Annotated in this window: 36 protein-coding genes and 1 tRNA gene; 17 read left to right on the top strand and 20 right to left on the bottom strand. The window is 38.9% G+C overall.

What is annotated here, in order from left to right; all coding sequences use genetic code 11:
* Positions 1-987: 987 nt before the first annotated feature.
* The 8 genes from AOB46_RS07580 to aceB all read right to left on the bottom strand — a co-directional run bounded on the left by AOB46_RS07580 (position 988) and on the right by aceB (position 9,649).
* On the bottom strand, positions 988-1,722 hold the full coding sequence (locus AOB46_RS07580; RefSeq protein ID WP_062697894.1) for a DUF6882 domain-containing protein: 735 nt from the start codon (positions 1,720-1,722) through the stop codon (positions 988-990).
* Between the two features lie 58 nt (positions 1,723-1,780).
* Complete coding sequence (locus tag AOB46_RS07575) at positions 1,781-2,953, bottom strand: hypothetical protein (protein ID WP_062697892.1); 1,173 nt, start codon at positions 2,951-2,953, stop codon at positions 1,781-1,783.
* Between the two features lie 151 nt (positions 2,954-3,104).
* Positions 3,105-3,659 carry a hypothetical protein gene (locus tag AOB46_RS07570; RefSeq protein ID WP_062697890.1) on the bottom strand — a complete coding sequence of 185 codons (555 nt, stop codon included), beginning with the start codon at positions 3,657-3,659 and terminating at the stop codon, positions 3,105-3,107.
* A 222-nt stretch (positions 3,660-3,881) separates the two neighbouring features.
* Positions 3,882-5,144 (bottom strand): erythromycin esterase family protein, encoded by a 1,263-nt coding sequence (locus AOB46_RS07560; protein ID WP_062697887.1) that lies wholly within the window; start codon positions 5,142-5,144, stop codon positions 3,882-3,884.
* 308 nt (positions 5,145-5,452) lie between these two features.
* On the bottom strand, positions 5,453-5,842 hold the full coding sequence (locus AOB46_RS07555) for an acyl-CoA thioesterase (protein WP_062697936.1): 390 nt from the start codon (positions 5,840-5,842) through the stop codon (positions 5,453-5,455).
* A 119-nt stretch (positions 5,843-5,961) separates the two neighbouring features.
* Positions 5,962-6,531, bottom strand: coding sequence for an OmpH family outer membrane protein (locus AOB46_RS07550; RefSeq protein ID WP_062697934.1), 570 nt, complete (start codon positions 6,529-6,531; stop codon positions 5,962-5,964).
* A 191-nt stretch (positions 6,532-6,722) separates the two neighbouring features.
* Complete coding sequence (gene aceA, locus AOB46_RS07545; RefSeq protein ID WP_062697885.1) at positions 6,723-8,003, bottom strand: isocitrate lyase; 1,281 nt, start codon at positions 8,001-8,003, stop codon at positions 6,723-6,725.
* Between the two features lie 68 nt (positions 8,004-8,071).
* Positions 8,072-9,649, bottom strand: coding sequence for a malate synthase A (gene aceB, locus AOB46_RS07540; RefSeq protein WP_062697883.1), 1,578 nt, complete (start codon positions 9,647-9,649; stop codon positions 8,072-8,074).
* Positions 9,650-9,773: 124 nt separating this feature from the next.
* Here aceB and AOB46_RS07535 point away from each other — a divergent pair, with 124 nt between their 5' ends.
* The 3 genes from AOB46_RS07535 to AOB46_RS07525 all read left to right on the top strand — a co-directional run bounded on the left by AOB46_RS07535 (position 9,774) and on the right by AOB46_RS07525 (position 12,768).
* Entirely contained in the window at positions 9,774-11,252 is a 1,479-nt protein-coding gene (locus AOB46_RS07535; protein ID WP_062697881.1) for a helix-turn-helix domain-containing protein, read from the top strand.
* Between the two features lie 91 nt (positions 11,253-11,343).
* Positions 11,344-11,997, top strand: a complete 654-nt coding sequence (locus tag AOB46_RS07530) for a ComF family protein (protein ID WP_062697879.1) — start codon at positions 11,344-11,346, stop codon at positions 11,995-11,997.
* Positions 11,998-12,078: 81 nt separating this feature from the next.
* The gene (locus tag AOB46_RS07525; protein WP_062697932.1) at positions 12,079-12,768 is read left to right on the top strand and encodes an alpha/beta fold hydrolase; all 690 of its coding nucleotides are present in this window, start codon (positions 12,079-12,081) and stop codon (positions 12,766-12,768) included.
* 3 nt (positions 12,769-12,771) lie between these two features.
* On the opposite strand, the gene upp is transcribed toward AOB46_RS07525, so the two are convergent.
* Positions 12,772-13,422: a uracil phosphoribosyltransferase gene (gene upp, locus AOB46_RS07520; protein WP_062697878.1), complete on the bottom strand. Its 651-nt coding sequence runs from the start codon at positions 13,420-13,422 to the stop codon at positions 12,772-12,774.
* 82 nt (positions 13,423-13,504) lie between these two features.
* Positions 13,505-14,815 (bottom strand): ribosome biogenesis GTPase Der, encoded by a 1,311-nt coding sequence (gene der / locus AOB46_RS07515; protein WP_062697876.1) that lies wholly within the window; start codon positions 14,813-14,815, stop codon positions 13,505-13,507.
* A 256-nt stretch (positions 14,816-15,071) separates the two neighbouring features.
* Between der and AOB46_RS07510 the strand changes: the two genes are divergently transcribed.
* A tRNA-Gln gene (locus AOB46_RS07510) sits at positions 15,072-15,142 on the top strand.
* Between the two features lie 160 nt (positions 15,143-15,302).
* Here the strand turns inward: AOB46_RS07510 and AOB46_RS07505 are convergent.
* Together AOB46_RS07505 and katG are read right to left on the bottom strand one after the other, a co-directional pair.
* Positions 15,303-16,850 carry a T9SS type A sorting domain-containing protein gene (locus AOB46_RS07505; RefSeq protein WP_062697874.1) on the bottom strand — a complete coding sequence of 516 codons (1,548 nt, stop codon included), beginning with the start codon at positions 16,848-16,850 and terminating at the stop codon, positions 15,303-15,305.
* Between the two features lie 415 nt (positions 16,851-17,265).
* Positions 17,266-19,542 carry a catalase/peroxidase HPI gene (katG, locus tag AOB46_RS07500; protein WP_062697871.1) on the bottom strand — a complete coding sequence of 759 codons (2,277 nt, stop codon included), beginning with the start codon at positions 19,540-19,542 and terminating at the stop codon, positions 17,266-17,268.
* A gap of 340 nt (positions 19,543-19,882) precedes the next feature.
* Here katG and AOB46_RS07495 point away from each other — a divergent pair, with 340 nt between their 5' ends.
* Both AOB46_RS07495 and AOB46_RS07490 read left to right on the top strand, forming a co-directional pair.
* Complete coding sequence (locus tag AOB46_RS07495) at positions 19,883-20,344, top strand: heme-binding domain-containing protein (protein ID WP_062697930.1); 462 nt, start codon at positions 19,883-19,885, stop codon at positions 20,342-20,344.
* A gap of 11 nt (positions 20,345-20,355) precedes the next feature.
* A complete protein-coding gene (locus AOB46_RS07490; protein ID WP_062697869.1) occupies positions 20,356-20,769 on the top strand; it encodes a thiol-disulfide oxidoreductase DCC family protein in 414 nt (137 codons plus the stop codon).
* 56 nt (positions 20,770-20,825) lie between these two features.
* Here AOB46_RS07490 and AOB46_RS07485 read toward each other — a convergent pair whose 3' ends face one another.
* Positions 20,826-22,259: an alpha-amylase gene (locus tag AOB46_RS07485; RefSeq protein WP_062697867.1), complete on the bottom strand. Its 1,434-nt coding sequence runs from the start codon at positions 22,257-22,259 to the stop codon at positions 20,826-20,828.
* A gap of 177 nt (positions 22,260-22,436) precedes the next feature.
* Here AOB46_RS07485 and AOB46_RS07480 point away from each other — a divergent pair, with 177 nt between their 5' ends.
* A complete protein-coding gene (locus AOB46_RS07480) occupies positions 22,437-23,096 on the top strand; it encodes a DUF4290 domain-containing protein (protein WP_062697865.1) in 660 nt (219 codons plus the stop codon).
* Positions 23,096-24,403 carry a UDP-N-acetylglucosamine 1-carboxyvinyltransferase gene (gene murA / locus AOB46_RS07475; protein WP_062697863.1) on the top strand — a complete coding sequence of 436 codons (1,308 nt, stop codon included), beginning with the start codon at positions 23,096-23,098 and terminating at the stop codon, positions 24,401-24,403. Before AOB46_RS07480 ends, murA begins: the two co-directional genes overlap by 1 nt.
* 63 nt (positions 24,404-24,466) lie before the next feature.
* Here the strand turns inward: murA and AOB46_RS07470 are convergent, their stop codons facing one another.
* The 6 genes from AOB46_RS07470 to AOB46_RS07445 form a co-directional block, all read right to left on the bottom strand.
* A complete protein-coding gene (locus AOB46_RS07470) occupies positions 24,467-26,383 on the bottom strand; it encodes a DUF2207 domain-containing protein (RefSeq protein WP_062697862.1) in 1,917 nt (638 codons plus the stop codon).
* 3 nt (positions 26,384-26,386) lie between these two features.
* Positions 26,387-26,941 carry a LemA family protein gene (locus AOB46_RS07465; RefSeq protein WP_082377039.1) on the bottom strand — a complete coding sequence of 185 codons (555 nt, stop codon included), beginning with the start codon at positions 26,939-26,941 and terminating at the stop codon, positions 26,387-26,389.
* Positions 26,942-27,081: 140 nt separating this feature from the next.
* A complete protein-coding gene (locus AOB46_RS07460; RefSeq protein WP_062697860.1) occupies positions 27,082-27,393 on the bottom strand; it encodes an NIL domain-containing protein in 312 nt (103 codons plus the stop codon).
* 378 nt (positions 27,394-27,771) lie between these two features.
* Positions 27,772-28,431 (bottom strand): YiiX/YebB-like N1pC/P60 family cysteine hydrolase, encoded by a 660-nt coding sequence (locus AOB46_RS07455; protein WP_082377038.1) that lies wholly within the window; start codon positions 28,429-28,431, stop codon positions 27,772-27,774.
* A 194-nt stretch (positions 28,432-28,625) separates the two neighbouring features.
* A complete protein-coding gene (locus tag AOB46_RS07450) occupies positions 28,626-29,471 on the bottom strand; it encodes an EamA family transporter (RefSeq protein WP_062697858.1) in 846 nt (281 codons plus the stop codon).
* Positions 29,472-29,810: 339 nt separating this feature from the next.
* Entirely contained in the window at positions 29,811-30,269 is a 459-nt protein-coding gene (locus tag AOB46_RS07445) for a DUF1801 domain-containing protein (RefSeq protein ID WP_062697856.1), read from the bottom strand.
* A 486-nt stretch (positions 30,270-30,755) separates the two neighbouring features.
* Here AOB46_RS07445 and AOB46_RS07440 point away from each other — a divergent pair, with 486 nt between their 5' ends.
* The 8 genes from AOB46_RS07440 to proC all read left to right on the top strand — a co-directional run bounded on the left by AOB46_RS07440 (position 30,756) and on the right by proC (position 41,351).
* Positions 30,756-31,961, top strand: coding sequence for a pyridoxal phosphate-dependent aminotransferase (locus AOB46_RS07440; protein WP_062697854.1), 1,206 nt, complete (start codon positions 30,756-30,758; stop codon positions 31,959-31,961).
* A gap of 27 nt (positions 31,962-31,988) precedes the next feature.
* Entirely contained in the window at positions 31,989-32,465 is a 477-nt protein-coding gene (locus AOB46_RS07435) for a hypothetical protein (RefSeq protein WP_062697852.1), read from the top strand.
* Positions 32,466-32,470: 5 nt separating this feature from the next.
* Positions 32,471-33,484 (top strand): UDP-N-acetylmuramate dehydrogenase, encoded by a 1,014-nt coding sequence (gene murB, locus AOB46_RS07430; RefSeq protein ID WP_062697850.1) that lies wholly within the window; start codon positions 32,471-32,473, stop codon positions 33,482-33,484.
* Positions 33,485-33,621: 137 nt separating this feature from the next.
* Entirely contained in the window at positions 33,622-36,372 is a 2,751-nt protein-coding gene (locus tag AOB46_RS07425; RefSeq protein ID WP_062697848.1) for a TonB-dependent receptor, read from the top strand.
* 17 nt (positions 36,373-36,389) lie between these two features.
* Positions 36,390-37,613, top strand: a complete 1,224-nt coding sequence (locus AOB46_RS07420; RefSeq protein WP_062697846.1) for a DUF4876 domain-containing protein — start codon at positions 36,390-36,392, stop codon at positions 37,611-37,613.
* Positions 37,614-37,641: 28 nt separating this feature from the next.
* Positions 37,642-39,162, top strand: a complete 1,521-nt coding sequence (locus AOB46_RS07415) for a DUF6850 family outer membrane beta-barrel protein (protein ID WP_062697844.1) — start codon at positions 37,642-37,644, stop codon at positions 39,160-39,162.
* An 84-nt stretch (positions 39,163-39,246) separates the two neighbouring features.
* Complete coding sequence (locus tag AOB46_RS07410) at positions 39,247-40,314, top strand: cytochrome-c peroxidase (protein WP_410470266.1); 1,068 nt, start codon at positions 39,247-39,249, stop codon at positions 40,312-40,314.
* A 233-nt stretch (positions 40,315-40,547) separates the two neighbouring features.
* Positions 40,548-41,351 carry a pyrroline-5-carboxylate reductase gene (gene proC / locus AOB46_RS07405; protein ID WP_062697839.1) on the top strand — a complete coding sequence of 268 codons (804 nt, stop codon included), beginning with the start codon at positions 40,548-40,550 and terminating at the stop codon, positions 41,349-41,351.
* Here the strand turns inward: proC and AOB46_RS07400 are convergent.
* Positions 41,332-41,754, bottom strand: a complete 423-nt coding sequence (locus AOB46_RS07400; protein ID WP_062697837.1) for a VanZ family protein — start codon at positions 41,752-41,754, stop codon at positions 41,332-41,334. The two genes, proC and AOB46_RS07400, sit on opposite strands and share 20 nt — an antisense overlap.
* A gap of 55 nt (positions 41,755-41,809) precedes the next feature.
* Here AOB46_RS07400 and lnt point away from each other — a divergent pair, with 55 nt between their 5' ends.
* Positions 41,810-43,444 carry an apolipoprotein N-acyltransferase gene (gene lnt, locus AOB46_RS07395; protein WP_062697835.1) on the top strand — a complete coding sequence of 545 codons (1,635 nt, stop codon included), beginning with the start codon at positions 41,810-41,812 and terminating at the stop codon, positions 43,442-43,444.
* The last annotated feature ends 389 nt before the right edge of the window (positions 43,445-43,833 follow it).

The following is a 43,833-nucleotide window of genomic DNA, read 5'->3' as shown; positions in this document are numbered from 1 at the left end:
TAAGACTTCCTGAGCTGATGCACTCAGGACTGTGCATATCACTAATGCACTCATGTAGAGTTTTCTCATTTGGTTTTTATTTTTTTTATTACATGTTTACAAAATTAACATTTATTAGCATATATTAAGTCACCATTAAAGAGAATTATTATGAATTTTATCACTTCATGGTGTTTTTTATGCAATGATACGTATCTGTTTTGCAAATGTATTTCTATGAAACGACAGAACTTGTCGTATTTTTTTTGAGAAAATTATCTTTTAATTAATGATAAGATATAGATCAGAGAAATAAGTGAAAATTGAAAAATTTTAAATTTTACCGAAGCTTCCGTTCAAAAAAATAAACTGCTTCAGAAATGAAACAGTTTATTTTTCTTTGAAAATTTACAAAGAATAGTATTCAATATCATAAATAATTATGACAATTTAATTTACTTTCTTCCGAGTATATAAATTTGATTTTCAAGCCCATGATTATTCATTCTTATCAAGGGCACATCTAATTTCCAGTCTGGAAGATTATTAAAGAGCTGATCTTGCAATTTTTCAATTCACGGTGTATTTTCATTATTGAATTCATAGGTTTTATGATCCGTTATTATTTCAAGTCCTGTCTGTCTTATCCTATATTCTAAAGGGATGCTAAATGAATTCACTTCTATAATTTCACCCCATTTTATAAAATCTGTAACCTCGTTTTGAATAGCATAAATCCATCTTTATCATACTTAAAATTACCGTCAAAAACCTCCAATTCATTCTTTTCTTTCTCTACTGATTCATAGCTATCATCACTGGGAAAATAAATTTTTGCACCTGCAAAACAGATAGCTGCCAGGCAGGAAAAAATAATCATATATGAAATTCCTTTGTTATCAAAAACCGGATAATTGTACAAAACTAAAATTACAATTAAACAGCTTCCTATAATTATACCTTTTCATGTCCTGAATTTATTACGTTTTGTACGGTCATACTTCAACTTTACCCCTTCAGATTAGTCAGTCTTGATAAATCATCAAACTCACCGGTTACAGAATTTCCGTTTTGGGTTCCTTCTACGGAATTTTCTTTTTCGGTTACCTGATATCCTTTTAAAGCCAGATAGTTTTTAAAAGCATTCTTGTGATTCATGTCAAACTGAGAGATCAGTTGAGGAAAAGCTGTAAAAATCCGAAGATGATCCTTGCTCTGAGCTTTATCTATAATGTCACTTTTCACGGTTACCACCATGGCACCCTGCCCGTAATCTGCAATATAATAACCACTTGTATCAAACATTCCCGATGCAGTCATACCTATGAGATGCAGTTCTTCTGCTGAAAAATCAAAAGTGTCTGTGCTCAGAAGTTTAATACCGTTCTCTTCGCCATATTTTTTAAGCTGAAGGGACTGCCTGATTATATTTTCAGGAAGGTTAGATTGTGTATTGGCCCATGCCCAAAGCCACGTTTGTGATGAATGAGAAAAAGTTCCCAGTATTTCCATCGGAAAAGTGAGATTTTCACCAAAACTGATGATGCCCTGACCGATGTCTACGTTCCAGTTATTATCTCCGATTACTTCACCAAAATCCATCTGTTTATCGAAGGCTATTCCTCCGTAACGTTCAAGAAGTTCCTGCTCTGTTTTGCAGGCGGTTTGTTCTGGTTGTACTCCATGAGAGCCGTCAGAATTTTGTTGGTCCGGATCTCCGAAAATTTTGTTAAATAATCCCATATGATAGTATTTGAATTGGCTGTTTTATTTTTTCAAAAGGTTTTCAATTTTTTGAAAATTATATTGTTTTTTCAAACCTGCTGATTACTTTATATTCCCTGTTCATTATTATAATATCATAACTTCCTTTATCCAGAATTAGAAATCTGCTGTCTTTTGAATTGTTAAGTTCGAGAATATCCGCAGGAATTCCTTTTTCCTCAAATTCCCCTTTTCTGTAGGCTAAAACCAGTACCGGAAATTGTGTGATTTTAGATTTTGGAATTTTATAAAATTTGCGGTTTCCGTCCAGCATCCAGCCAGGTCTTCCTTTTATGTATTTTGTAACCGGATGAATGATTTTAATATCTGTATACAGTTCTTTATCTTCTCCGTTGTAAGGCGTCTGGTTTTCATCTTTCAGAACAACAGGATCTTTTTTATTAACGATTCTGATAAGCGGTTCATTGTATTTCGGATCGCTTTTTTCTGAAAATTGGGTTTGATCAATGGTAAAAGGATTTAAAGAGGTCAAGTCAGAAAGTCTTCCTGCCATCGTTTTTTCCCAGGCTTTATGAACTCCTTCATAAGCATGCTGATAACCGCAATAGATCAGGTATTTCCCGTCTTTATTGTTCTGCATGAAATTGTAAATATTCTCTGCTTCGCCTATCTCCCGTTCTTTGCCATTCTTTCCTGTGGTATCATAAGGAAACAGTTTAAAACCGATCTTCAGAGCCTGATAAATAAAATTTCCGAATTCCGGTTCCTGAGAATACATTCCGCTTTCCTGCGTGGCAAATTTTCCGATATGGAAAGGGCCGTCATTATTCAGAGTTTCAACACCCAAATATCGATATCCTTTATCATATAATCCCTGAAGCAGAGAGGAGACAAAAGTTCTGTGGCTCGCATTATGATGGGCTTCGTTGATGATGATTACTTTTTCATTCGCCGCCCTGTCCAGAATATAGTCTTTCGCATTTACGGGAGTCATTTTTGTGAATTTCAGGCTGTCGGTACTGCTGATTTTTTTAGGTCTTCCAAACATTTTATCCCAATTGACAAGCGCCAATTTATAATTCCCGCTTATAGAATAATAGGTAGCGCCCATCTGGCTTGTCCAGGATTTATCTTTTGTGGAATCCTTCACAATTTTTTTTTCAATATCATCCGAAAACCAGTAGAGATTCTCCTGGCCATGCACTGCAATGTTAAGCAGTAATAAAATTACCGAATAATGAATTTTCATGTCTATAGTTTTTGTAATAGCCTCTATGGCATTCTATAAAGTTTTTCAACTTTATTTTTAGGAGCATCAATATAGCATTTTTAAACGAAAAAAAGACAACAGCAGGGCTTAAGTCTCTAAAACAAATTAGTAACAAAATCCAGACACAGGTTTAGGAATATCTGAACCAGATCGTTTTTGTTCCTTTTGCCCTGGCATAATCCATAAAATTTTTAAAGTTATTTAAATCTGCGTAAAAATTATCCCCCCTGTTATTCTCCTTTTTGAAATAGGCTGAATTGTTCAGCGAATCAAACGAAGCGGGTGCCAATAAACGGTACAGGTCTTCTTTTTCTTTCAGTTTTTCTATGAGCCCGGTTATTTTTGAGGATACCTCATCCAGATTATTTTCAATTTTTCTCCTCTGAATTTCATATTCCGCTTTTTGCTCCTCATAATATTCAGGATCATACTCTAAGATCTCCTGGAATTCATCCGGATCAGGAATCTCGTCTAAATAAATTATTGATGACAGATCAATCCCTGTAATCCGGGAAATCTGATCAAGCTCCGTTTTTTCATTCTCAGAAATAACATTCTTTCTACTCATAAGATTCGCGAAAGTACGGCTCAGCTCATGATGCTTTTTCAGTTCATCGTCGGTAATATATTCAAAGGTGAAAATATCCTCGTCGTTATCTACATTATAGAAAATATCTAATCCCATATATTTATTAATTTTAATTATTTCTGTGTTAAACCCGTTTAATTAAATAATTCAGGGCTTTATTTCCGTTGTGTTTTGATGGATTTACTGTTGAGAACCAAATATACTTATTGTACCCTATCGTATCTCCCATGTTTTTCAAAATTAACTTCAAAAAATATAAAAAAACAACCCGGCTTAAAAAAGCCGGGGCGTCAAGAGATTGATTATAAATGTCTGGCATTAACTGCCGGTTAAGTGTTCTGAGGCATGAGTATTTTTAATAAAGATAAGTCCGTCAAAACATTCGTTCAGTTTTAAGGGTTCTGTAATGGTAAACTTTTCTGTTTCCGGGGTAATTGGGCCATATCCTACAAACCTTGCTTTGAAAGATTTCCCATAAAATCCTGTATTATCTTTTTGAAAATCTGCGAAATAATTTCCGGTATTTTTCTGTACCAGTTTTTCTTCCCAGCTGTTTTCCATTAATTTGGGCAGAGGATAAGAATTATATTGGTTATATTTTACAGCACGGGGGTCTGTAGTTGCGCTGTAAGTTCCGGATGCCGTAAATGTGCCCAGCGCATAATATTTTTTGCCGTATTTCTTTTGTATATATCCACCCATTCCGTCTACCAGGATCGGTTTCAATGCGATATGAGCGTTATGGGCAAAAAGGATCATTTTTTTATTATATGCAGACTGAATTTTACCGATCATATCAGCCATAATCCGGTCCCTGGAAACATCATAATTCTTTTTACCGGCTTCATAAGGAATTTCAAAGCCCAGCTGAAGATTATACAGAGCGAGCTCGGCATCCCTTCCTATTTTACCGCCATAAATACTGTCAATTTTCTTGGCCAGCATATACCCTTCTGTTCCGTTCTTAATCACCGCTTTCATATCCAGTTTGAAAGAGGGATCATTCTGTTTTTCCCACATTTCATCCTGAAATACAGCTTTCTTTTTAAGCTCCTCCGCAATTTCGGAATATTGTTTTTCTTTAACTTCAGATTTTTCGAGCATTCTGGCGCTGTTCTCCAAAGAATTGGTATCGAACCCGGAAATAATGACTTTATCTTTATGGTTTTTGTTATAAACTCTTATCCAGCCCAGTAAATTTTCGATTTCTTTGGTCTGCCAGATGGAGGTTATATAGTTTTTTAATACCTCTTTCAAATCGGTGTCTGAGTTGAGAGCATCATTCAGAAAAGCAGCATCACCATAGGCACTTTCAAAAGCAACGATTTTAAAATCATTTTTTTCAATAAGATTTTTTGAAATTTCACTTCTTATCTCATTAAACTCTTTTGTTCCGTGGGTTCCTTCTCCCAGCCCGACAATGGTATAGTCTTTAAGACTTCCACTGATATTTTTTACTGCTTTACTCAGACTTTTACTGTCTGTTAACTGAGACGGAATCTGTATTTCCGATTTTTTATCCTGTGAAAAACCTAGTGCAGAAACCAGCATCAGGTTAAGTAACAAATATTTTTTTAACATAGCAAATACATCATTTGAAAGTCTTTTTCTTTTGCATATTCTGCGAAGACCTTCTATCAGAGGTAAATTTACATAAATAATTCACAGAATCTCTTTTCTTTGGCTCCGTTAACTTATCATTAACCTAAATATAATCTGAGTTCGGATTCAATTGTTTTCAAATTTTGTTCGTAGTAAAGCTCTATCAGAACAACATACAAATCATTATAATGATCAGGTCGCTCCTACGGAGCTGCCTTAAATCATGTTTTAAATGCTATGAGCAGAGTACTCCTACGGAGCACTTAAAAATGTCTTATTATCCTCAGTTATTGGGAAAGCTGTTCAAGCCAGTTACTTTCCAGTCTTTTGATCTTTTGTGTTTCTTTATCAAATAATACCCACAGTGTATGGGAATCCACTACCAGCTGATCATTGCAGTAAAATTCAACTTTTCTGGGCTGCCGGATCCCTTCCGGATCTTTCGGATATGTTTTTACCGTAATGATATCTCCCAGATAAGCCTGCTTTTTGTATTGTATATGATGGTCAACCAGCATCCAGACATCATTCACGTACTCAGTTTTCTCTTTCAGAAGATTCCAGTGTTCCGCAGCTGCTTCTTCTACCCAATGAACATACTGCACATTGTTGACGTGATTATTCTGATCAATATGTTGCTCCGTTACCTTTATCTGCTTTTCATATACTAATTTCATTTCTAAAAAATTTACCCCAAATGTATAAAACATCCGGATAAATCCGTACCGGCAGGAAGAACAAAAAAACGGAATCAGACATTCATCCGATTCCGTTTTAACTATTTATTTTTAAAATATTATTTTTTTGCAGCCGGTTTAGCAGTCGTTGCTGAAGCTCCCAGTTTAGTTTTCACGATAGACGTGATATCTTCGCTTCCATCTGTATAAATAAGGTTGTTTGCCCCCTGTGCGGCAACATCAAATACATAACTAAGGTTTCTTTCTTTAGCCACTGCAAAGATCGCAGCCTTTACTTTTTGCTGTATCGGATTAACCAGTTCATTTTGTTTAGCAGCTATATCTTTAGCAGCCTGTGCTCTGGTTTCTTCTATCTTTTTACCTAAAGCTTCCAGTTCCGTTTGTGCAGCCATCAGCTCTTTAGTTACTGTTTCTTTATTAGCTTCGCTTAATGTTTTTTCTTTATCCTGTGCTGCTTTCAGTTTTGTCTGATACTGGCTGATTAATTTTTCAATTTCAGCCTGTTTGGTCTTAGACAGAGTTTCAATAGTGGTATTGGCTGCTTTTACATCAGCTAAACTTTCAAACACATCATTAGTGTCTACACTTCCTATTTTCTGTTGAGCATTAGCAGCATTGGCAGTCAGCATTAATCCTGCAGCAATAAAAAATCCTTTAATTAGTTTCATTTTTTTATAGTTTTTCAAAAAAATCCGTTTTTTTTCGCGTTCAAATATAATACATATTTTCAATAGTTATGATCCGGTTTCCATTCTTAATAAAAAAGATACGCAATAAAATGAATATCAATACAATAACGATACAACGTAAAGCCTTCTCAAAAAGAGAAGGCTTACATCAGAAAAATATGGAAAAATGATTAATGAAACTGTGCCGTTTCTGTAGAATCTTTCATCGCTACTGTTGCAGAAGAACCGTTGGTGACTACATTCTGAATTTCGTCAAAATACCCTGTACCTACGAATGACTGGTGTTTTACAGCTCTGAATCCTTTCTGCTGAAGGGCAAATTCCCGTTCCTGAAGCTCTGAATAACCGGCCATTCCCTTTTCTTTATAAGCTAAAGCCAGTTCAAACATAGCTGTGTTCAGGGCATGGAAGCCTGCCAGTGTGATAAACTGGAATTTGTAGCCCATTTTTGCCAGCTCTTCACGGAAATTCCCCATTTCTTCAACACTCAGTTTTGCGGCCCAGTTGAATGAAGGTGAACAATTATATGCCAGCATTTTACCCGGAAACTGTGCATGAATTCCTTCTGCAAATTTTCTGGCCTGTTCCAGATCCGGATTAGAAGTCTCCATCCAGATGAGATCTGCGTAAGGAGCATAGGAAAGGCCGCGGTCTATCCCCTGCTCTACTCCGTTTCTTACAACATAAAAACCTTCAGAGGTTCTTTCTCCTGTTACAAATTTTTTATCTCTGTCATCTATATCTGAAGTGAGAAGATCTGCTGCATCTGCGTCTGTTCTTGCCACAATTACACTTGGTACTCCTAAGACATCCGCTGCAAGACGCGCTGCGATCAGTTTATTAATGGCTTCCTGGGTAGGAACCAGAACTTTTCCGCCCAGATGCCCGCATTTTTTTGCTGAAGAAAGCTGGTCTTCAAAATGTACTCCGGCTGCTCCGGCTTCAATCATCTGCTTCATCAGTTCGAAAGCATTGAGATTTCCCCCGAATCCGGCTTCTGCATCGGCAACAATCGGAACAAGGTATTCTTTATCTCCGTTTCCGCTGACAGACTGGATCTGATCTGCTCTTAATAAGGCGTTATTGATCTTTTTCACTACAGAAGGCACTGAGTTGGCAGGGTACAATGACTGATCCGGGTACATTTCCCCGGAGAGATTGGCATCTGCCGCTACCTGCCATCCGGAAAGATATATAGCCTCAAGACCTGCATCAACTTCCTGAACAGCCTGGTTTCCTGTGAGTGCACCAAGCCCAGCCACATAATCCTGGCTGTTTAATTTATCCCAAAGCTTTACAGACATTTCTGTTGCAATGGTATAATCAATTTTATAAGAACCGCGAAGTTTAAGTACGTCCTCAGCCGTATAGGTTCTTTTTACACCCTTCCAGCGCGGATTGTTCAGCCAATCCTGCTCCAGCGCGTGGATTTGTTCTTGTTTTGTTTTCATAATATTTGGATTTTTCAGATTAGATGGTATGGGTTTAAGCAATTCTTTCAGGCTCTGTTTTTTAACTTTCAGCTGATAAACGGATATGCTTTCAGGGTCAGAAATTCTTCAAATTTTTCAGAGAAAACAAGTTCATTGAAAAGCTCTTTGGCCAGATTGAATTTTCCGGTTTTAAAGCGGTTTTCACCGACATATTTTTCGATATGGTCTATTTCTTCTGATTCCCACTGGAGAATCATTTCGCGGGTAAGTTTTCTGCCATCGCTCAGTTCGGCTTCATTTTTCAGCCATTGCCATAGCTGGGTTCTTGAAATCTCTGCAGTGGCTGCATCTTCCATCAGGTTATAAATTGCAGCAGCTCCTGTTCCCATCAGCCAGCTTTCCAGATAAAGGATTCCTATATTGATGTTTTTCCGGACTCCTTTTTCGGTAATCTCACCCCGGGGAACTTCCAGCAGATCACTTTCTTTGATATGGTATTCAAATTTCTTATCAATCTGATTGGCTTCCGGCATATATTGATCAAATACTTCCATGGCAACCTGTACTAAAGCAGGATGGGCAACCCAGGTTCCGTCATGGCCGTTTTTTACTTCACGTTCCTTGTCACCTCTCACTTTTTCAAAAGCAATTGTATTGGCTTCTTCATCATCCTTTACAGGAATTTGTGCCGCCATACCGCCTACTGCATGAACGTTCCTTTTATGGCAGATTTCAATCACTCTTTTTGAATAAGCGCTCATAAATGGCGATGTCATAGTAACCTGATCCCTGTCAGGCACCATAAATCCCGGCAGGTTTCTGAATTTTTTAATGTAGGAGAAAATATAATCCCACCGCCCACAGTTAAGCCCGGAGCTGTGATCCTTTAATTCGTACAGAATTTCATCGATCTGAAATGAAGCGGTAATGGTTTCTATTAAAACCGTTACTTTAACGGTTCCGTTGGCAATTCCTAAGTAATTCTGGGCAAAAACAAATACATCATTCCACCAGCGTGCTTCCTGATAATGTTCTAATTTCGGCAGGTAAAAGTAAGGTCCGCTTCCGTTACTCAAAAGCTGTTCTGCATTATTGAAAAAGTAAATTCCAAAATCGGTCAGTGAACCTGAAGCTTCTTCTCCATTAATTTCAATATGTTTTTCCGGAAGATGGAGCCCTCTCGGACGTACGAGAAGCACAGCTGTCTTCTCATTAAGTTTATAAGACTTTCCATTTTCAGCGGTGAAATCAATATTCCTTCTTACCGCATCAGCAAGATTCACCTGTCCCTGGATGCAGTTTTCCCAGGTTGGCGAGCTGCTGTCTTCAAAATCAGCCATAAAGGTTCTGGCTCCTGAATTCAGTGCATTGATGATCATCTTCCGGTCCACAGGTCCTGTAATTTCTACCCTTCTGTCCAGCAGATTTTCCGGAAGCGGGGCGCAGGTCCATTTTCCGTTCCGTATGCTTTCGGTTTCAGATAAAAATTCCGGCATTTTCCCGTGATCCAACTCTGACTGTATTTTTTTTCTGTCTTCTAAAAGTTCCAGCCTTCTCTCATTAAAATTCTGATGTAAAGCAATCAGAAAATCGGTCAGATCAGGAGTAAAAACTGCTTCAAACTGCTTCTGAGCCTTTATTTTGAATTGTGTTTTAGTTTCCATACTATGCTGATTTTGTGTTTTAACCTTACAAACATAAATAAAAATTTTCACAAATAGCGAACGTTCGCTAAATATTTTAAAAATTTATTATGCGAATAACCGCAATCATTATTTATATTTGAATATGAATTCAGAAAGTGATTATATCAAAACGGTTTTCGGACTGAAGCTGAAACAGCTGAGACAAAGGAAAAACTGGTCTCTTCAGGATCTTGCTGTAAAAACAGGATTATCTAAATCTTATCTCAATGAGATTGAGAACGGAAAGAAATATCCGAAACATGACAAAATCATCCAGCTTTCCGAGGCTCTGAACTGTACTTTTGATGATCTGGTTTCTACCAAACTGGACAAAAGCCTTGCTCCTTTTAATGAAATTCTCCAGTCTGATTTTTTTAAGGAAGTTCCTTTAGAGCTTTTTGGCATCAATAAAAATAACCTCATCAGCATTATCAGTGATGCACCCAAAAAGGTAACTGCTTTTATTAATGCGCTGATTGAGATCTCACAGAATTATAATTTAGGAAAAGAGCGTTTTTATTTTGCCGTACTCCGGTCTTTCCAGGAGCTGTATGATAATTATTTTCCTGAAATTGAAGAGAAAGCAACAGAGTTTGCCCAGAAAAATGACCTGAACATCAGCAAAGATCTCTGGGATTCTGTTCTGGAGAATATTCTTACTGAAAAATTCAGATACAGCATCCGTTCTGAAGATTTTGAACAATTCGGGACACTGGGCGATCTTCGATCTCTGTTCATTCCTGAAAAAAAGCTGCTTTTGCTCAACCAGAAACTGGAAAGGGACCAAAGAACATTTATTCTGGCTAAAGAGATCGGGTTCAATGTTCTGGAATTGAAAATCCGCCCCAATACTTATTCATGGCTGGATTTTGGAAGCTTTGAGGAAATTCTCAACAATTTTTACGCCTCCTATTTTGCGGGAGCCCTGCTTATTTCCAAAAACAGGGTGACTGAAAAGATTTCCGATTTTTTTCTGCAGCACGAATGGGCATCCGGAAATTTTGAAAAGCTGATCCGGGACTTCACCGATTCTCCGGAGACTTTTTATTACCGGCTTACGAATATCCTTTCTTCCGAACTGGGAATTAAAGACCTGTTTTACCTCTGCCTGGTGAAGAAAAAAAATTCGGATAAGATCCAGATCCTGAAAGAGCTTCATCTGAATCATCAGCAGGCCCCTCATGCGAACGCAACCAATGAGCATTACTGCAGAAGATGGATCGCTGTAAAAAACCTCCATCTTTTAAAGGAAAATGAGACACTTACGGATGCCCAGATTTCCCATTACAAAGATCAGGGAGTAAGTTATCTGGTAATTTCCACTTCACAGAAAAATCCTTTTTCGGATGGCAGCAACCGAAGCTATTGTCTGGGTATTTTACTGAATTCCCAAACGATTAAAAAAATAAGTTTCATAAAGTCTCCATCATTGAAAACCATTAATGTAGGAGTTACCTGTGAATCCTGCAGCATAGCCGACTGCGAGGTAAGACAGGCTCCTCCTGTACGGCTGGAAAAAGAGCATTTTAACCGGAATATGAAGAATGCAATTGAGAGGATCAGGAAAACGGTTGAGGAATAAAACAATTAAGACTTTTAAAGGTTTTGGATTTCAGACAACAGGTTGCGGATGTTACAACTAATTGTTAACTTCCAATACCTAAAAAACACCAATGATATTAGATTTATTTTTCCCGAACCGGTGCATCAGCTGCAACCGGATTATTGCCGGAGATCTTCTGGTATGTGAACTATGTTTTGTCCAGATTCATTTTACTCACTCTGATTACTTCGGAGAAAACAGCATTAAGGAGCAATGCAGGCTTTTATTTCCCGCTGAGAATACGTATGGCCTGATGCAGTTTGAAAAAGAAGGATTAAGCCGGAAGATTATTCATGAGTTAAAATATAAAGGCAGAGAAAACGCCGGAAAGGTGATTGCTTCATGGACTTCTGAGCGTCTGGATTTTAAAGGAGAAAAGCCTGACCTGCTGGTTCCTGTTCCGCTTCACCCCAAAAAGCTCAGGGAAAGAGGTTATAACCAGCTTCATTTATACACCAGAACATTGTCAGATTTTTACAACATTCCGTGTGATCTTGGCCTGGTCAGGAGAAACCATTATTCAAAGGCTCAGGCTTTAAAGGATAAAAAACACAGGCTGGAAACTGAGACTGCTTTTTCTCTCACCAGAAAAATTACGGGAACGCATATCCTTCTGATTGATGATGTTTTCACCACAGGAAATACGGTTTCATCAATAGCCTGGGAGTTTCTGAATGCAGGAGACAATAAGGTGAGCGTTCTGGTTATGGCTGTAGATGTGTAGATCTGTGAACGGGTCAAAATGATTCTTTTTGCTCTTTTGTTCTTTCAATACTTTTTATTAATTTCGGGCAAACTCATGATCATGAAAAATCTGCTGTTACTGCATGGTGCTTTGGGACACACCGACCTTTTCAATCCTTATCTGGAGGAAATGTCAAAACACTTCACCATCCATACTTTTTTATTCTCAGGACACGGTAAAACGCAACTGCCTGAAAACGGCATCACCGTAGAAAAATATACTGAAGAACTGATCAACTATCTGGAACAGAATAATCTGGAAAATGTTGATATTTTAGGACACAGCATGGGCGGTTATGTTGCTCTTTACGGAGCATTGCAGTATCCCGGAAAAATTAATTCTGTAATGACTTTGGGTACTAAATTCAACTGGACAGAGGAACAGGCTTTACGGGAAAGTAAAATGCTTGACCCGGAAGTCATTCTTTCAAAAATCCCGAAGTATGCTGAACAATTAGAAAATCAGCATGGTACCAAATGGAAACAGCTTCTTCCTTCTATTGCCGGTATGATGATTTCTCTTGGAAAAAATCCTCCCCTGAATGAGAAGCGTCTTTCTATGACTGATATTCCGGTACAGATCATGGTGGGAGATCTGGATCAGATGGTAAGCATAGAGGAAAGTATAAATGCTTTCCGTTCTATTCCTAATGCAAAACTGGCCATACTTCCGGACACAAAGCATCCTCTGGAAAGAGTACGGCCAAATTTATTATTAGGTCTGATGAAAGATTTCTGGAACCTTTCTTAAGTTTTACCGCTGAAGTTTTTCGCCGTAGCTTAAATCGCCTGCATCTCCAAGTCCGGGAGTGATATATCCTTTGGAGGTAAGGTTTTCATCAATAGCCCCTACCCATATTTTGGCATCAGGATAAGCTTTTTCAATGGTTTCGACTCCCTGTCTGGAAGCAATTGCAGCTACAATATGCAGCTGTGTAGGCGTTCCGTTGGTCAGAAGATCTTTGATGGCTTCTATAAGAGAGGCTCCTGTAGCCAGCATGGGATCTGCAACGATGAGTGGTCTTCCTTCAATATTCGGACAGGTAAGATAATCCTGCTTAATGGAAAAATAGTCGTTGGCGTCGTGTTTTCTATAGGCAGCTACGAAGCCGCAGTCTGCTCTGTCCAGATAATTTAAAATCCCTTCAAATAAAGGTACTCCTGCTCTCAGAATAGTAGTGATTACGGGCTGAACTGCAATTTCCTGAACTTTTATGGTATCTAAGGGGGTCTGAATTTCCACTTCTTTCTGTTCAAGTTCTTTACTGATCTCGAATGCAGCTATTTCACCGATACGTTCCATATTTCTGCGGAATCTCATCCGGTCATGCTGAATATCAACGTTTCGAAGTTCATTGATCCAGGAGTTCACTAAGGAGAATTGTTTTGAAAGTTCTACTGTCATAACTTTTTAATGAAAAAATTTGAAAACGAAAAATGAGATCATGCTTCTCTGTTGAAAATCATGATCTCATTTTTAAATTAGTTTATTTTTGTCTGAAATATACTTCAATCGGAACTCCGGTAAATCCGAATTCTTTTCTCAGCTGGTTTTCAGTAAATCTCTTATAAGGCTCTTTTACATACTGCGGCAGGTTGCAGAAGAATACAAACTGAGGTGATGGTGTCGGCAGCTGTACGCAGTATTTAATTTTGATGTATTTCCCTTTGTTGGCAGGCGGCGGCGTCTGTTCAAAAATAGGAAGCATTACTTCATTCAGTTTTGAAGTTTTGATCTTTTTCTTACGATCCTCATATACTTCCATAGCCACTTCTACTGCTTTCAGAATTCTTTGTTTCGTTAAAGCTGAAACGAAAAGGATCGGAACATCATTAAACTGTCCTATTTTATCTTTGATCACTTTCTCGAAATCACGCATGGTATTGGTCTGCTTGTCTTCGATTAGGTCCCATTTATTAACAAGGATGACAATTCCTTTTCTGTTTTTCTGCGCCAGTCCGAAGATATTCATATCCTGAGATTCCCATCCCTGGGTGGCATCTACCATGATGATAACCACATCTGAATATTCAATGGATCGGATGGATCTCATTACTGAGTAAAATTCCAGATCCTCATTCACTTTGGACTTTCTTCTCATTCCGGCTGTATCCACCAGTACAAACTCATGCCCGAATTTGTTATACAGGGTCTGAATACTGTCTCTTGTAGTTCCTGCAATATCTGTTACAATATTTCTTTCAACGTCAAGAAGCGCATTCGTTAATGTAGATTTTCCAACATTAGGACGTCCTGCAATAGTGATTTTAGGCAGTCCTTCAAACGGATCTTTGTAATCTGTAGTCGGGAAATCTCTTACAATATCGTCCAGAAGGTCTCCTGTTCCGGAGCCTGTAGCCGAAGAAAGAGTATAGTATTTATCAATTCCCAGCTGATAAAATTCAGTAGCGGGAAGTTCTTCTTTTGCGGAATCCACCTTGTTGATTACAATATAGATAGGCTTGTTTGATCTTCTTAAAAGACGATAGATCTCATGATCTGTATCGGTAAGTCCTTCTTCTACGTTCATCATAAAAATGATGGAAGTAGCTTCGTCTACCGCCAGCTGTACCTGTTTACGGATCTCCTCTTCAAAAATATCATCCGTTCCTACATCGTAACCGCCGGTATCAATAACTGTAAAATCTACTCCGTTCCAATCGGATTTCCCGTAATGACGGTCTCTGGTAACCCCGGCCGTAGAATCTACGATGGCTTCCCTTCTTTCAAGTAAACGGTTAAAAAGCGTGGATTTTCCTACGTTGGGACGCCCAACGATTGCGACAATATTCGACATAAAAATGTTTAATAAATTAAATTATTAATGGGTTTCTCCAACTTTTGGAGCCCAATTTTTTTGCAAAGATAAGGTTTTATTATTTAGCAAGGGGAAAATCCTGTTTCTGTCATTATTTTTCAGCTATTTTTTCCTCAAATTTATTCAATTCATAATCATATCATTACACGGCACTCTCTTATTTTTTGTATTTGAATCTTCAAAAAAGATTTTTTTAATAAAATATTTTTTATAATTTTGCGCCACTAAAAAACAGAGACCCATGGTGTAGCGGTAACACTACTGATTTTGGTTCAGTCATCTGGGGTTCGAATCCCTGTGGGTCTACAGTTTAAGATTAAACAGCTTCCGATACCGGAAGCTGTTTTTTTATTTTAAATACCGCTATGTCTGGCTTTTCAAATAAATTATTTATCATACGCCTATTATCAACTCAAAGTCCCGAGGCTTTTCACAGCGAGGGTGAATATAAGTAGAATTTAAATAATTATTGCTTTTTAATAACTAACTTTTCTGATAAAATAATCTTTCCTTTGTGCCGGGCCTGAATGATATATACCCCATCAATCCAATGAGATATATTAATTTTTCCATCCTTGTATTGGCCTGAGAATACTCTTTTCCCGGAAACATCTGTAATGCTGATGGTTGTTTCTGAAGGAATACCGTTTATATTCACAAAATCTTTTGCAGGATTAGGGTATAAGGAGGGCTTTGAGATCGCCATAGTTTCATCAACCCCTAAAGCCGGACCTAATTTTAATTTTACCACCCAGATATCATACACCCCATTAAACGAGGTTAGATCTCCGTCGCCGGATTGAGTAACTCCTGCCATAATATATCCGTTATCTGATGTCTGCCGGATAGAATATAAGGTGTCTGTATTACTTCCCCCCAACGATTTCTGCCATTGTATATTTCCTGTTGAATCCAACTTTACAATCCAGTAATCAAACAGGCCATGATTGTTGGTAACATCTCCATTGACAGACTGGGATTGCCCACCCACAATATAACCTCCGTCAGAAGTCTGGCTAATGGAATAAGCTTCATCAACATTGGTTCCCCCCAGGGTCTTCTGCCATTGCAGGTTGCCTGACGGATCCAGCTTTACGATCCAGTAATCGCGGGATCCCTGAAAACCAGTAACATCACCGTCAGAAGAAAGAACATTTCCGGCAACAATATAGCCGCCATCCTGAGTTTGCTGAACATCATGAGCCTGATCCACCCCGCTTCCTCCAAGAGATTTTTGCCATTGCATATTTCCTGATGAATCCAGCTTTACGATCCAATAATCACGAAAACCATAGTTTATTGTGACATCACCGTTATTGGAAAGAGTGTATCCTGCTACAATATATCCGTTATCAGAGGTTTGTCTGATCGCATTGGCAAAATCAGAATTAGTTCCCCCCAGAGATTTCTGCCATTGTATATTTCCTGATGAATCCAGCTTTACGATCCAATAATCATAATTTCCATGATTTTCTGTAACATCTCCATTTACAGAACCGGAAATTCCTGCGACAACATATCCTCCATCTGAGGTTTGCTGAACATCATAAGCCTGATCCATCCCGCTTCCTCCTAAAGATTTCTGCCATTGTATATTTCCTGATGAATCCAGTTTGACAATCCAATAATCATCAGCCCCATGATTACCTGTAACATCTCCATCATTAGACCCTGAATATCCTGCAAGAATATACCCTCCGTCTGAGGTTTGCTGAATAGCGTTTGCTACTTCACTGAGATTGCCACCTAAAGATTTTTGCCACTGAATACTTCCTGATGGGCTCATCTTTACAATCCAGTAGTCAAATAAACCATGATTTCCTACAACATCTCCGTTCGTGGATTCTGATGATCCTGCAAGAATATAGCCGCCATCTAAGGTTTGACGAATAGATTTCGTATAATCTCTACCATTGCCCCCCAGAGACTTTTGCCATTGTATGATGGGTACCTGTGCCCAAATGGTAGAATAAATTAAGGATAGAATTAGTAAAAAGTAAAATTTTAATTTCATTTGCAGTTTTTAACAAATATAATGAATTACAATATAAAAAAATAATTACTAAGGTCTACCTTTCTCAAAATCATAGCCTATAAAATCATAAGCAGCCACTTTCAGATGACAGACCATTAATAAATATATTTTTGTTGGAGCAGATATTTTACTTTTTCATCAATTGTAATCTATATAAGTATCTATAATATGATTTATATTAATTTTTTGAGCTGAACAACTACAGGCAAATAGTATAATAAATAATAGTGAAAAAATTTTATTTAAAATTTGTGCTGTTGCCTCCCTTAGATCCATTATTCTCATTTATAAAAACAACTTTTCAAAAGTATGTTTAATTCTCTATTTTAACATAAATACCCCTGACCATTCGGTCAAGGGCATAGTAATAACATCATCTCCGGTAGACAGATCCTTATTTCAGATCAAATCTGTCCAGATTCATTATTTTGGTCCATGCAGCGACGAAATCTTTTACAAATTTTTCCTGAGCATCTGCACTTCCATATACTTCAGCAATAGCTCTCAGTTCAGAATTGGAACCGAAAACCAGATCTGCACGGGTAGCCGTCCATTTCTTTTCACCTGTTGAACGGTCACTTCCTTCATAGAGCTCATTATCTGCGGAAATTGATTTCCATTGTGTTCTCATATCCAAAAGATTCACAAAGAAGTCATTGGTTAGTACACCTGGTCTGCTGGTGAAAATTCCGTGTTTTGATCCGTCAAAATTGGTATCTAAAGCACGCATTCCTCCGATCAGTACGGTAAGTTCCGGAGCAGTAAGCGTCAGAAGCTGCGCTTTGTCTATTAATAAGGCTTCGGTAGATACTGAAAATTTCCTTTTCAGATAGTTACGGAAACCATCAGCGGCAGGTTCCAGGTAGCCCATAGATTCTACATCTGTCTGTTCCTGTGAAGCATCTGTTCTTCCCGGAGCAAACGGGACTTTAACATTATATCCGGCTGCTTTCGCGGCTTTTTCTACAGCTGCACTTCCTGCTAAAACAATAAGATCCGCCATGGAAATCTTTTTACCTCCGCTCTGAACTTCGTTGAATTCTTTCTGAATTTTTTCCAATCCGCTTAAAACATTCTGCAGTCGGGAAGGATTATTGGCTGCCCAATATCGTTGCGGTGCCAGTCTTATTCTTGCCCCGTTGGCTCCCCCACGTTTATCGCTTCCTCTGAAAGTAGAAGCAGACGCCCAGGCTGTGGATACCAGCTCAGAAACATTCAGTCCGGAATTTAAAATCTTTTCTTTCAATATTTCAGCATCTGATTCATTAATCAGTTCATGGTCTGCTTCTGGTAAAGGATCCTGCCAGATAAGGTCTTCAGCAGGTACATCCGGTCCCAGGTATCTTGATTTTGGTCCCATATCTCTATGGGTAAGCTTGAACCAGGCTCTTGCAAAAGCATCTGCAAAAGCATCCGGATTTTCATAAAAATGTCTTGAAATTTTTTCATAAGCAGGATCAAATCTTAATGAAAGATCCGTTGTCAGCATGGTTGGTTTATGTTTTTTAGAGGAATCGAATGCATCAGGAATGATTTCAGATCCGTTTTTGGCTACCCACTGGTGAGCTCCGGCAGGACTTTTAGTAAGTTCCCATTCATTTTCAAACAGGTTTTTAAAGAAATAATTGCTCCATTCTGTAGGAGTTTCGGTCCAGGTAACCTCTAAACCGCTGGAAATAGCATCTCTTCCGCTTCCTGATTTATAAGAACTGCTCCATCCCAATCCCTGAAGCTCAATTCCGGCAGCTTCCGGTTCTTTTCCCACATGATCCGCAGGACCTGCACCGTGTGTTTTTCCAAAGGTATGTCCTCCCGCAATGAGAGCTACGGTTTCTTCATCATTCATCGCCATACGTCCGAAAGTATCACGGATATCTTTAGCAGCGGCAATAGGATCAGGGTTACCGTCCGGGCCTTCAGGATTTACATAAATAAGGCCCATCTGCACAGCGGCCAATGGCTTCTCAAGATTACGGGAATGAATATCACCATCTGCATTGTCGTCCGTAGGGAGAACACCATGATGTTCTGCAACGCCTTCAGACCCGTGAGCATAGCGGAGATCACCTCCAAGCCATGTTTTTTCCGATCCCCAATATACATCAGCATCCGGTTCCCATACATCTTCACGCCCTCCTGCAAATCCGAATGTTTTAAAGCCCATAGATTCCAGAGCCACATTTCCGGTAAGGATCAGAAGATCTGCCCACGAAATATTTTTCCCGTATTTCTGCTTAATCGGCCATAGAAGTCTTCTGGCCTTATCCAGACTCACATTATCGGGCCAGCTGTTTAACGGAGCAAAACGCTGCTGTCCGGCACCTGCCCCGCCTCTTCCGTCTCCTACACGATATGTTCCCGCACTATGCCAGGCCATACGGATGAATAGAGGTCCGTAATGTCCAAAATCTGCCGGCCACCAATCTTGGGAATCCGTCATTAAAGCATGAAGATCTTTCTTTATGGCTTCCAGGTCCAGGTTTTTAAATGCTTCTGCATAATCAAAATCTTCTTCCATAGGGTTAGACAGAGACGAATGCTGGCGCAGAAGATCAACTCTCAACTGGTTGGGCCACCAATCTTTGTTCTGGGTTCCGCCTCCGGCTACACTCTGTTTCATGGTTCCGTTATGGAACGGGCATTTACTGATGTCATTCAAATCTTTTTCCATTGTTGTTTAAATTTTATGTTGATTAATACCGTTTAATTTTCTGTTGTAAGAACATGACAAACTTACAACGCTTATTCAATAAACACAATCTATTAATTTTAATTTAAATGATAGTTAAAAACTATAATAATTTAAGAATTACTGATTTTTCAACAGCGCTTTCTTCAAAAGACATAATCATGCAATTAAGTTAGTTAATTTTTAAAAACAACTGTATAAAAAGCAACAGTGAATTATCATATTTAGAATGATTCAAATGAATTTTTCTTATTCGGATTAAAAATACGGGCTTATTTGAGAAAAATTGATTATTTTTATGGGAAACAAGCATGAAATTGATATGAAAAAAATACTTGTTATCTTACTCGTTGCCTTTATCATGATTCAGTTTTTCCCGATTGATAAGACCAATCCGTCACCTACTCCCGGCATGGATTTTCTGAAGATCAAAAAAACACCGGAAGCCACCGCAAAAATCATCAGGACTTCCTGCTACGACTGCCATTCCAATGAAACAGAGTATCCCTGGTATTCCAGCATTTCGCCGGTCTCATGGTTGGTTAAAAATCATATTAATGAAGGGCGGAAACACCTTAATTTTTCTACCTTTGCAGTATATGAAACCAAGCAGCAGCTTCACAAGCTGGAAGAATGCATAGAAATGGTTGAGAAAAAGGAAATGCCGCTGGAATCTTATTACATTGGTCATCAGAATGCAAAATTAACGGATGAACAGCGCAAACAGCTGGTTGAATATTTCAGAAAAGCCAAAGAAGACACAGAAATTAAAGCTTCATTTTAAAATCAAGCATCATGCGGGAGAACTGGGAAGATAAATATATTGTATTTTTTGACGGAGACTGTGGTGTCTGTAACTTCTGGGTACAATGGATTCTGGAAAGAGACCGGAAAGACCTGTTTATGTTTGCTTCCCTGCAATCTGATTTCGGACAGAAATTCTTATCTGAAAGAGGATTGGAGACTAAAGTCTTCAACACTTTATACCTGTGGAAGCCCGGACAATATTATCTTATCAAATCCCGTGCAGTGCTGAAAATAGCCAATATATTGGGCGGCATTTACAAATTATCTGCAATAGGAAAGATATTGCCTTCCTTCCTGAGCGATAAAGCTTATGATCTTGTTTCCAGAAACAGAATGAAGCTCGCCAACCAGAAGTGTTTTCTTCCGGATGCGCATCAGAAGAAAAAGTTTATTGAGATATAAAAAGGGACAAAGCAAATAACCTTATCCCTTTCTGATTTTATGATGTTCAGCTGGTATTATTGATTCAGTGACCAGATTGAGTAACTGTTCGGAGGGCACTGGATTTTCACCCATTTATCCCCCTGTGTAGTCGGATACCAGCCTGAGTGGCCTGTAAAGTCTTTGATCTGCTGGCTGCTCCAGTTGGTTTCCACCCACCTTTCCTGCCAGCTGGATGATGTGTTGATGTAAACAACCAAGCCCGGATTCCCATTGTAACCGTTTCGTCTTGCAATATATTCATCGTTATCTGTATACAGGATGGATGTGGTTCCGGTTGCTTTATTATTATGGATCCAGATCAGGTTATTAAGCCTTTCTTTATTCAGCCATTCTTCGTAATCCCTGTAAAAAACAGTCGGATAACCTTCATGGGTGAGAATATAAGCATAGGCCAGCATCTTGTTATAAATAATATCTGTATCATGATTGGCAACAAAGGTTACGGCTTTGTACGGATTTCTTTTCCACATCATATCATCGTTGAGTACATTTAGGTTCCCGTTGTCAAACGCTTCATCCATTTTATAATAGGCAGCGAAATCAAATACGGAGCTGTTGGCATTATTTGCCCACCATTCTAAGGTATTAACATTGGAATCCCAAAGCTCACCAACAGAAAATCCGCCTACACTGGCATTCCAGCTATTAACGACCCAGGGTCCGAAACCTTTAACATAATCAAACCTCCAGCCGTCAAATTTCATTATATTTTTATAATATTTCCCTACAGAATCATCTCTTCCCCACAACCAGTCCTGAACATAAGGATTGGCATGGCACAGATCCGGGAATCCTCCGAAGGCTCCTTCATCATTATTTCCATATGAGTTTTTATAAAAATCGTTATAGCTTCTTTTAAATTTTCCGGAAGCAATTCCTGAAAAATCGGTCCAGGTATTGGTTCCTGTAAACGGATTGGCTTCAGACTGCCCGCCACTGTTGTGGTTAATTACGATATCTGCGTATACCTGCATATTCTCAGCATGGGCTTTTGTGATCAGTGCTTCCAACTCCGTTCTTGACCCGAAACGGGTTTCTACACTCCCATTCTGATTAAAATTTCCGAAGTCATAATAATCTGTAGGATCATATCCCATGGAATAGGCTCCGTTCTGAGCTTTGGAAGCCGGGGGAAGCCATACGGCTCCGATACCCGCAGTGGACCAGTCTGTCAGTTTACTTTTAACAGTATCCCACCACGTTCCTCCGGCGGGAACATCCCAATAAAATCCCTGCATCAGGACGCTGCCTCCCGGACCGGCAATAAACTTTCCGGCTGCGGAACTGCTTCCTGTACTGAAAGGTCTACCGTCATGATTCGTTACATTCACTGTTTTATTGTGTACTTCTGCTTTACGCAGGTCTTCACTTACAGGTTCATCAATACTCTGGCAGGAGCTGATCAGTGTCAAAGCCAGCACAGAAAGGAAGAAATGTGTTTTTTTCATACTCATATTTTATTTAGTAATCTGATAACTAAATTACAATTTTATTAAACAAAATCTATAGAATGTGAAATATTTTCAGTTTCATTAAAAAAAGAAGGTCTGCAATTTTCATTAAAAAATCATAAACTTTTCAGATTTTCAAAACAATTTTTCTTTTAATCCATATATTTGCATACTATGGAATACAATACCCAAAAAACCCAGCTTCATATGCCGGAATATGGCAGAATTATACAACAGCTGGTTGAACGCTGCAAAGAGCTCCCTACCAAAGAGGAAAGGAGCGAAATGGCAATGGCCATCATTGATTTTATGGGTCAGAGAAACCCTCAGCTCCGTGACGAAGAAAATTATAAACATAAACTTTGGGATCATCTTTTTATTTTGGCAGAATATGATCTGGATGTAGAATCGCCTTATCCGTTTCCTACCAGGGAACAGCTTGCTGAAAAACCTAAAAAGATGGAATACCCTAAACTTCAGGGAGATTTCAAATTTTATGGAAAAAGTATTCTTCAACTGATTGATAAAGCTATTGAGCTGGAAACCGGTGATGAAAAGGAAGCTCTGATTGAGGTGATTGCCAACAATATGAAGAAGTCCTACAATGTCTACAATAAGGAGCACGTAACGGACGATGTTATTTTCCGCCACCTGAAAGAGCTGTCTGAAAACCGACTGGATCTTACCGGAATAGATTCTCTTGAAAAAAGTAAGATTTATTATACCAATAATAACAGCAGGAATAACAAAAACAGCAATAGCAATAACAACAGTAATAAGAACCAGACCAATAAAAGAAGACACAACAATAATAATCATAAAAACAGAAAGTAATGAGTGGGACATTTCAGATACGAGGAGGAAAAAGACTGCAGGGAGAAATAACTCCACAAGGGGCCAAAAACGAAGCTCTACAGATTTTATGTGCAGTTCTGTTAACTGATGAAGAAGTAAGAATCAAAAATATTCCGGACATTCATGATGTTAACAGACTGATTGAAATTCTGGGAGATTTTGGAGTAAAAGTGACTAAAAATGGCCACGGTGATTATACTTTCAAAGCAGATCAGGTTAATTTTGATTATATTAAATCCAGTGAATTCAAAAAAGACGGAGCCAAATTAAGAGGATCTATCATGCTGATGGGCCCTATGCTTGCCCGCTATGGTGAGGCTTATATGCCAACGCCCGGCGGAGACAAAATCGGAAGAAGAAGACTGGACACCCATTTTCAGGGACTGGTAGAACTTGGTGCTGAATTCAATTATGATGAAGAGGAATATTTCTATTCATTAAAAGCAAAGGAATTAAGAGGAAAGTTTATCCTTCTGGAAGAAGCTTCTGTAACGGGAACCGCCAATATTGTAATGGCTGCAGCCCTTGCCAAGGGAAAAACCAGGATCTATAATGCCGCATGCGAACCTTATCTTCAGCAGTTATGCAAAATGCTGAACAGAATGGGAGCCAATATTTCAGGGATCGGATCCAATCTTCTTACGATTGAAGGAGTGGATTACCTTCGCGGAACAGAACACACGATGCTTCCGGATATGGTGGAGATCGGATCATGGATTGGCCTTGCTGCCATGACCAAATCGGAAATCACCATCAAAAATGTAAACTGGAACCAGCTTGGTGTTATTCCGAACACCTTCAGAAAATTAGGAATTCAGCTTGAACAAAGCAACGACGATATTTATATTCCGGCTCAGGAAAATTATAAAATTCAGAAGTTCATTGACGGATCTATTCTAACCATTTCGGATGCTCCATGGCCAGGGTTTACACCTGACCTGCTATCAATCATTCTTGTAGTGGCTACCCAGGCTAAAGGAAGCCTTCTGGTACATCAGAAAATGTTTGAATCGAGGTTATTCTTTGTAGATAAACTGATTGATATGGGTGCACAGATTATTTTATGTGATCCGCACAGAGCTACGGTTATCGGACTGAACCAGGAAACTCCGTTAAGAGGAACAACCATGGTTTCCCCGGATATCAGAGCAGGGAATGCCCTCCTTATTGCAGCCCTTTCAGCGGAAGGAAAGTCTATCATCCACAATATTGAACAAATCGACAGAGGTTACGAAAATATTGATGGCAGACTGAAAGCCATTGGTGCTGATATCGAAAGAATCTAATTGTCTTTAAACATAAAAAAGCGTTCAAAGTTTAATTTTGAACGCTTTTATTTTATACGAAGGCTACCAGCCACCGCCGCCACCTCCTCCGCCGCCACCGCCGGAGAATCCTCCTCCACCGGAACCGCTTCCTGAGCTGGAAGGCTGGGTAGAGGCAGATTGTATTGATTGTGTAAGGCTGGAGTTCAAAGTGCCGGCAAAAGCATAATGATTCATTGTTCCGCCATAATACCAGTTATTCTGATATTCTGTTGATGTATTTTTTAAAACCTCATCAAATTTTCTGCCCCAGATCTCATCAACGCCTAATACCATCGCGAAAGGAAGCAGCGCTTCAAACACCTGCGGGGTCATCTGAGGGGGATTATGGAATTTCAACTGTTCATTTTCGGCAGCGCCCATATACATTTTAAACCCGTCGATCAGGGATTTTTTTCTCAGTTTTTCTTCTGAAGGCTTTTTGATCAGATGCTGGTAGATCAGTAAGGCGACAAATGTAAGGATCAGGAATAGGTAGCACACATTGAAATTATTGCTTTCTACCGCATCATGCCCCTGATAGATCATGAATAAAGCCCCGAGGAATAAAATAACCGGAACCGGTATCAGAAAGATCCAGTAATAGTTTCTCGCTGCAAAAGCGGCAATGATAAATAAGACTAAAAGTACAACATAGATCACACCTCCAATCAGTAATTTTTCAATTTCAGGGTAGATCATATAGCTTAGGATTAAGCCTATACCATAGACAACAGAACTTATAATCCATGGCAGAATCAATTTTGAGGTATTATTGCCTTCATTCAAAAATCTGTCGTGCTGAAACTTAAGGGTTTCTTTGAAATTACGAACCGCTTTTTCAATTTTAGCGTTGTATTTCCCATCAAATGTTACAGAATCTTTATATTCTGAAAAAAGGCTGTTCATCAGATTGATCTCTTCTTTAGGAAGGTCTTCATCTGCCTGTTTTAATTTTTTTAAGGTAAACTTTTTCGTTTTGAATATTCCCAATATTCCGGAATCCTCACCTTCCACAATTTTAATATATCCTTTTACAGCCAGGCTGACAATGGCAGCTGTAAGGTATTTATTGCTGAAATTTTCTGATCTGATATATCCCAATGTAGCAGGGGACATATTTTCAGGAACGTTGAATTGTGGATAAACCGTAGGCTTTTCAGGATCAATGCCATATTTTTTCCATGTGGTATAATAGTAAAACATCAACCCGATGAATACTATAAATCCTCCTATCAGGATACCGTACACTTCAAGAAAAGAAGGAGGCGGAGGCGGAATCATAACTCCTTTTTTAAATCCTACCGCTACAGTAAGGCCTTCATTGGCTTTCAATCCGGAAGCACTCCATTCTATTGAATTTTCTGACAGCACTTTAGCCGTACAGTTTTGGGAAGTACTACCATAAGCTCCCGTATAACAGGAATTCTGAATAATTCCGGCACCTGCAGGAAGGGTTACTTTTGCAGAGATAGAATCTACATCAAAATCCCAGTAGGTTCCGTTCACATTCCAGTAAAGCTCGTCATAACGGTCAAAAAAACCGATCTGGTTCTTTGCCTTATATTGTATTTCATAGTCATAGGTTCCGGGATCAAGAATAACATCCTTGTTTCCTAAATAGATCTCCAGATAATCATTTGAAATTTTCTCATGATAATGTTCATCTGCTCCGTTCTTTTTAACAGAGATAATGTCATATTTTACTTTATACTTTCTGTTATTCAGATTCCGGGATAAAGGAAGGGAGCGGAATATTCCTCTTTTAATCTTATCTCCCAGGCTATACGCCTTGATATGTTCTGTAACAGTAATTCCAGAATTTTTATCTACCTCAATATCCGAATGGAATGAAACAATTTTTTCCTGTCCGGCAATGGCAATCTGGCCTTCCCTACCCTCATCCTGGGCAAAAGCGATGAAAAAAAAGGAAATAAAAAAAAGCTGCAACAACTTTTTCATTTACTAGAATTTTACGGTTGGAACTTCTCTATCGGCAATATTCTGCAGCTCGAAGAACGGAGACTTCTCAAATTTATACATATTCGCAACCATATTACTTGGAAAAGATTCTACCAGCGTATTATTTTCACGTACCGTTCCGTTATAGTATCTTCTGGATTTTTCTATATCATTTTCAATAGAAGTGAGCTCACTCTGAAGCTGCTGGAAATTGGTATTGGCTTTCAGATCCGGATATTGTTCTGCAACAGCGAAAAGGTTCATCATGGCCTGATTCAGGTTTTTCTCAGCGGCTTCTTTTGCCTGAACAGAATCTGCTCCTACCGCCTGCGTTCTTGCTCTGGTAACACTGTCCAGTGTTTCACGTTCATGGGTGGCATATCCTTTCACAGTTTCTACCAGATTAGGAATAAGGTCGTGACGCTTTTTAAGCATCACATCAATACTGCTCCAGGCTTCCTGAACCAGGTTTCTCAGCTTCACCAGACGGTTATAAATAGAAACACCGTAAAGCAGAAACAATACGAATAATGCGGCAATAACAAAAATTGTGATCATAGATTTCATGTTTATAGAGTTTAAAAATACAGTTTTTTTCGTATCAGTAAGAAAACTTATAAACACTTCTCTACAATGATACAAAAAGCATCCGGAGGAAAACCAACGGATGCTTATGTAATTAAAACTATATGAATCTCCTAAGAATACGTTCTGCAGAGATACTCTACCGTCGTACTCAAAAGTTTATTTTTATTCAGATAAGATTCCAGCAACTGGTAATCCTCTGAATTTACATTAATATACAGCTGCACAGATCCGAAGCTATATCCGTCCACATACTCTACATTGGCAGACAAAACCCTGTGGCATATTCCGAATTGATGGTAGATGGCATTCATTAAATGTTCAAATTTCATTTTCCCATTTAATTCTATTTCCAGGATCAATTCTTTTTTAGGCAGGTTGATTTTATTCTGTAAAACCTGCAGGTTAACATTGGGTAGTCTCATCACTAAAGATTTTTGTGGATTAATATTATCAGATCATAGTGCTCTTTTGCGTTAAATCTGTGACAAAAATATAAAAAAATATTAGTCTACCAAATTAGTAGACTAATATTTTTTGAAAAAGTTTTGAAATTTATTTCGGTACTCGACAAAATCATGGTTTTTATTTATGTATTAGCGGCCAATATTAATGTTTGTCTCCCATACATTAATTTTCCTTGAATTTCATCTGCCGTATAAGTTTTGGCTAAAGCCAATGGATATTTTTATATTTTTCAGGCAGACAATTCTAGATTTTTGAAACTTATGTGAGCTCTTATACTCAAAGTATTTTAAACTTAAAAATAACTCATACGTGGTAAAAATTAAGACCTCCTGTTTTTATAGCTCCCCTATTCTCACCAGCTTTTCAGAAGCGGCCAGCCCGTTTGGATTACAGCCGGGTTCACCTTCCGGAACTTTCAGGTTTTTCTTCTGATAAAAACTTTCCCAGAATTCATTGGTTTTCCCTGTTTTTGGGTCCTTAAATGTCATAGGTTCCAGTTTAAAAATATGGTCTTGTCTAAAAGCCCGTTCAATATAATCCGAACAGTAGTAGGAATTTTCATTCAGAATATAATCGAAATTATAAGGTTTCCCCAACATGGCTTCAGCTTTTTTAAGAGCTGCGGGAATGGTCTTCTGATATTCGGGTTTCAGGCGGTAAATAATGACCTTTTGTCCGTCATCAAACTGATCTTTCAGGAAATATTTCAGTTCCTGCTTCCGGGAACCTCCTTTTGGTGTAGCATGCAGAACATACCAGTGTCCGTTTTCCTTTTCAGCGATTCCGATATGGTCAAAAGAAGCTTCTTTTTGTTTTTGGGTAACATTATTGATAGCTCCCGACAGTCCGGTGTCTTTGGCGGTGACAAAAAGCAAATCTCCGTTTTCAAGCCCTGTCCTTTTATAAGAACTACAGCTGGTAAAAAGGAAAATCAAAAGAAACAGACTTCCTGTAGTTGCAGCTATTTTATTAAAAGATAGTTTTAATTCCGCCATCAGCTTATTATTTCATTGTCAAAATTACAAAATAGAATTTATTACATCTGTCAGTAATATTGTTCTGCTTTTCACACCACCCTGAACATTCCAATAATTCTTATGACAGGCTTTCAATACTGTTTTACAGGAGTGAAACCTCCGGAAAAGAAAAAGTCCACGGAATCATGTAGCCTTGTATCGGGAACGTGGCATCAATGACTGGAAGTCTTACTGAAAATTGTTGTTCCTATACTTGCTGCTATGACACAGGCAATAGAAATCCATTGTAAAAAGGTTAAGTTTTCGCTAAGGAATATAAATCCGGACAGCGCAGCAAATGCGGGCTCTAAGCTCATCAAGATACTGAAAGTCTTTGCCTGAAGATTTTTTAATGCCATAATTTCTAAAGAAAACGGCAATGCACTTGACAGAATAGCCACTCCCAAGCCTTTCATAAAAATTGTTGGTGTAAGATTGAAAACAGCACCATCCCATAAGGTAAAAGGAATAATCAGAAGACTTGCAAATAACATCCCCGTAGTAACCGCATCTTTACCATCCATTATTTTAGCAACTTTTCCGCCCATTACAATGTAAACAGCCCAGAATATTCCTGCCAGAAAAGCCAGTCCTAGCCCTAATAAATCAATATTATTGCTCTTCCAGGGAACAATGAGTAAAATTCCGGCACAGGCCAGCAATGCCCATACCACATCCAGCAGCTTCCGGGACAGGGCAAGAGCAAGAAACAAAGGTCCGGCAAACTCTACAGTCACGGCCAATCCTAGCGGAATCCTCTGTATAGCCATATAAAAAATAAGGTTCATAGCAGCAAGACCGAATCCGTACATAGCACAATACAGCCATTTTTGCCTGTTAAACTCTGAAAATTTCGGACGGTTGATTAATGTGAGCAAAATCGCTGAAAGCACAATTCTTAAGCTAACAGTTCCAATTGCTCCTATCGCAGGAAAAAGTTGTTTTGCAATAGAGGCTCCACCCTGTACACAAATAATAGCCAAAAGAGTAGCAGATATGGCCAGGTTTGTTTTTTTCATTTGTAAAATATATACCTTGATTTCTGAAATGGTTCTCCGGATCCATAGAATATTTACCCTTAAACTCAATAGAAGTCAGGATCTCTTATATTAATTTATGGAAGTTCAAAATTATTGAAATTTTAACTGTAAAGAATATTTTCTATCTGAATTAAAAATAAAAAGCAGCCAGCAATCTGCAGTACCCTGATTAACTCTGTTTCTACAGCTGCTCCCGGAAATTTCAAAATGGTTTGATGAAAGAGTTTTTCGAATAATTTTCAGATGCCATTATAACGGTTTTCTAAAAACACAGCTCAAAAAAAAATTCTGAAGCAATATGTTTCAGAACTTTTTGTTTTATTTTTTCTTCAACCGGTCTTCATAAATACGAATCCAGTCTTCCACTGTCATTTTTTTGCTAACCTCAGCAATCAGTTCAAACGGAATATCATCCATTTTCTTAAAGCGTACACAGGATTTACCCATATCCAGCTTTCTTTTGGAATATTTAGGATATTCGGCAACAAACCAGTCCAGAAGATCAGGTTCGGCATAGATTCCCATATGATAGAAAGCAATAAAATTCTTTTGGGAGGCCAGTCCCATAAAAGGTAAAGGAGCTCCGGGCGTACAGTGGTAGCCTGCGGGATACGTTTCAAGAGGAACATCCCATCCTACCATTCCATAGCTCACACCTTCCTTGAATCCTTCCGGAAGACTGTTACTGATAGTATCGAATAATTTTTTAAAGACTTCCTGTCTTTCCTCAGGAATTTTAGAGATATAGTCTTCTACGGAGTTAGCGGGGATCTGCATATTCAGTTAGTTTTTTAGCTCCTCTAAAATAATAAAAATTATACATGCTGAACTCAAAATGACTCATAAAAAAGCAGCAGTACATCACATACCGCCGCCAGACATTATTTACATTAAAAAAACTTATTTTGTGACTGCTTTTACAGCAGATTGAATCCTGTTCCTGAATCAATGATATTAAAATATAATTCTGAATTCAAGCATCTTTATAGCTGACTATCTCTCCGCTTTTCAAAAAAAATCTCAGAATAATTTGATTTTAACATTTTATATCAGCACTGTAAATTAAGAAAAATTTTGAAACAAAACTAAAATAATTAAAATATAATTATTTATTTCATAACAAAAACTCCGTATTTTCACAAAAAAAGCACAACAAAACTTCTAATAAAGAAGGGAACAATAAAGCGATACAACAGGTCAATGTCTCTTAATTTTATTATTGGGAAATTAAATCCTATTTTTGTCATACAAATTTTTTGAACAATGCCGAATATTTCAAACAGAGCACAGCATATGCCGCCATCGCCGGTAAGAAAACTGGTTCCTTTTGCGCTAAAAGCAAAACAGAAGGGAACTAAAGTCTATCACCTTAATATCGGACAGCCTGATATTGAAACTCCGGAAACAGCTTTAAATGCTTTAAAGAATATTGATCTTAAAGTATTGGAATATGCACTTTCTGAAGGTAATATAGAATACAGAAAAGCCCTTACCGATTATTATCATACTTTAGGTTTTGAGGACCTTACTCCTGATAACTTCATTGTAACCAATGGCGGTTCAGAGGCGCTTAACTTTGCCATTTCTACTTTATGTGATGACGGTGACGAAGTGATTATCCCTGAACCTTATTATGCAAATTATAATGGTTTTACCAGCACCTTCAATGTAAATGTAGTAGCAGTTCCGTCTACTATTGATACAGGCTTTGCCCTTCCCCCGATCGAAGAATTTGAAAAAAAGATCACCGAAAGAACAAGAGCAATTGTGATCTGCAACCCGGGCAACCCTACAGGATACCTGTATACCCGTGAAGAACTTCAGAAACTGGCAGAAATTGCTTTGAAATATGATATCGTAGTCATCTCTGACGAAGTATACAGAGAATATGTTTACGACGGGAAACAGCAGGTCTCGATCCTTGATTTTCCTGAACTGAGCGAAAACTGCATCGTAATCGATTCCGAATCCAAGCGTTATTCCATGTGCGGAGTAAGAATCGGATGCATGGTTACCCGTTCTAAAAAAATTCATAATGCCGCGATGCTTTTTGCACAGGCAAGATTAAGTCCGGTGCTTCTTGGCCAGATTGCAGCAACAGCAGCCCACCAGAACGACGGTGCTTACATCCGTTCCGTAAGAGAAGAATACACCCACAGAAGAAATATCCTGGTAGACCTCCTGAACGCTATTCCCGGAGTAATCTGCCCTAAACCGAGAGGAGCTTTCTACTGTGTTGCCGAGCTTCCGGTAGACGACACTGAGAAGTTTGCGCAATGGCTTCTTGAAAAGTATACCAATAAAGGCGAAACTATTATGGTAGCTCCGGCAGGAGGATTTTACAGTGATCCTGAATTAGGTAAAAAGCAGGTAAGAATCGCTTATGTACTAAAAGAGGAAGATCTGAAGAGAAGCGCAGAAATCCTGAAAGACGCCTTAACCCAATACAGAAAGGAATTCAATCTATAAACCTATTGACAACATACAATACCGGCAATGAAAAATACGAGTCTGAACATCTTCTTCTCATGTCTTTTGTTGCCGGTATTTTTTTCCTGTGATAAGAAGATTCCTGAAAAGAAAACGGAAGCCCGCCGTTCCGACGATATTGTTTTCATCAGTGTATCCCATGTAGGCGGACATCTTGGCAACTATACCATTATAAAAGTGACCAAAGATTCTGTAAAAGCAGAAAAAGGAATGACCGCCAACCAAACCCATAAGGAATGGAGCGCACCTATCCAGGCAGATACCTGGAAAAAACTGACCGCTTCCATTCATGTGAAGGATCTGGATTACATCAAAAGCTCTCCAAGTCAGCAGTCGGTAGACGGTATTGATGAAACCTTTCAGATCCGTACCCCGAAAAAATCCCACATTTACGTTAACTCTTTTGCAGATACTGTGCATTACAGACAGTTTCAGCAGTTGAAAGAACAATTAAATACCATTCTTCCTAAAGAATACCAATAAAAAACATGCAAGAAAATTTTTCCTTAAAGCCTTATAATACCTTTGGCGTTGAAGCCAAAGCTCAATACTTTACAGAAATCAACAGTCTTGAAGAACTGAAAGAAGCAATCATCTTTTCAAAAAAACACAGTCTGAAAGTTTTATTTTTGGGAGGAGGAAGCAATATTCTGCTGACCAAAGACTTTGAAGGTCTTGCTGTAAAAATTAATTTAAAAGGAATTTCAGAAGAGGTCGTGAATGAAAACGAAGTTCTGATAACGGCCAAAGCCGGAGAAAACTGGCATGAATTTGTGATGTTCTGTCTGAAAAAAAATTACGGAGGACTGGAAAACCTTTCCCTGATCCCGGGAAATGTAGGAACTTCCCCAATGCAGAATATCGGAGCCTATGGTACGGAAATAAAAGATGTATTTGTAAGCTGTAAAGTTCTGGATCTTGACCAGCTGGACGTAAAAACTTTTGATCTTCAGGATTGCAGATTCGGATACAGGGATTCTGTCTTCAAGCAGGAAGGTAAGGGAAAGTATGTTATTCTGGAGGTTACTTTTAAGTTAACTACCCACAAACATCATCTTAAAACAGAGTATGGAGCTATCCAGTCTGAACTGGAGCGCGAAGGGATAGAAAACCCTACTATTCAGGATATATCCAGAGCTGTAATCCACATCAGACAAAGCAAGCTTCCTGATCCGAAAGAAATAGGCAATGCCGGAAGCTTCTTCAAGAATCCTACAATTCCAAGTACACAGTTTGAAGAGCTGAAGCAGAAATTCGAAAACATTCAGGGATACCCAAACGGTGATGGAGTAAAAGTGCCTGCCGGATGGCTGATTGAGCAATGCGGATGGAAAGGAAAACAGATCGGCAATGCAGCATCCCACAAGCTTCAGTCTCTGGTGATTATCAATGCTACAGGAAATGCTTCCGGAAAAGAAATTTTTGATTTTTCCGGAGAGATCATCCTTTCCGTGAAAGAAAAATTTGGTATAGAACTGGAACGTGAGGTGAATATTATATAACACTAACCGGATATTATATAAAATTTTACGGTCTGTATTTCTGATTTTTGTCAATTATTTTAATTTATTCTAAATAAAATTTTTTCACGTCGGTATATTTTATACTTTTGCGCTCTGCTTATTTAGAATAAATAAAAATGGGGAAATTTTTACCTTTTGCTTTCTTTTTCATGCTAAGCACTCCGCTTATCTACGCCCAAAGTGAAAAACAGCAACTGACCATTACCGTTTTCAATGAAAATAATAAGGAGCTCAATGGAGCCTCTGTTACAGTAGATGGGATTTCTGCCACTACAGACAAAAACGGAACGGCTTCTGTTTCGGTTTCAGGGGGTAAGCATCATATCAGGATCATTCATTCCGATTATCAGGAAAAGGAAATTAGCATTTCTGCTATCTCAGGACAGCATATCACGGTAAAGCTTTTACCAGTTAACAAACTGGAAGAAGTAGTGGTATTTTCCAAGGAAGGAAAAGGCCTCACCACAAAATCCATTATCAGCAGACAGGCAATGGAACACCTTCAGCCATCCAGTTTCAGTGACCTGATGGAGCTTCTTCCAGGAGGGCTGGCCAAAACACCTTCCCTTAATGGTAACAACAGGGCAACACTCCGCGAAAACACAGGCGGTTACTCCGGAAGCGAATATAAAACCTCATCTTTAGGTGTTCAGTTTATGATTGATGACAACATCATCAATTCCAATGCAGATATGCAGGTTTCTGTGGATACCCAGCAGTTCGGCAAAGCCGGGGAATATCGTGAAACGGCGTATTCAGGGGTAGATATGAGAACCATTTCCACCAATGACATTGAAAAAGTAGAGGTTATCCGGGGGATCCCTTCAGCATCTTACGGTGATCTCACTTCGGGACTGATCAAGATCGAGCGTAAGGTAGGACACTCTCCCCTTCAGGCCAGATTTAAAGCAGACGGATTCAGTAAACAATATTATGTAGGAAAAGGATTCAGGATCACGGATAAATGGCAATTAAGCGCCAGTGCGGATTTCCTGGATTCCAAATCTGATCCTACAGATGATTTTGAGAATTATCAGCGTATCACGGCTTCCATCCGCTCCAGGAAAACATCTACTCTTTGGGCAAGACCTCTGGAATGGAGATCCAATATTGATTTTTCCTCTAATGTTGACCATAAAAAATATGATCCTGATAACGGGTATCCTTCAACAGATAAATTTGAATCTAATAATCAGAAGATCAGTCTTACCAATAATTTCATCTATCAGCTGGATAAAAATGCTTTCTTCAATAAATTAACTCTGAACACGGCAATCCGTCAGGGATTTGAAAAGATAGAACAGAGAAAGCTGGTACAGCTTTCCGGTCCGAGATCATTCTCATTAGCCACAGAACAGGGAGAAAACGTGGGATATTTTCCTGATTTACGCTATGTAACTGAATTTTCCACAGAAGGGAAACCGTTGGACATTACAACTTTTTTTCAGGCAAACGGTACTAAGAAAACTGCGGGAATCATCCATCAGTACGAAGCCGGACTTGACTGGAGATATTCAAAAAACAACGGAAAAGGACTTGTTTATGATATGAAAACACCCCCGTCTGCCAGTTCAGGAATAGAAAGACCGAGACCTTATAATGACATTCCGGCTTCCAGCCTGCTGTCTGCTTTTGTCGGAGATCAGATGAGCTATTCCTTAGACCGCCATAAATTCACTTTATATGCGGGGTTAAGATTTTCAAAAAGTATGGGCATCGATCCTTCTTTTGCCATCAGCAAAAAAGTGCTTACAGAACCCAGACTGAATTTCCAGTACAGCCTGCCCCATCTTACCATTAACAATTATCCCCTGAAAACGGATATTACATTAGGCTACGGACAGTTCTACAAACGCCCTACCATGCTGATGCTGTACCCCAACAGAGAATACTGGGACTATACCCAGCTGAATTATTACCATAATGACTCGCAGTACCGCTACGTGAACTTCATGACGTATGTACAGTCAAGGGAGAACAAAGAACTGGAAGCGGCAAAAAGTGTAAAGAAAGAAATCAGGCTGGATCTGAGCTACAGAAATCATGACTTCTTTATGGCTTACTTTAAGGAAGATATGAATAACGGTTTCCGTAAAATGAAGCACACCGTTGTACACACTTACAAACAATATGACGCATCGCAGGTAGACCTTTCCCAATGGACCAACGGACCGGATCTTACCAGCGTACCTTATGAGCTGAAAAGCATCTTCGGGGAATATTTTGTAGATGAGAACGGAAGCCAGATTTTAAAACAGGGAATTGAGTTCGGATATACTTCACCCAGGATCAAGGCGATCAACACAAGATTCACTCTTACCGGAGCATGGTTTAAAACCCAGTACAGAAACTCAGTGCCGTTTACATTCAAACCTAATGCTTCTATCGGACTGGGACCATTCCCTTATTATGGAATTTATAAAAATGATGACGGCTATAATAACTCCAATATCAATTATAATCTTTTAATAGATACTTACCTGCCAAGCCTTGATCTGATTGTTTCAGCTTCTTTACAGGGAAATATTTACGACCACAGAAGAAATGACCGGAGAATTGCCGAGCCCATCGCATATTACGGAATGGATGGTGTAGTTCACCCTTTCACCGATGCAGACAGAACGGATATCTATAAACAATGGCTGGTAAGAAATGTCTCAGTTACCGATAATATGGACACCCTGATGACATTTACCATTACAGGAAATATAAAAGTGACCAAAAGTATTTATAAAGCTTTACGGACTTCACTATTTGTCAACAGGCTCTTCAATTACAGCTCGCCTTATGTTTTCAACAATGTAACGGTCTACAGAAAAGGAGCCAACACTCCCTATTTCGGGATGGAACTGAACTACAATTTTTAAAACAAAAAAATAATAAAATGAAAAAAAGAGTTTTACTGCTAAGTTTAGCTGCTATGATGACCGCTACATTTACGGTAACATCATGCTCCAGTGATGATTTCGGAACCACTACTACTCAGGCAGGGGTTTTAACACTGTCTTTCTCAGGTGAAAATATTTCATCCTATACTAGCTTAGATCTTGAGATCAAGGAAGTAAATACAGGTGCTGTGAGAAGGGAAACCATTAAGAATCTTAATTCTTACTCCCTGACCTTACCATACGGTTCCTATAAGATTACGGTAAACGGCGCTATTATTTCCGGTAATGAAGAAGTATCTGTGGGCGCTATGGCACAGACTGATATTGCCTTACCTGCCACCAATCTTAATATTCCTTTAATCATCAAAAAGTTTCATGAGGACTTTATCATTGAGGAGGTTTTCTTTACAGGAATTAAAACGGCTGACGGAAAAAACTATAATTCAGGACGTTATTTTAAATTAACCAATAACACCAATAGCGTATTATATGCTGACAAACTGATCCTTGGACAGTCTGAATTCCTTACCACAGAGGATAAAAACCCAACTCCATATAATGCAAACCTGTCGTTCCCTGTAAAAGCCGTGATGGTACTTCCGGGATCGGGTACTGAATATCCTGTACAACCAGGAGACTTCATCGTTATTGCTGACAATGCCATCAATCATAAGGCACAAACGAGCACCGCTTACGACCTTCACAATGCCAACTTTGAATATCCTTCCACCAATCCGGCCTTAGGACAGGTAGACAACCCCTCTGTTCCGAATGCAAAAGTGATCTATTCACAGATGAACTATAATATGTTTTTCCTGCATGACCGTGGCTTTGAAAGTTATGTTATTGCCCGCTTCCCGTTTGGAGAAACTGAGGACAGCTTCTTACAGAAAAATAAATACGATTATACTTACATCAACAGTGCCGGTGGTGTTACTTCAAAAAGTGCTTACTCTATCCCTAACTCATGGATTATTGACGGGGTAAACAACAGTGTTTCTTCAAAATTTGCGCATACTCTGACTTCTGCAAGTATCGACGGGGGATGGACTTCTGTAGGAACAATTGATAAAGACCCTACCCGTTTCGGAAAATCGGTAAGACGTAAGGTAACCGGGCAGATGTCCAACGGTAAAAACCTTTATATGGACACCAACAATTCAACGAATGATTTTGTGAAGGATTCTCAACCAAGTTTAAGAGACGGTATCGTTCATTAAGACAACATCTGATATTCAACAGCTAATTATGTTACATACCAAAACGTCTGTCTGCCTGTTGCTGGTCGGAATTTCCTTTACCATGAAGGCTCAGGACAGTCTCAGCCTTTTTAAAACCCTCAGCAATCAGTACAGTCAGGAAAGGGCTTTCAGAAATAATTATTACTATAACCCGGCATCCATGTCGGGTTACAGCTCTTCTTCATTTTCGGAATTCGGGGTGGGCTACCACGACAATAAGGAAAAAGTTTACCGGCAGCAGCTCGGAAACGGCAGCAAAGGCTTAACAGTAGAAGCCCGGTCTTTTCAAAAGCTGAAACCGAACCGCTTTGTCTGGGGAAATGCAAGTTATCAGAATTTAAAAACAGGTTCTGTGAAGTGGAACGAAACTTTGGATTACGAACGTATCGCTCCTTACATCACTGCAGATTCCGTAGGTGGAAAATTGAATCTTGAACGCTATCAGTTTGCCGGCGGGTACCTGCAGAATATGAACAGATGGACAGTAGCCGGACAGATTAGCTATTCGGCACAGATGGGTTACCGCTCAAAAGATCCGCGGATGAAAAGCACCACTTCTGACCTTCGGGTGAATGCAGGAGTCAGTTATAAAGTTTTCAGGGAATATGAAGTGGGAATTTTCGGTGAATTCAACAAATACACCCAAAACAATTCCGTTCAGTTTCAAAGTCTGCTGGGAAGACCTTATGTATACATGATGTCAGGTTTTGGCTTTTCCAATTACCTGTTTAACGGGGGAACCCGACCTGCCAATACGTATGAAGAATTTGCCTATAAAGGCGGTATTCAGATTTCTAACAAACAGGGAAAAGATTTTTATTTTCAGGCTGCAGCCGGAACCTCAAACAATATCAAAGGGGATAATGAAACCAATAGCTATTTCGACCTGTCTGAGCTGAAAAATGAAACCTTTGAACTGGAAGGGGCAAAATTCTTCAATGTTGCGGAAAAACACAGGCTGGGAATATCAGCCGGATATTCAGCTTCCCGGAAAACAGGATCTGAGTACGGCTACTCCATGAATACGGCATCATTGAGCCAGCTTTTCAAAAGAGAAGCTTACCGCAGAGAAAATTATACAGCTTCCGTAAAAGGTCTTTACCAGTACAGCCAGGATAATTTTACCATTACGGCAACTCCGTTTTTTGAATATGAAGAAATTAAGGAACGCAGGCTTTATCCGAATTCCGGACAGAAGTTTGTGTATTCTTATTTCGGATTAAATGCGGATTACCGTCAGAAGATAAGTAACAGTCAGGTTCTTACTTTCCAGCCATATTTTTATAAAAGAACAGTCAATAAGTCCATCAATGCTTTGAGTACGGCCGGAAATGCAGCTGTTGACGAATGGGTACTTCAGGATTATCTGTTCCAGGCCAGTGATATTACCACTTTCGGAACGGTGCTTAGATATGATTTTAAGTTGAAAAAACTGCCTGCCTTCTTTGTAGGCGCACAGTACCAGACACAAAAAATCCAGAAGAAAAACAACAATTTTGCAGGCGCAAGCATAGGAATAACGTTTTAACACATGAGAAAAGGAATATTCGGAGCTTTAGGTATCGTTATATTTATTTTATTAAGCTTTACCCCGAAAGTAGGTCAGGACCTGATGGAAGTTCAGGACCCGACCATTGAAGATATTGTAAAAAGCTATAAAAAAGCAATTTCAGAATGGCCGAAACCCACCATCGATTACGGGGTAAAATGGAAAGAATTTGCGCCTATTCAATTTGATTCCGCTTATTTTACAGAGCAGGATAAGCCAAATATCATTTTAGGAAAAATGCTGTTCTTTGATCCTAAACTTTCCCAATCCAACCAGATTTCATGCAGCTCCTGCCACGACCCGGAAATGGGCTGGTCAGACCGCAGACGTGTCGCTCTGGGAAATAATCATCTTCTGGGCAACAGAAATACTATGTCACTCTTTAACATTGCGGAAAGACAGTCATTTTTCTGGGACGGAAGAGCCAAAACCCTTGAAGAGCAGGCTTCAGGACCTCTTGGTGCCCATCACGAAATGGCCATGGATGTAAAAACCCTGCCTGCCAAGATCCAGACCATAAAAGGCTATACCCAGCTATTCAAAAATGCTTATGGTGATGATAAAGTAACGTATGACAGGATTGTGAAAGCCATTGCTGATTTCCAGAAAACCATCAAAAGCCAACCGAGCCGTTTCGATAGATTCCTGGAAGGCAAACATAATGCGTTAACCGATGAAGAAATCTATGGGATGCATGTTTTTCGGACTAAAGCAAGATGCATGAACTGCCACAACGGACAGTATCTTACCGACGAATCGTTCCACAATATCGGACTGACGTATTACAAAAGAAAATACGAAGATCTGGGGCTGTATAATGTGACTAAAAAACCTGAAGACATCGGTAAATTTAAAACCCCTCAGCTGAGAGACCTTCTGCTTACCCAGCCGTGGATGCACAACGGTCTGTTCGGGGATCTGGAAGGTATTGTAAACATCTATGACAGCGGAATGCATATGATGGACCCTACTCCTGAAAAGAAACAGCTGGACCCGAATTACCCTTCAGCCGATCCTTTACTGAAACCTTTAAAATTAACCCCTCAGGAAAAAAAGGCTCTCGTTGCTTTCCTTGAATCCCTTTCCGGAACAAAATTCAAAATGAGAAGACCGGAATTTCCTGTGGAATAGTTTTAAACGAATATAATTGAAGAAAGTCCGGTACAATTCCGGACTTTTTTTGTCAGAAATTGGATTGAAATATTTCAAGGGTACACAAAGAATACTTATATACTCCATAAATAAGATAAACAAAGGCATAAACTTAACAAAGTACTACATAAGGTAAAAAGAGGCACATTTTCTTATTTATCTCCGGCTTATGATGAAAAAATATTATTTTCGTTAAAAAAATAACACAGTATATGAAAATAGCAATTCTGGGCGCCGGCAATATGGGACTTTCCTTTTCAAAATCTTTTTTGAAATATGAGCTTATCAAGCCTGAAAATCTCCATCTGATTACAAGAAGCCAGTCCAAAATTCCGAAAATAGCTGAAGAATTTCCAAAATCGCAAATTTCCACCTTTGATGAAACTGAAGAGCTGGATGCCGATCTTGTTATTATTGCCGTAAAACCTCAGGATTTTCAATATACCACAGAAAATATCCGGTTTTCATTAAAAGAGAATCAAATGGTTCTTTCCATCATGGCCGGAATTACCATTGAAAAAATTCAGAATCTGCTGAACCATCGTCTGGTGGTAAGAGCTATGCCTAACTCTCCTACCCTTCTGGGAATGGGTATTACGGGATATACTGCTGCAGAAGGCATTTCTTTCAGCCAGCTGATCAGCATAGAAAGACTGCTGAACAGCACCGGAAGATCTGTTTACCTGGAAAACGAAGACCTGCTGAACGGTGTTACAGCCCTTTCCGGTAGCGGCCCTGCCTATTTTTATTACATCATCGATGCCATGATTAAAGCCGGTGTTGAAATGGGTATTGATGAAAACCTTTCCAAACTTTTTGTGAAGCAGACGATGCTTGGAGCCTACCATCTGATCAACAATTCAGAAAAAAGTCTGGAGGAACTGATCAAAGATGTTGCATCCAAAGGCGGTACCACAGAAGCTGCTCTCAGAACATTTGAGGAAAACAATTTTAAAGAGATCTTAAAAAGCGGAATTTTAAATGCTGAGAAACGGGCTAAAGAACTAAACGGCTAAACTTCCGTTCTAAGAAACGGCGGAGCAGCCATCCAAGAAAAACCCCGAATGTATTCAGCATGATATCATCTACCTCAAAGATACCCATTCTGGTAAAATACTGCATGGCTTCTACAATCACAATAGAAGAGACAAAGGTATATAACAATGGTTTCAGATTTATCAGGTTGGGAAAAATCCACCCCAGAAAGCCAAAAGGAATAAACATGATTATATTTCCTAAAACAATCATCACCGTATTGGTCCATACAATATTATCCTGAATAAACCATAATGTAGAAAAAACAGGTTCTATCCGGATCTGGTTATCCTCATACTGAAACCTGCCCATTCCCAGGAACATGAGATACAGCAGTACAAGAATGTAGGGAATGATTACAATTTTATATAATTTCTTTAACATCTGTTGCAAATTTATTCATTTCAAAAACATTAAATTTGTGTGTTAAATTAATTTAATGAAATACGTTCTACTTACGCTCATTTCAGCGATGCTCCTTTCCGTTTCGTGGCCGACTTACGGTGTTCCGTTTTTTATATTTTTTGCCCTTGTTCCTCTCCTGATGATGGAACACGGAATTTCCAAATTCTCTTCTTACAAAAGAAAAAGCTGGATGGTCTTCGGGCTTTCCTATTTATGTTTTGTGATCTGGAATGTGGTAACCACCGGCTGGCTGTACGGATCAAAGAATCCTGACGGAAGCCACTCGCTGATGGCCGTTTTATTTCCGGTTCTCGTCAATTCATTTTTATATTCACTGGTATTTCAATGCTATCACTGGTATAAAAATGCACAGGGAACCTATTGGGGATTAGGGTTTCTGATTGCTATATGGATGAGTTTTGAAAAATTCCATCTGAACTGGGAGCTTACCTGGCCATGGCTGAATTTAGGAAACGTTTTTGCCGAATACCCAAAGCTGATTCAATGGTATGATACATTGGGAGCAACAGGCGGAAGCTTCTGGATACTCCTGATCAATGTGCTGGTTTTCTATACTCTAAGAACCTGGGAAGCAGGAAGAAAGAGAAAGGATCTCATCAAAAATTCTTCCATTCTAGCGGGATTAATCATTCTTCCGATGATTATTTCCCTGATGAAATACAGAAGCTTTGATGAGAAACCATCAGGGCAGGTGAATGTTTTAATGCTGCAGCCTGACCTCGATCCTTATGCTGAAAAATATTCAAAGGACAGTATTACGATCCAGAATGACCTGCTGACCTTAGCTGAAAATAATTCGAAAGGAAAGATTGATTATTATATCGCTCCGGAAACAGCCCTTCCGGGAAGAGGATCTATCTCTGAGACGGCTTTTGAAAAGAGCCTGCTTTTAAATAATCTTAAAGGATTTTTAGCTTTACATCCAGGTGCTGTTTTTGCTACCGGGATTTCATCGCACCGCTTTTATTCTGAAAAAGAAAACATTCCGAAAGAAGCCTACCAGATCAATCAGGGCTTATGGGTGGAAAGTTACAATACAGCAGTACAACTTGCTCCACAGCAGAAAATTCAGGTCTACCATAAAGGGAAACTGGTTCCCGGAGTTGAAATCTTCCCTTATATGAGTGTTTTAAAGCCGCTTTTAGGAGATGCCATGCTTAATCTTGGCGGAACTGTTGCCTCTCTCGGTACCGATAAAGAAAGAATGGCCTTCACCAATCCTTACAATAAAGGAAGAATGGCCCCTATTATCTGCTACGAAAGCATCTATGGCGAATTTACAACTGATTATGTAAAAAAAGGAGCCAATTTCCTGGGCATCATGACCAACGACTCATGGTGGGGCGTTACTGAAGGACACAAACAGCTTCTCTCCTACGCCAGACTTAGAGCCATTGAGACAAGAAGGGAAATTGCCCGTGCTGCCAACAGTGGTATTTCTGCCCATATTGATGCGAGAGGTGAAGTGACTGCCGATACTTTTTATGGAGATCAGACCACCTTATTTGCCAAAGTCAACCTGTATGATACCATGACGTTCTATACCAGAGCCGGAGATCTGCTTTCAAGATTCTCCATCTTTGCCTTAGGTTTTTTATTATTCTATTTCCTGATTGAAAAGTTTAGAAACAGAACGAAGAAAGCTTAATTTTAAACACTTAGAATCTATACTTTAATAGCTCAGAAAAATTCTGGAAAATGCTATAGACACAAGGGTTTGAACCGTTATAATGCTTTTAAGGCATACGAAAACCAAAATTTTCAGCTGTTTATGACATCAGTAATTGGTGTATTCTGAGAGAATTTCTTAAGCCACAAAAGATTTTGACACTTTAGATATATAAATGCTTTGCGTATAAAAGTTCATATAAGAATAAAAATCTACGATTTTTATGTATTCAGCGATATAAAAATTTTATCGGAGATAAATCTTACCCCTTTTTATACAGCCTATAAAATATTCTTACAGTATTGAGCATTCAAAGAAAAATCTGCGAAATCAGTGTGATCTGTAGGAAAGCAGTTTATAAGAAAAGC

It is taken from the genome of Chryseobacterium indologenes (assembly GCF_001295265.1).
GTDB classification, from domain to species: Bacteria; Bacteroidota; Bacteroidia; order Flavobacteriales; family Weeksellaceae; genus Chryseobacterium; species Chryseobacterium indologenes_A.
The sequence above is the reverse complement of the archived record's forward strand: the minus strand, read 5'-3'. Positions and strand labels throughout refer to the sequence as shown.

What these genes read in the sequence shown, in the direction of transcription:
- AOB46_RS07580 (WP_062697894.1), bottom strand. Translation starts at nt 1,722, where the DNA reads ATGGGATTATTTAACAAAATTTTCGGAGATCCGGACCAACAAAATTCT.
- AOB46_RS07575 (WP_062697892.1), bottom strand. Translation starts at nt 2,953, where the DNA reads ATGAAAATTCATTATTCGGTAATTTTATTACTGCTTAACATTGCAGTG.
- AOB46_RS07570 (WP_062697890.1), bottom strand. Translation starts at nt 3,659, where the DNA reads ATGGGATTAGATATTTTCTATAATGTAGATAACGACGAGGATATTTTC.
- AOB46_RS07560 (WP_062697887.1), bottom strand. Translation starts at nt 5,144, where the DNA reads ATGTTAAAAAAATATTTGTTACTTAACCTGATGCTGGTTTCTGCACTA.
- AOB46_RS07555 (WP_062697936.1), bottom strand. Translation starts at nt 5,842, where the DNA reads ATGAAATTAGTATATGAAAAGCAGATAAAGGTAACGGAGCAACATATT.
- AOB46_RS07550 (WP_062697934.1), bottom strand. Translation starts at nt 6,531, where the DNA reads ATGAAACTAATTAAAGGATTTTTTATTGCTGCAGGATTAATGCTGACT.
- aceA (WP_062697885.1), bottom strand. Translation starts at nt 8,003, where the DNA reads ATGAAAACAAAACAAGAACAAATCCACGCGCTGGAGCAGGATTGGCTG.
- aceB (WP_062697883.1), bottom strand. Translation starts at nt 9,649, where the DNA reads ATGGAAACTAAAACACAATTCAAAATAAAGGCTCAGAAGCAGTTTGAA.
- AOB46_RS07535 (WP_062697881.1), top strand. Translation starts at nt 9,774, where the DNA reads ATGAATTCAGAAAGTGATTATATCAAAACGGTTTTCGGACTGAAGCTG.
- AOB46_RS07530 (WP_062697879.1), top strand. Translation starts at nt 11,344, where the DNA reads ATGATATTAGATTTATTTTTCCCGAACCGGTGCATCAGCTGCAACCGG.
- AOB46_RS07525 (WP_062697932.1), top strand. Translation starts at nt 12,079, where the DNA reads ATGAAAAATCTGCTGTTACTGCATGGTGCTTTGGGACACACCGACCTT.
- upp (WP_062697878.1), bottom strand. Translation starts at nt 13,422, where the DNA reads ATGACAGTAGAACTTTCAAAACAATTCTCCTTAGTGAACTCCTGGATC.
- der (WP_062697876.1), bottom strand. Translation starts at nt 14,815, where the DNA reads ATGTCGAATATTGTCGCAATCGTTGGGCGTCCCAACGTAGGAAAATCC.
- AOB46_RS07505 (WP_062697874.1), bottom strand. Translation starts at nt 16,850, where the DNA reads ATGAAATTAAAATTTTACTTTTTACTAATTCTATCCTTAATTTATTCT.
- katG (WP_062697871.1), bottom strand. Translation starts at nt 19,542, where the DNA reads ATGGAAAAAGATTTGAATGACATCAGTAAATGCCCGTTCCATAACGGA.
- AOB46_RS07495 (WP_062697930.1), top strand. Translation starts at nt 19,883, where the DNA reads ATGAAAAAAATACTTGTTATCTTACTCGTTGCCTTTATCATGATTCAG.
- AOB46_RS07490 (WP_062697869.1), top strand. Translation starts at nt 20,356, where the DNA reads ATGCGGGAGAACTGGGAAGATAAATATATTGTATTTTTTGACGGAGAC.
- AOB46_RS07485 (WP_062697867.1), bottom strand. Translation starts at nt 22,259, where the DNA reads ATGAAAAAAACACATTTCTTCCTTTCTGTGCTGGCTTTGACACTGATC.
- AOB46_RS07480 (WP_062697865.1), top strand. Translation starts at nt 22,437, where the DNA reads ATGGAATACAATACCCAAAAAACCCAGCTTCATATGCCGGAATATGGC.
- murA (WP_062697863.1), top strand. Translation starts at nt 23,096, where the DNA reads ATGAGTGGGACATTTCAGATACGAGGAGGAAAAAGACTGCAGGGAGAA.
- AOB46_RS07470 (WP_062697862.1), bottom strand. Translation starts at nt 26,383, where the DNA reads ATGAAAAAGTTGTTGCAGCTTTTTTTTATTTCCTTTTTTTTCATCGCT.
- AOB46_RS07465 (WP_082377039.1), bottom strand. Translation starts at nt 26,941, where the DNA reads ATGATCACAATTTTTGTTATTGCCGCATTATTCGTATTGTTTCTGCTT.
- AOB46_RS07460 (WP_062697860.1), bottom strand. Translation starts at nt 27,393, where the DNA reads ATGAGACTACCCAATGTTAACCTGCAGGTTTTACAGAATAAAATCAAC.
- AOB46_RS07455 (WP_082377038.1), bottom strand. Translation starts at nt 28,431, where the DNA reads ATGGCGGAATTAAAACTATCTTTTAATAAAATAGCTGCAACTACAGGA.
- AOB46_RS07450 (WP_062697858.1), bottom strand. Translation starts at nt 29,471, where the DNA reads ATGAAAAAAACAAACCTGGCCATATCTGCTACTCTTTTGGCTATTATT.
- AOB46_RS07445 (WP_062697856.1), bottom strand. Translation starts at nt 30,269, where the DNA reads ATGCAGATCCCCGCTAACTCCGTAGAAGACTATATCTCTAAAATTCCT.
- AOB46_RS07440 (WP_062697854.1), top strand. Translation starts at nt 30,756, where the DNA reads ATGCCGAATATTTCAAACAGAGCACAGCATATGCCGCCATCGCCGGTA.
- AOB46_RS07435 (WP_062697852.1), top strand. Translation starts at nt 31,989, where the DNA reads ATGAAAAATACGAGTCTGAACATCTTCTTCTCATGTCTTTTGTTGCCG.
- murB (WP_062697850.1), top strand. Translation starts at nt 32,471, where the DNA reads ATGCAAGAAAATTTTTCCTTAAAGCCTTATAATACCTTTGGCGTTGAA.
- AOB46_RS07425 (WP_062697848.1), top strand. Translation starts at nt 33,622, where the DNA reads ATGGGGAAATTTTTACCTTTTGCTTTCTTTTTCATGCTAAGCACTCCG.
- AOB46_RS07420 (WP_062697846.1), top strand. Translation starts at nt 36,390, where the DNA reads ATGAAAAAAAGAGTTTTACTGCTAAGTTTAGCTGCTATGATGACCGCT.
- AOB46_RS07415 (WP_062697844.1), top strand. Translation starts at nt 37,642, where the DNA reads ATGTTACATACCAAAACGTCTGTCTGCCTGTTGCTGGTCGGAATTTCC.
- AOB46_RS07410 (WP_410470266.1), top strand. Translation starts at nt 39,247, where the DNA reads ATGGAAGTTCAGGACCCGACCATTGAAGATATTGTAAAAAGCTATAAA.
- proC (WP_062697839.1), top strand. Translation starts at nt 40,548, where the DNA reads ATGAAAATAGCAATTCTGGGCGCCGGCAATATGGGACTTTCCTTTTCA.
- AOB46_RS07400 (WP_062697837.1), bottom strand. Translation starts at nt 41,754, where the DNA reads ATGTTAAAGAAATTATATAAAATTGTAATCATTCCCTACATTCTTGTA.
- lnt (WP_062697835.1), top strand. Translation starts at nt 41,810, where the DNA reads ATGAAATACGTTCTACTTACGCTCATTTCAGCGATGCTCCTTTCCGTT.